Below are 57350 nucleotides of genomic sequence, written 5' to 3'. Positions count from 1 at the left end.
GGACCTGGCAATTCAGGTTCCGCCGCAGCAGATGCATCGTGTGATTGCCGCCGATCGACAGCCCGTCGCCGTCACCGGTAATGATCCACACGTCGAGGTCCGGATTGGCCAGCTTCACCCCGGTCGCCACCGCCGGAGCGCGGCCGTGGATGGTGTGAAAGCCATAGGTTTCCATGTAATAGGGAAAGCGCGACGAGCAGCCGATGCCGCTGACGAACACGGTATTCTCGGGCGTCGCCCCGATCTCCGGCATCGTGCGCTGCACCGCCTTCAGGATCGCATAGTCGCCGCATCCGGGGCACCAGCGGACCTCCTGATCGGTCTCCCAATCCTTGGGCGTCGAGGGCTTGATTGAGGTGATCTCGTTCATACAGCCGTCTCACGAAGTTCGGCCCGCAGCCGCCAGGTCGAAATGGATTGAGCGATGAAGAAGCCGGCGAAGGCGGCTCCAAACGCGAAATTGTCGGGGTCACCAAGTTTCAGCGCCAAGAGAACCAAGATCACCAGTCCGCCTGCTAATTCTAGAGCAGCAAGCTTGGCGACGCCGCGCTTGCCGTAGCCGCGTACGACAAGCTTTTCAGCATTGCGCCCGCGGATCGCCGCGCCCACCGGACTGAAGTCGAGAAGCATGCAAATCCCGAGCATGATTGCGAAAGCGTTCCAGACATTTTCTATCCAGATGGCCAAGACAAACGCCATCAATGCGCACGGAATCCAGACGAACATTGCCCAAGTCGGGTCGCCGACATTCAGCGAACCGGAGCCCGCCCGGTTCATGCCAAAGCCTCGATGGCGGCTTCGATCTCGTGGATACGGAACGGCTGGCCCGACACCTTGTTGAGCGGCTTGGCGTCGACCAGGAATTGGTCGCGCAACACCGTCTTGAGCTGCCCTGTGTTCATTTCCGGGACGAGGATGTGGGCGTAACCCTTTAGCAACTCGCCCAAATTCTTCGGCAGAGGCCAGATGTGGCGGATATGGATATGCGATACATCCAGCCCCTTGCGTCGCGCACGCCGCACCGCCTGGGTGATCGGGCCATAGGTGGATCCCCAGCCGACTACGACCAGCTTGCCGCCCGCCGCGCCCTGCTCGATCTCCTGATCGGGGACCTCGATGCCGGCGATCTTCGCCTGGCGCGTATCGGTCATCGTCTGGTGCGTAGCCGGCGAATAGTCGAGATTACCCGTCCCGGGCGCCTTCTCGATCCCGCCGATGCGGTGAAGAAGCCCCGGCGTCCCAGGCTTGACCCATGGGCGCGCGAGCTTCTCGTCGCGGGAATAGGGCAGGAACTTCGTGCCCTCGACCGGCGCCTCGGTATGGAACGCGACCGGGAAGGGCTTATAGCCCGCCATGTCCGGCACCTTCCACGGCTCGGCCGCATTCTGCAGATAGCCGTCGGTCAGCAGCATCACCGGCGTCATATATTGCGTCGCGATCCGCACCGCCTCGATCGCCACATCGAAGCAATCTGCGGCGGAGCGCGCGGCGATCACCGGCACCGGCGCGTCGCCATTGCGGCCATACACCGCCTGATACAGATCCGACTGCTCGGTCTTGGTCGGAAGACCCGTCGACGGGCCGCCGCGCTGCGCATTGACGATGATCAGCGGTAGCTCGGTCATGATCGCAAGACCGATCGCCTCCGTCTTGAGCGCGATCCCGGGCCCCGACGAGCAAGTGACGCCAAGACTGCCGGCATAGGACGCGCCCAGCGCCGATGCGACTGCGGCGATCTCGTCCTCAGCCTGAAAGGTGGTGACGCCGAATTCCTTCAAGCGCGCCAGATGATGCAGGATCGCCGAGGCAGGCGTGATCGGATAGCCGCCATAGAATAGTTTGAGGTTCGCCAGTTGCGCCCCCGCGACCAGCCCCATGCTGATCGAATCCGCACCCGTGACCGTCCGATACAGCCCCGGCTCGACCGGTGCCGCGGGAACGTGCAGCTGGCCGATGCCCTGCGCGCCCAGCTCGGCCGTTTCGCCATAGGCATGGCCGGCGTTGAGCGCGGCGATATTTGCCTCGGCCAGTTCGGGGGCCTTGGCGAACTTGGTCTTGAGCCAGTCGACCAACGGCGCACGATCGCGGTCGAACATCCAGAGTGCGAGCCCCAGCGTCCACATGTTCTTGCAGCGCAACGCTTCCTTGTTGCCCAGCCCGAACGGCTTCACCGCCTCCAGCGTCAGCTGAGAGATATTGAGCTTGAGCAGCTGCCATTTGGCCAGGCTGTCGTCCTCGAGCGGGTTCGCCTCGTACTTCGCCTTGTCCAGGTTGCGCTTGTTGAACTCGCCCGCGTCGGCGATGATCAGCCCACCGGGCTTCAGGTCGCCGACATTGGTCTTGAGCGCCGCGGGGTTCATCGCCACCAGCACGTCGGGCGCGTCGCCAGCGGTCTCGATCGCCGCCGATCCGAAATTGATCTGAAAGGCCGAAACGCCGAACAGCGTCCCCTGCGGTGCGCGGATCTCGGCAGGAAAATCGGGGAAGGTCGCGAGGTCATTGCCGGCAAGCGCGGTGGAAAGCGTGAACTGCCCTCCGGTCAGCTGCATTCCGTCGCCGCTATCCCCGGCAAATCGGACGACCACCGCTTCAGGTGGCGGATTGGCGGAAGCCTCTTCGGGCGTGACCTGATGGGCGGCTGTTGCCATTCAGTCTCTTCCTGCAATGTCTCTCCACCCTCTACGCATCGGGGCGGTTCTGCAGAAGGTAGAATGATGCCGGGCGGTTGCAACCGCTTCTTTCGGCGCGCCGGTTACAGCAGGCGTTCGATGTCGTCCGCGATATCGGCAGGCTTGGTCTGCGGTGCATAGCGTTCCACCACCTTGCCGTCGCGGTCGATCAGGAACTTGGTGAAGTTCCACTTGATCCCCTCGGTCCCGAACAGGCCGGGCGCCGCGCTCTTGAGATGGCGAAAGATCGGCGCGGCATCGGCGCCGTTCACGTCGACCTTGCCGAACACCGGAAAAGTCACGTCATAGGTCAGCGAACAGAAATTCGCGATCTCCTCCGCGTCGCCCGGCTCCTGCGCGCCGAACTGGTTGCAGGGGAACCCCAGCACCTCAAATCCGCGATCGCCATAGCGCCGGTGCAGCGCCTCCAGCCCTTCATATTGCGGCGTAAATCCGCATTTGGATGCGACATTGACGATCAGCAGCACCTTGCCCGCCTGATCGGCCAGCGTCGTCTGGGTGCCGTCCGCGGCGGTGACGGGAAGATCGGTGATTTCACTCATATCGTCTCCATATTCCGCGATCACGTCGAAGGTGGCGCTATTCGCTGATATCCTCCGGCCGAACGACGCCATATACTGCCTTGAAAGAAATCAGGCCGCCACCGGAATCCTCTGCGAACGCGGGGAATCGGCTGTCCATCGCATTGTCGCGGTTGTCACCTAGCAGAAACAACTTGCTGGCAGGCACGCGCACTGGCGGCGTGTCGTCGCCATTCGTCGGCCCCTGATCGAGCACCCGGTGCGCCGCGAGCCCAGGTAGTTGTTCCGATCGGACAACAAGCGTCGCGCCGTCGATTTCCATGGTGCCTACGCTAGCTTGCGGCACGGGCTTGCCGTTGAGGACGACCTGTCCGCGGCGCATTTCGACTGTGTCCCCGGGCAAACCAACCACCCGCTGGATCCACATCATGTCGCCTACGTAAAACGCAACGATGTCGCCACGTTTGAGCTCTTCTGCAGACGCGCGTCGTGCTGTCAGACGGACGCCCGAACGCACGGTCGGCGCCATGCTCTCCGACGCAGACCGCAGAAACTTCCACGGCATCGATCGTTCTAAATCGCCGCGCGCGATGGTGATGGCCCCAACCGCCGCCACGGCGAGCACGACCGCACCGCCGATGCCCGCCGGAACCGTCCACCATTTCACTCCAGCAGGCCTTCGTGCAGCCGCACGACACGGTCCATCCGTGCCGCCAGCCGCTCGTTATGCGTCGCGATCAGCGCTGCGGCACCCTCTCCTCGGACCAGCCGCAGGAATTCGGCCAGCACGACGTCGGCGGTCTTCTCGTCCAGATTGCCGGTCGGCTCGTCCGCCAGCACCAGGGCGGGGCGATTGGCGAGCGCGCGCGCAACCGCCACGCGCTGCTGCTCGCCGCCCGACAACTGGCTTGGCCGGTGCGTGAGCCGTGCGCCCAGCCCCAGCGCGGTCAGCAACGCCTCCGACCGCGCGCGCGCATCGGCGAAGGTCGCGTTCTGGATCAGCTGCGGCAGCTCGACATTCTCGATCGCATCGAAATCGGGCAGCAGGTGGTGGAACTGATAGACGAAGCCCAGCTTGTCCCGCCGCGTGACGGTCCGCGCGTGGCTCTCCAGCTTGCCGACCTCAATGCCCGAAATGCGGATCGACCCCTCGAACCCACCCTCGAGCAACCCGACCGCCTGCAGCAGCGTCGACTTGCCCGATCCGGACGGGCCGAGCAGCGCGACGATCTCGCCCGGGGCGATGGACAGATCGATGCCGCGCAGCACCTCGATCGTCGTATCGCCCTGCGTGAAGGCGCGGCGCAGGCCCTGGGTCTGGAGAACCGCCTCACTCATAGCGCAGCACCTGCACGGGATCGGTGCTCGCCGCCTTGAACGCGGGATAGAGCGTGGCGAGGAAGCTGAAGATCAGCGCCATCAGCGCGATGCCCGCCACCTCGACCGGATCGGTCTTCGCGGGCAATTCGGTAAGGTAGCGCATCGACGGGTCCCAGATCTCCTGCCCGGTCACGAAGCCGAGGAAGCTCAGCACCGCATGCCGGAAATAGAGCAGGATGAAGCCGAGGATCAGCCCGGCCAGGATGCCGAGCGACCCGATCGTCGTGCCCACCGTCACGAAAATCTTGATCAGGCCGGACCGCGTCGCCCCCATCGTGCGCAGGATCGCGATGTCGCGCGTCTTGGCGCGCACCAGCATGATCAGCGACGACAGGATGTTGAACACCGCGACCAGGATCAGGATCGACAGCACGGTGAAGGTCACCAGCCGATCGACCGCCAGCGCTTCGAACAGCGTCGCATTGAGCGTGCGCCAGTCGGTCAGTTCCCCGACGCCCGCCACCTTTTCGCGCAGCGGCGCCAGGATCTCGCCCACCCTGTCCGGGTCCTGCGTATCGATTTCGACGATCCCGACCGAATCGCCCATCAGCAACAGCGTCTGCGCGTCCTGCATCGGCATGACCACGAACGCCTTGTCATAGTCGTAGACGCCGACTTCGAAGATCGCGGCGATGCGATAGGATACGATGCGCGGCACCGTGCCGAATGGCGTCGAGGGTCCCTGCGGGCTGATCAGCGACACGCTGCTCCCCAGCGACGCGCCGAGCGTGCTCGCGAGGCGCGACCCCACCGCGACGCATTCGCATCCCGGCTTCAGTTCGGCGAGCGACCCCAGCACGACGTTGCGGTTGAGCGTCGGATTCTGCCGGATATCCTCGCCGTTCATGCCCCGCACCAGTACGCCTTCGACGCGGCCCTGGAAGCCGGCCATCAGCGGCTGTTCGATCAGCGGGGTGGCGCTGACCACGCCCGGCGTCTTGCGCGACTCGGCGACGATCTCCCGCCAGTCGCGCAACTGCCCGCCATAGCCCTGGATCACCGCATGCCCGTTCAGGCCGACGATCTTGTCGAACAGCTCGGCGCGAAAGCCGTTCATCACGCTCATCACGATGACCAACGCGGCAACGCCCAGCATCACCGCGACCAGGCTGATCGACGCGACGAGGAAGATGAACGCCTCCCCCCGCCCTGGCAGCAGGTAGCGGCGCGCGATCATCCGTTCATATCGGGAAAGCAACATAGGGCGCGGTGTTAGGGCGCGGCGCGGGTGGGCGCAATCGCGCTGTTGCCAAATAAACACAGGCTGAACGCAAAGAGTCCCGTGGGCCGCATCGACCGGTGACAAGCGCCCGGCATGCTCCTAGCAAAGCCTCACGAAGCAATGGCAATGGCCGTGGTTCGGGGAGGCGCTTTCAGCCCCGTCTGTAAAAGACGCGCGGGCGATAGTGGCCACTTAAGGGGGCTGACGAGGCATCGTCACGCAGGCGCCCGGGTCGGAAACGGCCCGGGCGTTTGGCATTTCTGGCGGTTGCCCACGCGTTCTTCACACAAGCCAATACAGCATATCGGGGCTGCCCCCGGTTGGCCGCCATGGCCAGTCGGGGAGGAAGCCGCAGGAGCCATCGCGACCCCCTCCCCGTTCGGCAACGTCCCGCCCCGGTGATACACACCGGGGCGCGTCGCCGAAGTCGCGTCAGAAGCTGAAGCTCAGCGTCCCGCCCCAGGTGCGCGGATCGCCGACATTGCCCGCGATCAGCCCGGTATTGCCCGGCGTGGTCGCGAGGACGTCGAAATACTCGACGTCGAAGGCGTTGCGGACCCAGGCGAACACGTTGATCCCGTCATCGGTGCGGAATCCGAGCCGGAAGTTGGTCAGCGCGTACCCATCGATATCGGTGTAGATCGAGCGCGAGGCGTTGGACGAGAATTTGGAGCGCGTGTTCGCGTCCACGCCCAGATACACCTCGCCCGACTTGCCCAGGATTGATGCCGGCTGGTTCGCCTCGCCGCCGAACGAGAACGCCCAGTTTGAGATGCCCGGCAGCCACTGGCCCGAAATGTCGCACGCGATCGGGCTGTTGGTACCCGGCGTTCCGGGCTGGCCGATCACGGCGCCGCTTCCCCCGCCGGACAGCTCGGGTGGGCATGGAGCGTTGGTGAACTCGACATATTCGTGATCGGTATAGGCGCCGTTGACATAGAGGCTAAGCCGCTCGCTCGGCCGGAGCGAGAAATCCGCCTCTACGCCGCGCACCCGCACCTCACCGGCATTGGCGAGATAGCCGCGCAGCGTGGAGTTGGCGCCGTCATTGACCAGTGCCTGGTAATCCTTGATCGCGGTCCAGAAGCCGGTGACGTTGAGCGTCGCCTTGCGATCCCAGAATTGCGACTTCACCCCCAACTCGAAATGATCGACCTGCTCGGGCTTCACCTGCGCGAACTGGGTCTGCGGCACGCCGCCGACGACCGGAACGCCATTCAGGTTGAGCCCGCCCGATTTGAAGCTGTGGGCATAGGTCGCATAGAGCAGCACGTCGCGCGACGGCTTGTACGACGCGGTGAGGTCGTAGGAGACGTTCCACGCGCGATACGCCTCGTCGACGAACGCCTGCGGCTGCAGCGCGGCGCGCTGTTCCACCTGGCGCGGCGTGCCGCCCGTTGCCGGGACCAGCACGCCCTGCCCGTCGCGCACGATGCTGACATAGCTCCCGACCTTGTCGTCATAGTTCAGCCGTATCCCGGGCGAGAGGGTCAGCCTGTCGGTCAGCCTCCAGTTGAGCTTGCCGAACAGCGCGCCACTGAAATTCTTCAGCCGGATGTCGTTCGACGCGGTCAGTCCGTCGAGCACCGTCGGGTCGTTCGACAACGGGTTGCTCGGGTTGATCAGCCACCGGCTCGCCGCCGGACCCTGACGCTGCGTCCCGGTGGTGTGGATGTCCTGATAGAAGGCGAACGCGCCGATCACATAGTCGAACCCGGCCCCATCGCCGGCATAGCGGAACTCCTGCGTGAACTGGTCCTGCCGCGTCGGATTCTGCGAAAGCGTGGTGATGGGGAGGCCGGTGAAATCGCGATCGTTCGCGGGCAGCCAGTCCCAGAAGCGCCACGCAGTCACCGACGTCAGCGTGCCCTGCCCCAGATCGAGCTCGCCACGTAGCGACACGCCGCCCAGCGTGTTGGTCGCATTGAGATCGGCATCGACATCGGTCAGCCGGTCGAACGGGTTGGTACTCGGCACCGCATAGCCGAACGCCGCGGTCAGCGCCGGATATTGCCGCGCCGCCGCGCGCTGGGTGGGGCCGTAGCGGACATAGATCTGCGCGCAGCATTCGGGATCTTGCCGGTTGTAGTCCGCACTCAGCGTCAGATCGAGCGAATCGCTGGCGCGCCACAGGATCGCGCCGCGCAGGCCGAGATTGTCCTGCTCGTTCACGTAATTGCCGGTCGCGACGTTATATACTGTGCCGCGACGGCTGGTGGTCGCGACGCCGAATCGCGCCGCTACCGTCTCGCCCAGCGGGCCCGAAATCGACGCCTTAGCCTGTTTGAACCCCAGATTGCCCAGGCTCACCTCGGCGCGGCCTTCGAAATCGAAGCTCGGCGGCTTCGATGTGATGCTGATCGCGCCTGCCACGGTGTTCTTGCCATACAGCGTACCCTGCGGCCCGCGCAGCGTCTCGACCTGCTGCACGTCGAGGAAATCGAGCGTCGCCACCGCGACGCGGCTGAAATAGACCTGGTCGATATAGACGCCGACGCCTTGGTCGATACCGTCATTGGTCAGGCCGAGCGGCGCGCCCAGACCGCGGATATTGACCGACGAGTTGCGCGGATTGGTCGAATAGAATTGCAGCGTCGGCTGCAGCTGCGCGAGGCGCGCGACGTTGAAGCTTCCGGTGTTGTCCAGCTCCTTCACCCCCACGACCGAAATCGGGATCGGCACGTCCTGTGCCTGTTCGCTGCGGCGCCGGGCGGTGACGACGATCTCGGAGGCCACCGAGCTGCGCTGAACATCTTCTTCGCTGCGCCCGGTTTCGCCCGGAACGGTGGCCGGGGCGGTTTCCTGCACGGTCAGATCTGCACCGTCCTGCGCGACGATCGGCGCGGCAGAGGAGAGCAGTAACAGCGATAGCGAGGTCAGGCTCATTCGAAGCTTCCTTTCCGGTAATGCGCCTTTAAACTCCACTTGTTCGATGGGTTTTAACCAGACAGGAAATCTATTCCTATCGCATTGGTGGGCTTTACGCCGCGATTTTGTCTCCACTCGCCGCTCTTGAAAGCCGCCTCGCAGTTCCCAAATCACAATCGTTCGGTGCCGACAGGGCCGGACGGACTTGGCATCGCGGATGATCCGGATGCCGCAAGACGTTGAAATTGCTCATTGGAGGATTACGCTATGCGTCAGATCGACTTGACCCCCTTCCGCCGCTCGACGATCGGCTTCGACCGGCTCTTCGACATGCTCGAAGCGACCGCGCGCCAGTCCAGCAGCGAGAACTACCCCCCCTTCAATCTCGAACGAATCTCGGACGACCGCTATCGCATCACGATCGCCGTCGCCGGCTTCAAGGCCGACGAGATCGAGATCACCGCGCAGCAGAACCTGCTGCTGGTCGCCGGCCGCAAGGCGGAATCGCAGGACAATGAAGCCGCGCAGATGCTGCATCTCGGCATCGCCAATCGCGGGTTCGAGCGGCGCTTCGAGCTCGCCGACTTCGTCCGTGTTCAGTCGGCCGATCTCAATGACGGGCTGCTCGTGATCGAGCTCGTCCGCGAGGTTCCCGAAGCGATGAAGCCGAAGAAGATCGCCATCGGCAGCGGCAGCGCCAGCGAAGCAACTGCGATCGAACATCGCGACGTCGCCTGAGGCACCCCCGGCGGCGCGCTGACCCCTTGCGCGTCGCCAAAGCGGGGCGCCCGGACCATCAGGTTCCGGGCGCCCTTTTTCGTATCCGAGCTAGGTTCGTGCTTAGACGAGCCGCGACTGACGCACCGCCGCTTCGATGAAGCTGGCGAACAGCGGGTGTGGATCGAACGGCTTGGACTTGAGCTCCGGGTGGAACTGCACGCCGACGAACCAGGGGTGGTCGGGCCGCTCGACGATCTCGGGCAGCATCCCGTCGGGCGACATGCCCGAAAACACCAGCCCGCCCGCCTCGAGCCGCTCGCGATAGCCGGTATTCACCTCATAGCGATGCCGGTGCCGTTCGCTGATCGCCTCGTCGCCATAGATCGACGCGACCACCGAATTACCGTCGAGTTTCGCGGGATACGCGCCCAGTCGCATCGTGCCGCCCAGATCGCCGCCCTCTTCGCGCTTCTCGATCCCGTCCGCGCTCATCCATTCGGTAATGATGCCGACCACCGGCTCCGGGGTGGGGCCGAATTCGGTCGAGGACGCATTGTCGATCCCGGCCAGATTTCGCGCGCCCTCGACGCACGCCATCTGCATCCCGAAACAAATGCCGAAATAGGGGACCTTGCGCTCGCGCGCGAAGCGGACGCTGGCGATCTTGCCTTCCGCCCCGCGCGATCCGAACGCGCCGGGCACCAGGATCGCGTGGCACGGCTCCAGATTGGCCGCCACTTCGGCATCGTCGCCCTTCTCGAACAGTTCGGCGTCGATCCAGCGGATGTTGACCTTCACCTTGTTGGCGATGCCGCCATGCACCAGCGCTTCGTTGAGCGACTTGTACGCGTCGGGAAGGCCGACATATTTGCCGACGACGCCAACCGTCACCTCGCCCTCGGGGTTGAACAGGCGATCGGTGATGTCGGTCCAGCGCGACAGATTAGGCGCCGCGCCCGGCTCGATGCCGAACGCGCGCAGCACTTCACCGTCCAGACCCTCGGCATGATATTGCAGCGGCACGGCATAGATGCTCGGCGCGTCGAGCGCCGGAATCACCGCGCTCGCTGGCACGTTGCAGAATTGCGCGATCTTCGCCCGCTCGCTCGCCGGCAGCGGCTGTTCGCAGCGGCAGACCAGCACATCGGGCTGCACGCCCAGCGACGCCAGCTCGCGGACGCTGTGCTGCGTCGGCTTGGTCTTCAGCTCGCCCGCCGCCTTGATATAGGGCACCAGCGTCACGTGCACGCTGATCGACCGGCCGCGCCCCAGCTCGTTCTTCAGCTGGCGGATCGCCTCGATGAACGGCAGCGATTCGATGTCGCCGACCGTGCCCCCGATCTCGCACAGCACGAAATCGAGATCCTCGGTCTCCGCCTGGGCGAAGTCCTTGATCGCGTCGGTCACGTGCGGAATCACCTGGACGGTCGCACCGAGATAGTCGCCGCGGCGCTCGCGCTCGATGATCGTCTTGTAGATCCGGCCCGACGTGATGTTGTCCGACTGGCGGCTGGCGACCCCGGTGAAGCGCTCATAATGGCCAAGGTCGAGATCGGTCTCGGCCCCATCGTCGGTCACATAGACCTCGCCATGCTGATAGGGCGACATCGTGCCCGGATCGACGTTGAGATAGGGGTCGAACTTGCGAATGCGCACCTTGTAGCCGCGCGCTTGCAGCAGCGCGGCGAGGCTGGCGGCCATCAGGCCCTTGCCAAGCGAGGAGACCACGCCGCCGGTGATGAAAATATACCGCGTCATGGGAGTCACCGCTTATCCTTCAAGCACAAGTTGGGGCAAGCGCCCGACTCCGGACGCCGCCAAATAAAATTTCGTCGGAAGCTTAGTTGGCGAGCGGGACGGCGCTGTTGTCCGCCGGAGCCGCCGGAGAAGCGGTCGGCTGCGTCGCCGGAACGGTCGCAGGTGCCGTCTGCGAAGGCGGGGCCGCTACACGGCTCGTGTCGATCTCGCTGCTCCCGCGCGTCGCCGCCAGAACGGCGAGCGTGATGCTCATGACGACAAACAGGCCAGCCAGCGTCGCAGTCGCGCGAGTCAGGAAATTGGCCGCACCGCGTGCCGACATCAGGCCCGACGGGCTACCACCCGACGTCAGGCCGCCGCCTTCGGACTTCTGCATCAGGATTACTGCGACCAGCAGAAACGCGATGATGGCATGAACGACGAGGAGGAAGGTGAACAGCATGTCGGCCTTTCGGGGGAAAGCGGCCACATAGTGAACCCGCGCCGATCGATCAACCGTCCATGAACTCTCAACTTGCCCGTTGGACGGCCAGATCGTCGCGCGAACGCAACATTTCCCGGCGCACCTGAAACCCTAATGCATTCGAAACGTTCATGTCGCAGGTGGCTCGGGGTTCTTCCGGGCGTGTAACGGATTAACGGGTAGCTGCGATGAACGCGATCATGGACCACTCGCTCGACCACTGGAAATCGACATTGATCGATTATGTCCGTTCGGGCGAACCCGATCTGACCAATCGTCAGATGGCGCTGATGCTGCTCGTCTATCTCGATTCCGGCCCGCACACCGTTCGTGGTCTGGCCCGCGCGTTGAACGTGTCGAAGCCGGTCGTCACACGCGCCTTGAACAGATTGGGCGCCCTCGGCTATCTGCGCCGCCAGCGTGACGAGACCGACAAGCGGAACATCTTCGTCGCGCGCACACCTGAAGGGGCGGACTTTCTTGCAGAATTCGGACAATTCGTCAGCGGCGAAAGCGGCGTCGGCTCAAGCCTCGGACGCTCCGTTCCGGCGTAACCGATTCGCGCTGACGGGCCGCTCGGTCGCGATCGACCCGTTGACCCAGGCCGCGCGCCGCGACCTTGCCGACATTCGCCTGGCGGACCGCGTGTTCGCGCCGCATTACGCCGCTCCCGCACTTCACACCGTCTCGGTCCCGACGTCGTTGCGCGCGGACCGCTCCGACGACGCCGAATTGCTTGCGACGCTCGCTACGGGCGACATCTTCGAAGTCCTCGAAGTCTCGGGCGGCCTCGCCTGGGGCCGCGCTCCCGGCGTCGGCAAGGTCGGCTATGTCGCCGCTTCGGATCTGGGAATCGCGGCATGACGGTATCGGTCTTCATCGACGGCGCCGCCGGCACCACCGGCCTCGAAATCCGCGAGCGCCTAGCGGGACGTGACGAGATCGCGCTGATCGCGCTCGACGACGCGCAGCGCAAGGACGCGAAGAAGCGCGCCGAAGCCCTCAACGCCGCCGATTTCGTCATCCTGTGCCTGCCCGACGATGCGGCGCGGGAGGCGGTTGCGCTGATCGACAATCCGCGCACGCGCGTGATCGATGCGTCGACCGCACATCGCGTCGCCGATGGCTGGACCTATGGCTTTCCCGAGCTCGAGCCCGCCCAGGCACAGCTGATCGCCGACGCACCACGCGTGTCCAATCCCGGTTGCTGGCCGACCGGATTTCTCGCGCTCGTCCGTCCGCTCGTCCGGGCCGGACTCGTCCCGCCCGAATGGTCGATCAGCGCAGGCGGCGCTTCGGGCTATTCGGGCGGCGGCAAGGCGATGATCGCCGAGTTCGAAGACGGAACCGAGACGACGGGCTTCCGCGCCTACGGCCTCGATCTCGACCACAAGCATCTGCCCGAAATGCAGAAGCACGCGCGCATGGAGCATCCGCCGATCTTCCTGCCCGCGGTCGCCCGCGCCTATCGCGGCATGCTGATCGAAGTGCCGCTGGCGCTCTACTATCTCCCGCGCAAGCCTTCGCCCGCGCAAATCGCCCAGGTCCTCGCGGACGCATATCGCGATTCGCCGGTCGTCCGCGTGGTCGAGGATGATGGCGAAACCCGTATAGTGCGGCTGGAGGAGGATGCGGGCTCCGACCGGCTATCGATCCGCGTATTCGGCAGCCTGGATCGCAACCATGCCCGGCTGATCGCCACGCTCGATAATCTCGGCAAGGGCGCGGCCGGCGCCGCGGTGCAGAATCTCAACATCATGGCCGGGTTCGACCAGACCGCGGGGCTGGTGCTTTAGCGCCACATAGGTATGCGCGCTTCGCAACGCGTACATCCGCTGCTAGGGCGGCGGCGACTGGATATTGGGAGGATCGATGCGACAGCCTTTCGGCAAGCTGCTGCTGTTCGGAGCCACGGGCGACCTGGCCCAGCGGATGCTGATCCCCTCGCTCTACGGCCTTCACGCGGATCAACTGCTGCCCGAAGGTCTGACGATCACCGGCACTGCGCGGTCAACGCTGTCAGATGCCGACTATCGCGACTTCTGCGCCAAGGCGCTGGAAACCTATTTGCCGGAGGACCGCAAGGACCCTGCGGCGATCGCCAGCTTCCTCGATCGCGTGCAGTATCAGCCGCTCGACGCCTCGACGATCGAGGGGTTCGACGAACTCGCGACCAAGCTCGGCGATATTTCCGGCGGCCTCGCCATCTTCCTGTCGACCGCACCCAAGCTGTTCGAACCGACGATCAAGGGTCTCGCCTCGGCCGGGCTTGCGGGTGAGAATGTTCGCATCGGGCTCGAAAAGCCGCTCGGCACCGACCTGCCCTCCAGCTGCGAGATCAACGACGCGGTAGCCTCCGTCTTCCCCGAAGAGCGCACCTTCCGGATCGACCATTATCTGGGCAAGGAAACCGTCCAGAACATCCTCGCGCTGCGCTTCGGCAATGCGCTGTTCGAGCCGATCTGGAACGCGACGGGGATCGACCATGTCGAGATCACCGTCAGCGAGACCGTCGGGCTCGAGGGGCGTGCCGGCTATTACGACGATGTCGGCGCGCTGCGCGACATGGTCCAGAACCACATCCTCCAGCTGCTCGCGCTGATCGCGATGGAGCCCCCTGCCCGCTTCGACGGTACCGCGATCCGCGACGAGAAGGTCAAGGTCCTGCGCTCGCTGCGCCCGGTCGCGGGCCAGGACGCCGCGAACCTCACGGTCACCGGCCAGTATACCGGCGGCGCGTCGACCGGAAAGATCGTCGCGGGCTATGCCGAGGAGTTGGAAAAGCCCTCGCGCACCGAAACCTTCGTCGCGATCAAGGCGCATATCGACAACTGGCGCTGGCAGGGCGTGCCCTTCTACCTGCGCACCGGCAAGCGCATGACCGAGCGCCGCAGCGAGATCGTCGTGCAGTTCAAGCCGGTCCCGCACTCGATCTTCGCCGAGCGCGGCGGCGTGCTTCAGTCGAACACGCTGATCATTCGCATCCAGCCCGAGGAATATGTGCGCCTGCTCGTCATGGCGAAGGAGCCCGGCCTCGACCGCGAAGGCATCCGCCTGCGCGAAGTGCCGCTCAACCTCAGCCTCGACACCGAATTTGCGGGGACACGTCGCCGCATCGCCTATGAGCGGCTGTTGCTTGACCTGATCGAGGGCGACCCCACCTTGTTCGTGCGTCGCGACGAGGTCGAGGCGCAATGGGCCTGGATCGATGCGATCCGCGAAGGCTGGGACATGGCCGACGTCAAGCCCAAGCCCTATGCCTCGGGCACCTGGGGTCCCTCCGCCGCGATCGCGCTCACCGAACGCGACGGCGTGACCTGGAACGAATAACGCCCCCTCCCGCTTACTGGGGGAGCCCGAAATCACGGAGTAACCGATGGCCGAAGAAATCGAATGGTGGGACTATGAGGACGCCGACGAATGGAGCGATGCGCTTGCGGGCGATATCGGCTTCATCATCGAAAGCGCGATCGACGCGCGCGGCGGTGCGGTCATCGCGCTGGCAGGCGGCAAGACCCCGGCGCCGGTCTATGAAAAGCTCGCGGCCGCCAAGCTCGACTGGAAGCGCGTGACCATCGTGCCGACCGACGACCGGATCGTGCCGCTCGGCGATCCGCTGTCGAACGTCACCGGCCTGGGCAAGGTGTTCATCCCCAAGGGGGCCCGCGTCGTCCCGCTCGTGAGCGAAAAGGCGGATGACTATAAGGCGGTGGGTCGCGCCGCCGACGCACGCCTCGCCGATCACCACTGGCCGCTCGACCTCGTCCTGCTCGGCATGGGCGCGGATGGTCACACCGCCTCGATCTTCCCCGGCCCCGATCTGGACGAAGCGCTCAACGGGCCCAAGGAGCGTCGTGCGCTCGGCGTGATGCCCGATCCGCTGCCGCCCGAGGCGCCGGTGGCGCGCGTCAGCCTGTCCGCCACCGCCATCGCCACCGCCAAGTCGCTGATGGTCGCCATCTCCGGCGCGGAGAAGCGGAAGGTGCTCGAAACCGCGATCAAGCAGGGCGCGTCGGGCAGCTACCCGATCGGTCGGGTCCTTGCCGAGACCGAACTCCCGGTCGACGTGCACTGGCTGGAGTGACCTGCATGCCGACCCTGCATCCCGAAATCGCCGCCGTCACCGACCGCGTGATCGAACGCTCGAAAGAGCGTCGCGAAGCCTATCGCGCGCTGATGACCCAGCAGCGCGAAGGCGGCACCAGCCGCCGCGGGCTCGGCTGCGCCAATCTCGCCCATGCCTATGCCGGCACCGACGAGCAGCGCGACGCGATGAAGCCGGCGAACCGGATGAATATCGGGATCGTCACGGCGTATAACGACATGCTCTCGGCGCACGCGCCCTATTATCGCTACCCCGAACAGATGAAGATCTGGGCGCTGGAAGCGGGTGCGACGGCGCAGGTCGCGGGTGGCGTGCCGGCGATGTGCGACGGCGTGACGCAGGGCTATGCCGGGATGGAACTGTCGCTGTTCAGTCGCGACACGATTGCGCTGTCGACCGCGGTCGCGCTCAGCCACAACACGTTCGAGGGCGCCGCCCTGCTCGGCATCTGTGACAAGATCGTGCCGGGCCTGCTCATGGGGGCGCTGCGCTTCGGCCATCTCCCGATGATCCTGATCCCCGGCGGCCCGATGCGCACCGGCATCGCCAACAAGGAAAAGGCCCGCGTCCGCGAGCTCTATGCCGAGGGCAAGGCGAGCCGCGAGGAACTGCTCGATTCCGAAATCGCCGCCTATCACGGCAAGGGCACCTGCACCTTCTACGGCACGGCCAATTCGAACCAGATGATGATGGAGGCGATGGGCCTCCACGTTCCCGGCGCGTCGTTCGTCAATCCCGGCACCAAGCTGCGCCAAGAGCTGACCAAAGCCGCGGTGCAGCGGCTGCCCGAGATTGGCTGGGATGGCGACGATTATCGCCCGATCGGTGAGGTCGTGGACGAGCGCGCGATCGTCAACGCCGCTGTGGTGCTGCTCGCCACCGGGGGCTCGACCAACCACCTCATCCACCTGCCCGCGATCGCGCGCGCGGCGGGCATCCTGATCGACTGGGACGATTTCGACCGCCTCTCGCGCTCCGTCCCGCTGCTCACCCGCGTCTATCCCAATGGCTCGGCCGATGTGAACGGCTTCCAGGATGCCGGCGGCCCGACCTTCGTGATCCGCGAACTGCTCAAGGGCGGCATCCTCCATGGCGACACGCTGACCACCTTCGGCGACGGTCTCGACGCTTACGGGCGCAAGCCCGATCTGGACGATGACAAGCTCGTCTGGACCGATCACGACGCGGTGAGCGGCGACGCCAGCATCGTCGCCACGCTCGACGCGCCCTTCTCGCCCGAGGGCGGCTTCCGCATCCTCTCGGGCAATCTCGGCCGTGCGTGCATCAAGGTTTCCGCCGTCGATCGCGATCGCTGGACGATCGAGGCGCCGTGCCGCGTGTTCAGCACGCAACAGGCGGTGCAGGACGCCTTCAAGGCCGGAGAACTCGACCGTGACGTCGTCGTCGTCGTCCGGTTTCAGGGTCCGCGCGCCAACGGCATGCCCGAACTCCACAAGCTCACCCCGCCGCTCGGCGTCCTCCAGAACCGCGGCTTCCGCGTCGCGCTCGTCACCGATGGGCGCATGTCGGGTGCAAGCGGCAAGGTGCCCGCCGCGATCCACCTGTCGCCCGAGGCGCTGGGCGGCGGCCCGATCGGCAAGCTGCGCGACGGCGATGTCGTGCGCGTGTGTGCGGAGGAAGGCGTGCTTCAGGCACTGGTCGATCCGGCCGAATGGGACGCGCGCGACCTCGCCCCCGCGCCGCCGCCGGACCTTGGCACCGGCCGCGAGCTGTTCGCGATGATGCGCCAGGGCGCGAGCGAGGCGGAAGCGGGCGGATCGGCGATGCTGGCGGCTGCCGGGCTTTGAGAAAAGAAAAGGGAGAGTGATGGAAGTCGTAGCGGTCGATATCGGCGGAACCCATGCCCGCTTCGCCATCGCGGAGGTCGAGAACGGCCGCGTCACGTCGCTCGGGGAACCGGTCACGCAGAAAACCGCGGACCATGCCAGCTTCCAGCTCGCCTGGCAGGCATCGGCGCGCGAATTCGGGCGCGACATGCCCCGCGCCGCCGCGATCGCCATCGCCTCCCCGATCAATGACGAGCTGATCAAGCTCACCAACAATCCGTGGATCATCCGTCCGCCGCTGATCAAGGAGCGGCTCGACGTCGACAGCTACAGCCTGATCAACGATTTCGGCGCGGTGGGCCATGCCGTGGCCCAGCTCCCCGACGCGGATTTCGTGCATCTGTGCGGTCCCGTGACAGCGTTGCCGGAACGCGGCTCGATCACCGTTTGCGGTCCGGGAACGGGGCTTGGCGTCGCACAGGTGTTCCGCCCTCCCAGTGGCGGCTATCACGTCATCGCGACCGAAGGCGGCCATATGGACTTCGCGCCGCTCGACGGGATCGAGGACGCTTATGTCCGCCGTCTGCGCTCGACCTACACCCGCGTCTCGGCCGAGCGCATCGTTTCGGGCCCCGGTATCGTCCCGATCTACGAGACGCTTGCCCAGATCGAGGGCAAGGCGGTGCACAGCCTGTCCGACAAGGAAATCTGGACGCTGGCGCTGGAGGGCAAGGACAGCCTCGCCGTCGCCGCGCTCGACCGCTTCTGCCTCAGCCTCGGTGCCGTCGCCGGCGACCTTGCGCTCGCGCACGGCCCGACCGGCGTCGTCATCGCCGGCGGGCTCGGCTTCCGGCTCAAGGATCATCTGCTCGGCTCTGGATTCGCCCAGCGTTTCGTCGCAAAGGGTCGCTTCCAGGGGTTGATGTCCTCGATCCCCGTCAAGCTGATCACCCACCCCCAGCCCGGCCTCTACGGTGCGGCGGCGGCCTATGCGCAGGAGCATACGCAATGACCATCGAAACGATCATGCGGACCAGCGCGGTCATCCCGGTCCTCGTCATCGACGACGCGGCCACCGCCCGCCCGCTCGCCGAGGCACTGGTCGCGGGCGGTCTTAAGGTGCTCGAAGTCACGATGCGCACCCCCGCGGCGCTCGACGCGATCCGCGAGATGAAGCAGGTCGAGGGCGCGATCGTCGGCGCAGGCACCGTTGTCAATCCCGACCAGTTCGCCAAGGTGATGGACGCCGGCGCCGAGTTCATCGTCTCGCCGGGCCTCACCGAACGCCTCGGGCGGGTGATCGTCGACAGCGGCGTCCCCTTCCTCCCCGGCATCGCCAATGCGGGCGACATCATGCGCGGCTACGATCTCGGCCTGCGCCAATTCAAATTCTTCCCCGCGGAGACGAGTGGCGGCCTCAAGGCGCTCAAGGCACTCGCCGCCCCCTTCTACGAAGCCAGCTTCTGCCCGACCGGCGGCATCACCCCCGCCACTGCTCCGAACTGGCTCGGCTTCGATCCGGTCCTGTGCGTCGGCGGCAGCTGGGTGACGCCCAAGGGCGCGAGCATGGCCGAGGTCGAGGCATTGGCACGCGAAGCGGCCTCGATGCGTTGACCTGACTGTATTGCACATGCAATACAGTCCGCCATGTTCGGACCCGCTCTCTCGCTCCTGGCGCTCGCCGCCGGAACCCCGCAAGCCTTCGACCCCGGCCGCGAGCAGCCGCCGCTCGACCCGCCGAGCCGCGTCCTCGTGCTGGGCACGCCGCATTTGTCGGGCATCCCCACCGATCACTATCCCGAAAGCCTTGAGCCGCTGCTCGCCAAACTGGTCGCGTACCGGCCCCAGATCATCACCATCGAGGCGCTATCCGGCGCGCAATGCGCCTATCTGCGCACCTATCCCGCACGGTGGAAGAGCACGGTTGCGGACTATTGCTGGAACCCGGCTCCCGCACGCGCCGCGACCGGTCTAGACGTTCCGGACGCCGTGATCGAATCGGAGCGGCTGCTCGCCAAGCTCGGACCCGATCCGGCGCCCGCCGCACGCCGCCGTCTTGCCGCCACCTTCCTCGCAGCGGGCGAACGCGCCTCCGCGCTCGTCCAGTGGCTCCGCCTGCCCGAATCCGAACGCCGCGCCGCCGACGGCCTCGACGCCGCGCTGGTCGAAGTACTCGAAAAAGTCCGCGTCCGGCACAATGAGGATTACGCGATCGCCGCCCCGCTCGCCGCGCGTCTCGGCCTCGACCGGCTGCACTATGTCGACGATCACACGTCCGACTTCGTCATCTCCGACGAAGCCGCCTTCGGCACCGCGATCCAGGCGCAGTGGGACAATGAAGCGAGCAAGCAGCGCAAGGCGGCCGACGCTAGGCTGATGGCGGGCATGAAAGCTCCCGGCGGACTGCTCGCCGCCTATCGCGGTTACAACGATCCCCGCACCTTCTCGTTGGTCTACCGCAGCGATTTCGGAGCAGCACTGCGCGACCCGTCCCCGCAACGCTTCGGGCGGCAATATGTCGGAAGCTGGGAAGTCCGCAACCTGCGCATGGTCGCCAACATTCGCGAAACGCTCGTCACCGCCCCGGGCTCGCGCGTGCTCACCATCGTCGGCGCCTCGCACAAGCCCTATTTCGACGCCTATCTGCGCCAGATGCACGACGTGCGACTGGTCGATGTCGGAAAAGTCCTCGAATAGGCGTCAGCGTCGGGCGAACAGCAGCGCATCGACCTCGCAATCGCTGCACGCTTCGGCCTTCAGGACAAGCCGGTTGCGCCCCTCGAGCAGGGGCAGATCGCCGACGGCGATGGTCTGCCAGCCCGGGCCCCTGGCCAACTCCACCCGTACGGGCGCACGGCCGTTGAGCGCCAATGCGAAGCTGCCGCCGCTCGCACTTCGCGCGCGCAGGCTGATCGCACGCCGGCCCGGGCGCTCGGCATCGATCGTATACTGCATCCACTCCCCGGTCTGGACGCCGGTAACATAGCGCGCACCCGTCGCGTCCACCACGATGTCGACCCCGTCGTTGCGGTAGGTCACTCCGCTGTTCCACTTCACCCAGTCGCCGCCGGTCGCGACATGGTAATCGGCATCCTCGCGGTCGTGATAGGCATAGCCCGCCCGCCCCAGGTCGAAATCGACCGCTGCGATCCGGGTCGCGGCTGCGCCGATGGCATGGCGCCGGAACGGCAGTGTCGCGTTGCTGTGCGGCTGACGGAACATCGCATCGATCACGTCGGGATGCTGGATGTTGTTCTCGAACCGCACGTCATGCGTCGCGAGCCGCATCAGCGCCCGCTCGGCGACCTGCACGCTCGGCTTCGGTCCCGTGCCCAGCCAATAGGCGCGCAGCACATCCCATCCGGGATTAGGCTTGACCTGCAACGGATTGTTATAGCGTATTTTCTTGACCGGCCACCACGCCCAGCCGATACCCTCGCCCTCGACCAGGGCGATGGCATCGCGGAACCAGACATTGCTGTTTTCGCCCGTCTCCCCGAGCCACAGAGGCAAGCCCAGCCGATCGCGCAACGCCAGCGAACCCGCGATCGATGCCTTGTCGTTGCGGTTCCAGTATTTGTGAAAGCTCAACGCCATATTGGGATCGAGCGGCGCGTCGAGCCCTTCATAATTATTGCCCCAGCAATTCCCCTCGATGATCACCATATGGTTGCGATCGACCGATCGGATCGCCGCGATCGCCTCCCGGTAGAACGTCCAGAGCGGCGCGTTGACCTTCGACGAGCAGCCATGGCCCTGCTTGGGCCCGTCGAAATCCCAATTGGGCTCGTTGACGATGTCATAGCCGGCAATGCCCGGCTCTTCGGCATAGCGCTCGGCCAGCTTCTTCCACAGCGCGATGGTCTTGCGCCGGTTCTCTGCGCTCTCCCACAGCGACGGCTTGCTCGGGTCTCGGTCGCTGATCGGCAGGTCGTTGCCCTGCCCGCCGGGCGCTGCGTGCAGGTCCAGGATCAGGTGCATATTGTTCGCGCGCGTCCATTCCAGCAGCCGGTCGATCCGCGCGAACCCGTCCTCGATCCACGTATCCTGCCCGGCGACCGGCTCCTGCTCGATCGGCAGCGTGAACAAATTGTAGTGCATCGGCAGCCGGATCGAATTGAACCCCCAACGCGCCATCGCGTCGACATCCGCCTTCGTCACGAAATTGTCGAGCCACGCCTTGTAGAACGCCGCCGCCTTCTCCTCGCCGACCAGTTCGGTGATTTTTCGACGAATGACGTGCTGCTGGCCCTTTTCGAGGTCGCCAAGCTCCAGCATATAGCCTTCCTGGAGCATCCAGCCCCCCAGACCCATGCCGCGCAGCAGCAGCGGACGCCCCTCCCCGTCCACGATCTGCTTGCCGTCGCGATGGACATATTGCGCACTCGCCGGCGCCGCGATCGCGCTCATCGCCACAATCACAGCCGTCGTCATCCACCCCAGGCGCATCAACCCTCTCCCACCGATTCTTGTCGTTGGGAACGTTATCAATAGCGGAAAACCGGGTCTATGCAGTTGTGCCGGTCGACGGCCCCGCGGCGCGCGGTCGCGGCTGAGCCCTACATTTCCCCGCGCGAACGGCGCAGCGCATACCATTTCTGGACGTTGGCGTTGTGCTGCTCCAGCGTGTCGGCGAAGATATGCCCGCCCGTGCCATCCGCGACGAAATACAGCGCGCTGGTCTGCTCGGGGTCCAGCACGGCGTCGATGCTCGCACGCCCCGGATTGGCGATCGGCCCGATCGGCAGCCCGGCGCTGGCATAGGTATTGTACCCGTTCTTGTCCTGCAGCTCGGAGCGCAGGATGCGGCGGCCCAGCGGCTTGCCCTTTGTCACCGGGTAGATCACCGTCGGATCGGCCTGCAGCGGCATCCCGCGCTTGAGGCGGTTGGAATAGACCCCCGCGACCATCCGGCGTTCCTCGGCCTTCCCGGTTTCCTTCTCGACGATCGACGCGAGGATCAGCGCCTCGCGCGGGGTGCTCACCGCGATGCCCGGCTTGCGCTTCGCCCATGCGTCGCTGAGATACTTCACCATCGCCGCCTGCATCCGGTCGAGCACCGCCTGGCGCGTGTCGCCGCGGTGATAGGCATAGCTGTCGGGCAGGATCGTGCCCTCGACGGGAACGGCGACCTCGCCTTCCAGCTGCTCGGCCGCCATCAGCCGTTCGTGCACCAGGATCGACGGCATCCCCTCCGGGATCATCACGAAGCGCTGGAGCGTGCGACCGCCCTGCAGCATCTTGAGGATGTCGGACTGGCTGATCTTCGCCGGAACGCGATATTCGCCCGCCTGGATCGGGGTGTCGTCGCCGAAGATCCGCGCCATCCACAGGAACAGGTCCGCGTCGCGGATCGCGCCCTCTTTCTCCAGGTCGCGCGCGGCGGCGGTCAGGGTCGATCCCTGCGCGACCATCAGCGTCACATTGCGCTGGCCCGGTCCCGGCCCGCCCCACACATTCGCGGCCCAGAAGGCCGCGCCGATGAGCGCAAGAACGATCAGAAAGCCGAAACAACCGACCTTGCGCATCACCGTCTCCCGGGTCGGTCGATCAGACCGCCTTCATCACCAGCGAGGCATTGGTGCCGCCAAAGCCGAACGAGTTGTTCAGCACGGCCTTGACCTTGCGCTCCTTGGCCTTGTGCGGGACCAGGTCGACGCTGGCGCAATTCTCGCTCGGATCGTCGAGGTTCAGCGTCGGCGGCACGATCTGGTCGCGCATCGCGAGGATGCAGAAGATGCTCTCGACCGCGCCCGCACCGCCCAGCAGATGCCCGATCGCCGACTTGGTCGAAGACATGCTGAGATCGCCGATCGCGTCGCCGAACAGACGCCGCACCGCGCCCAGCTCCAGCTCGTCGCCCAGCGGGGTCGAGGTGCCGTGCGCATTGATATAATCGATGTCCGACAGGTCGAGGCCCGACTTCTTCATCGCCATCTGCATCGACCGGAACGCGCCCGACCCCTCCGGATGCGGCGCAGTCACGTGATAGGCGTCGCCCGACAGGCCATAGCCGACCACCTCGGCATAGATTTTCGCGCCGCGCGCCTTGGCCCGCTCATATTCCTCAAGCACCACGATGCCTGCGCCTTCGCCCATGACGAAGCCGTCGCGGCCCTGGTCCCACGGGCGGCTGGCGCGCCACGGCTCGTCGCGGAACCCGGTGGACAGTGCGCGTGCCTGACCGAAGCCGGCGATGCCGATCGGACAGATCGTGCTCTCCGCGCCGCCTGCGAGCATCACGTCGGCATCGTCCATCGCGATCATCCGCGCGGCGTCGCCGATCGAATGCGCGCCGGTCGAACATGCCGTGACGACCGCATGGTTCGGCCCCATCAGGCCGTATTTGATCGAGACCTGGCCAGAGATCAGGTTGATCAGCCGACCATGCACGAAGTGCGGGGAAACGCGCTTCGGCCCCTTCTCCGCCAGCACCAGCGATTCGCTCTCGATTCCCGGCAGGCCACCGATCCCCGATCCGATCGAACAGCCGGCGCGCAGCCGCTCTTCCTCGGTCATGTCGAGCAGGCCGGCATCCTCGATCGCCTGTCCCGCGGCATCGATGCCATAGACGATGAACGGATCGACCTGGCGCTGGATCTTGTGATCCACCCGCTTGCCCGGGTCGAAGCCATATTCATGATCGGCGGGCTTCACTTCGCAGGCATAGTTGCTCTGGAAGTCGGTGGCATCGAAGCGCGTGATGGTTCCAGCGCCGGACTTTGCGGCGATGATGTTCTTCCATGCGGTTTCGACGTCCGCACCCAGCGGGGTCACGAGGCCAAGGCCAGTCACGACAACGCGGCGCATAGCAATTCTCCGGTACTATCTGCTCGAATACGAAACGGCTCCCCACCCCTTTCCGGGACCGGGAGCCGTTCGTCAAATCCTGCCCATGCGGGCGGCCATCCGGGAAACCCGAATTAGCCCTGATTCTCGTCGATATAGGTGATCGCATCCTTGACGGTCGCGATCTTCTCGGCCGCGTCGTCGGGGATTTCGACACCGAATTCTTCTTCGAACGCCATCACCAGCTCGACGATGTCGAGGCTGTCCGCGCCCAGGTCGTCGATGAAGCTCGCATCTTCGGTCACCTTCTCGGCTTCGACGCCAAGGTGCTCGACGACGATCTTCTTCACGCGATCGGCGGTCTCGCTCATGCCCTGTTCCTTCTTGTGGGTTGAATCTCTTAATCCTGAACGCACCTAGAACGCCGCCCGCCCCTGCGCAAGAGGGGGACGCAGGGTCACTGGTGGATCACAGCATCGCTCATTGAGATAGCGCACCAAGACGGCGCAGATCCTCAAATGTGATTTTACCAGCGCTCAGACCATCCAGGAAGACCCTCCCTCCGACCGCTCGCCCTAGCAGCCGTGCAGAACTCGGCTCTTTTGAGTCGTCGGACAAGGCCTTGCGGACGGCGGGATAGTCAAACGCGATCTTCGCAATCGCCGTGCCCAATTGTTCGCTGAACTCGCCTCGCAAAATTTGAGCGCGCTGCTCAGCACTGAGACGTCCTGCCACCGCGCCAACGGTGGCATGCGTAACTCCTCGGGTCGCGAGCTGGGCCTGCGTGGTTTCCGCAGCGGATCGGATCGTCATATAGGCAAGCGCTGCCTTGAAATCTTCCTGGGTCCAACTCCACTTTTTGCCGCACGCACCGACAATCTCGCCGAGTTTCGCTCGCGCTGCCCCATGCGCTGCTTGGCTGATTGCCGCGTCCCTGATCTCGGGACCCTGGATCGCGTCACGCTCCGCTCGCGTGAGCGAATCATAGAGGCATGCCGCCGAAGCCAGATCGCTCTCCGGCGCTGGAGCGATCACGGTCGCCAGAACTGCAAATACACCTATCCACATAAAATGCCCCGCAGCCCCTTACAGCATTGCCATGCCGCCGTTCACATGCAGCGTCTGCCCAGTGATGTACCCCGCTTCCTTGCTGGCGAGATATACTACCGCCGCGCCGATATCCGCGCCATCGCCAAGATCGCCCGCCGGAATCTTCGTCAACAATGCGGTCTTCTGCGCCTCGGGCAGCACGTCGGTCATCGCCGATCGGATGAAACCCGGCGCGACGCAGTTGACCGTGATATTGCGGCTCGCCAGTTCCTGCGCCATCGCCTTCGACATGCCGACCAGCCCCGCCTTGGACGCGGCATAATTGGCCTGCCCGGGATTGCCGGTGGCGCCGACGACCGAGGTGATCGAGATCATGCGCCCGAACCGCGCTTTCATCATCGGCTTGGATGCCGCCCGCATCAGCCGAAAAGCGGCCTCCAGGTTGACGCGAATCACCTGATCCCACTCCTCATCCTTCATCCGCATCGCCAGATTATCCCGCGTAACCCCGGCATTGTTGACGAGGATGTCGAGTTTGCCGAGCGCTTCGAGCGCAGACGGGACGAGCGCGTCCACGGCCGCGGCGTCCGAGAGGTTGCAGGCCAAGGCAACGTGGTCCCCGCCCAGTTCGGCGCGAAATGCCTCCAGCTTCTCGGCATTCGACCCCGAGACCGCCAGCCGCGCGCCCTGCGCCGCCAGCGCCTTGGCGATCGCAGAACCGATCCCACCCGAAGCGCCGGTCACCAGCGCGGTCATGCCTGTCAGGTCGAACATAGTCATCCTCCTCAGAGCGCTTTCTCGAGCGCCTCGATATCGTCCATCGTCACCACGCTGGTCACCGTCGCGTCAGGCGCAATGCGCTTGACCATCGCGCCGAGCACCTTGCCGCCCAGTTCGGTGAAGTCGGTCACGCCTGCATCGAACATCGCGGCAACCGATTCGCGCCAGCGCACCATCCCCGTCACCTGATCGACGAGCAGCCCGCGGATCGCGTCGGGATCGGCCACCGGCGCCGCCGTGACATTGGCATAGACCGGCACCAGCGGCGCCCGGATCGCGACGTCCGCCAACGCCTTGGCCATGGCGTCGGCGGCAGGCCGCATCATCGGGCAGTGGAACGGCGCCGACACCGGCAGCAGCACTGCGCGCTTCGCGCCATGATCCTTAGCGATCGCCACCGCGCGATCGATCGCATCCTTCGCGCCGGAGATCACGACCTGCGACGGATCGTTGTCGTTGGCGACGGTACAGACCTCCCCCTCGGCCGCGGCATCAGCGATTGTCTTTGCCTTGCTCACGTCCGCACCCAGCAGCGCTGCCATCGCGCCCTCGCCTACCGGCACGGCCGCCTGCATCGCACGCCCGCGCAGCTTCAGCAGCCGCGCAGTGGTCGCTAGGTCCAGCGCTCCTGCGGCGCACAACGCCGTATATTCCCCCAGACTATGCCCGGCGAGGAAATCAGCCTTGTCGGCCAGCCGCACGCCGCCTTCCTTCTCCAGCACGCGCAGCACCGCAATGGCGTGCGCCATGATCGCCGGCTGGGCGTTCTCGGTTAGCGTCAGGTCGCTTTCGGGCCCTTCGGTCATCAGCTTGAACAGCTTCTGGCCCAGTGCGTCGTCGACTTCCTGAAACACTTCGCGCGCCGCCGGGCTCGCTTGCGCCAGCGCGAGGCCCATGCCGACCGACTGGCTCCCCTGACCGGGAAAGATGAATGCACGCATGTCCGTCCTCCGAAATGTGGCGCCGCCCCTATGGCCGGGGCGATGCCCATGCAAGGCTCAACGCTCGGTCTCAGGCTTCCAGGGGTGGAACTCGCCCTGACGAATCCAGCGCGTCGCAAGCCACTTCTCGCCCGATGTCACGGGCAATCCCGCATGTTCGGTGCGCGGGTCCGCCCGGCCTGCGTCGGTCGTGTTGCGGAACACCAGCGCATCGCCCGCCTGCGCGCGCACGACGATCCCCAGTTCGGGAAATTCGGTTTCCCCGCCGCCATAGCCGTCATTGAGATAGATCAGCACGGTGTGCGAGCGTTGGTTTTCCACCCCGGGCAGCGCGTCGAGATGCGGACGATATTCCTGCCCCGGCGTGTAGCGCAGGACGTGCAGCGGCTCACCCCGCCCGACATCGGTCTCCGACGCGGTCGCCGCGCGGCAATTGACCGTGTGGAGGACCAGATCTTCGTCGCTCGGCGCGAACGCGGCCCCCGCCGAGTTCCGGATCGGATGCGGCACGCGCTGCCCGCTCTCAGGATCGACGACGAACGATGGCTGTAGCATCGGCGCTGCACGCGCCATGACGAATGCGCAGGCGTCACGCGAGATCAAGCCCGGAATGCGGGCGATATAGGGGTCGTTGCTCAATATCTCCGGCTGCGGCGCATCGCTTGGGATGGCATCGGCGATCGCTAGATGCTGAGCGGCCAACGGCGATCGCGGCGCGGCCGCTTCGACGATCGCGCGCGCCGCGTCCGCATCGCGGGGGGCGCCGGTGGCGGTCAGCAACATCGACGCCTGGGTGAGCATCGCCGGCAGATGCCCGGTCGCCGCGGCTGCCGCAGTCAGGCGATAGGCCTCTTCCAGGTCCTGCGCCCCGAAATGCCCCCAGCACCGCCACTGGGCCAGCATCATCATCGCATCGGCGTCGCCCTGCGCGGCGCGCTGCTCCACGAATGCGACCGCGGCGTCATGTCCCTGGCGCGCTACCGCCTGCACTTCCTGTTCGAACGTCATGCCGTCCCTTCGCCCGTAAAGCTGAACAAAGGCAAGCACGCCGCGACAAATGGCGACCATTTTGCCGCTCGCCCGCGATACTTCGGCGACACCCGGCCCCCAGATTGATCTCGTCGCCCGATGACGGGCTCGAACGAAGGAGACTGGAAATGAAGAAGTTTGTTCTCGCCGCCGTCGCCGCATCGGTCGCGGTCAGCCCGATCCTCGCCGCTGCGCCCGCCGCCGCCGCGCCGGCTAAGCAGACCCGCACGGTCGTGAAGCACAAGCCCAATGGCAAGGTCGTCGTCAAGAAGACCACGGTCAGGAAGGCGACCCCGGCGCGCTATCGGACAGCGTGGAAGCGTGGCGACCGGTTCGACTATCGCCAGGCGCGCAATTATCGCCAGATCGACTATCGCCAGTATCGCGGCCTGAAGGCGCCGCCGCGCGGCTATCGCTATGTCCAGTCGGGCAACGACGTGGTCCTTGTCGGCATCACCAGCGGCATCGTCGCCGCGGTGCTCGCCAACCTGATCCGCTAAGCGGGTCACAACGACCGGCCTTTCCTCCCTCCGGGGCCGGGCGATCGGGCGGCGGGGCAGTATCTGCCTCGCCGCTTGCTTTTCCTCCAGACCGCGCGTAAGGGCGCATCGTTGAGCGGCAGCCTCGGCTGGCCGCTTTTCGTATTTTGGAACGACAGCCGGAGGGGCGTCCGCATGGGGCGGCGTCAGCGATCGGCCAACAGTGAGAACAGACGCATGGCTCTGTACGAGCATGTGTTCCTTGCGCGCCAGGATCTGGCACAGGCGCAGGTGGACGCACTGGCGGAAACCGCCACCAAGATCGTCGAGGACAATTCGGGCAAGGTCGTCAAGACCGAGACCTGGGGTCTTCGCAGCCTCGCCTACAAGATCGCGAAGAACCGCAAGGCGCATTACGTGATGCTCGAGATCGACGCCCCCGGCGGCGTGATCGCCGAGCTGGAGCGCCAGACGCAGATCAACGAAGACGTGATCCGCTACATGACCGTCCGCGTGGACGCACATGAGCAGGGTCCGACGGTGATGATGCGCAAGGGTGACCGCGAGCGCCGCGGTCGTCGCGACCGTGACGGTGGTGAGGAGTAAGTAATATGGCACGTCCCTTTTTCCGCCGCCGCAAGAGCTGCCCCTTCTCCGCGAAGGATGCCCCCCGGATCGACTATAAGGACGTCCGACTGCTGCAAGGCTCCGTGTCCGAGCGTGGCAAGATCGTCCCCTCGCGCATCACCTCGGTGAGCGCGAAGAAGCAGCGCGAACTGGCCATCGCCATCAAGCGTGCGCGCCACCTGGGCCTTCTGCCCTTCATCGTGAAGTAAGGAGCGCAGCTCATGGAAATCATTCTGCTCGAGCGCGTCGAGAAGCTCGGCCATATCGGCGACGTGGTGAAGGTGAAGGACGGGTTCGCCCGTAACTACCTCCTCCCGAACAAGAAGGCGCTGCGCGCCAACGAAGCCAACCGCAAGGTGTTCGAGGCGAACCGCGAGCGCATCGTCGCCGAAAACGCCGCCAAGCGCACCGAAGCCGAGAAGGAATCGAAGGGCCTTGAGGGCGTTTCGGTCACCCTGATCCGTCAGGCGTCGAACACCGGCCAGCTGTACGGCTCGGTCGCGGTGCGCGACATCGTCGACGCGCTCAACGCCGACGGTCACAAGGTCACCAAGTCGCAGGTCGTCCTCGACAAGCCGATCAAGTCGATCGGCATGTTCGAGGTCAAGGTCGCGCTGCACGCCGAAGTCGCGGTGACCGTCAAGGTCAATGTCGCGCGCTCGCCTGAAGAGGCCGAGATGCAGGCACAGGGCGTCAACGTGATGGAGGCGATGTTCGAAAAGGACGAAGCCGGCTTCACCGAAGACCGCGATCCGAACCTCGAGCCCGGCGAAATCGCCGCCGAGCCGACCGAGGAGCAGGCCGAGGGCTAACCCCCTCGCCCCTGTGGCTCGCACAAAGATAAGGCCGCCCGGTGACACGACCGGGCGGCCTCTTTTTTTCGCTTGGGAGCGAAACCTTGGGGTTACGGAGCGACCACCATCGCGCCCAGCACCGCAACCAGCGGAATGGCGGCCAAAGCCACCGACATCAACTTACCCATCTGTCTTCTACCTGAAGCGTCGTTCAGGGTTAACAATGCGTAGTGGCGGCGAAGGTTGCATCAGTCAGGATTTGACGCGCCGACGCTTACGCCGTCGACGACGGCTGGCGGTCGCGCTTTCGGTTCGCGCATATTCACCGGGAAGCAAATATTTGAGCCGCCGATCATAGTCCCGATCGCCGCGAATGACCGAAGCGCGAAACGCCCGGATGGCGCGCCACCAGGCAAAGGCGGTCCAAGCTACCGCGAGAAGGACCGCCGGCAGCCAGATCAACATCCCCGAATATCCCCAGCTACCGGTCAGCACAGGGATCAAAAGGAAGGCGACTCCCAAAATGGGCGAAATCGGCCGCGGACTGGTCTTTATGTCGTTATCCACGAGACGCCGTATCTTCAGATAGGTCGGTCGCATCATTTCCGCCCGAACAGCTTCTCGATATCGCCATGCGCCAGCTTCACCCAGGTCGGGCGGCCATGGTTGCACTGGCCCGAATGCGGCGTGACCTCCATCTCGCGGAGCAGCGCGTTCATCTCGGTGACTGACAGCACCCGCCCGGCGCGGACCGATCCGTGGCAAGCCATCGTCGCGGCGACATGGTCGAGCTTTTCCTTGAGGCTCAGCGCCTGGTCGAACGCCGCCAGTTCGTCGGCGATATCGGTGACGAGCGCGACGATGTCGCCCTTGCCCAGCATCGCCGGGGTCGCGCGCACCAGCATCGCGCGCGGACCGAAGCGTTCGAGCTCCAGACCGAACTCAGCAAGCTCGCCTGCCCGCGCCTCCAGCCGGTCGCACGCCGGTTCGTCCAGTTCGACCACCTCGGGCAGCAGCAATGCCTGGCTCGCCACACCGCCATTGCTCATCGCGCGGCGCATGCGTTCGAGCACCAGCCGTTCGTGCGCGGCATGCTGGTCGACCAGCACCAACCCGTCCTCGGCCTCCGCGACGATATAGGTTTTCGCCACCTGTCCCCGCGCGACTCCGAGGGGGTAGCTGATCGATGCCGGAACCGGTTCGGCAGCGGGTTCTGCGCGGGCTTGGGGTGGTGCGACGAAGGATGGACGACGGTCGTGGAGGCCAGTCGAGGGCATACCGCCCGACACCCCGGCGAAAGCGGGCGTCCATCTCCCGTCATCGCCCCAGAGCGTGGCAGCGCCGGACGCTGGATCCCCGCCTTCGCCGGGATGACGTCCGGACGACGCAGCACCTGCCTCGCTCGTCCACAAGCCCATTACCGCTGCATCGGGCCGCTGCACGCTGCGATGCCCTGCCGCATCCAACGCCCGGCGCAGCCCGCTGACGATCAACCCGCGCGCGAGCTGCGGGTCGCGAAAGCGGACCTCGGTCTTCGCCGGGTGCACGTTCACATCGACCTGGTCGGGCGGCACGTCGAGGAACAGCGCCACCACCGGGTGCCGGTCGCGCGCCAGCATCTCGGCATAGGCCCCCCGCACCGCGCCGGTCAGCAGCCGGTCCTTTACCGGGCGCCCATTCACGAACAGATATTGATGATCCGCAACACCGCGATTGAAGGTCGGCAGTCCCGCCACCCCGCCGAGCAATATCCCCTCGCGCTCGAAGTCGATCCCGACGCTGTTCGCCGCCAGATCGCGGTCGGTCAGCGCCGCGACCCGCGCGATGCGGTCCATCCCTTCCTGAACACTGAGCACCCGGCGCCCGTCATGCTCGACCGAAAAGCCGATCTCGGACCGCGCCATCGCCAGCCGCTTCACGATATCGAGGCAGGCGGCGTATTCCGATCGGGTCGAGCGCAGGAACTTGCGTCGCGCAGGCACCTTCTCGAACAGCCCCTCGACCCGCACCCGCGTGCCGGGCGGCAGCGCCGCGGGCCCCTCCCCGGCGAGCGCACCATTATCGATGGTGCGAAACCAGCCATCCGCGCCGCGCGGGCGGCTTTCGACCGTAAAGCGCGACACACTCGCGATCGACGGCAACGCCTCGCCTCGAAATCCCAACGTCGTGACGGCATCGATTGCGTCATCGGGCAGCTTCGACGTCGCGTGCCGCTCAAGCGCCAGTGCCATTTCGGCGGGCGTCATGCCGCAGCCGTCATCGGTCACCTCGATCAGATCGACCCCACCGCCGCCCAGCCGGACGGCGATCCGCGTTGCGCCGGAATCGATCGCATTTTCCACCAGTTCCTTGAGCGCGCTGGCAGGGCGTTCCACCACTTCGCCCGCTGCAATCCGGTTGACAAGATGTTCGGGCAAGCGTCGTATTGACATGCAGGTTGGTGTAGCCCAAGCGACGCCATCCCGCGACCCGTATCCGCCAGATTTCCGAGAGTTGGAGCAATCCGCCCCCGGGCAGGTCGAGGCTAAACCACAGTGCGAGCGCGCCGCCCCTGTCGAGCGCGAAGGACGGAACAATAGATGGCGTTTTTCTCCCGCTTTTTCAAATTCATGTCTCACGATCTTGCGATCGACCTGGGAACCGCGAACACGGTTGTTTACCTGCGCGGGCGCGGGGTTGTGCTGAACGAACCGTCGGTCGTCGCGGTCGAGACGCTCAACGGGATCAAGCGGGTCAAGGCGGTCGGCGACGACGCCAAGCTAATGATGGGCAAGACCCCCGGTACGATCGAGGCGATTCGCCCGCTGCGCGACGGCGTCATCGCCGATATCGACGTGGCCGAGCAGATGATTTCGCACTTCATCCGCAAGGTGACCGGACAGCGCAAGTTCATGCGCTGGCCCCAGATCGTGATCTGCGTCCCGTCGGGCTCGACCAGCGTCGAGCGCCGCGCGATCCGCGATGCCGCGTCGAACGCGGGCGCGTCGCAGGTCTGGCTGATCGAGGAGCCGATGGCGGCAGCGATCGGCGCCGATATGCCGGTGACCGAACCGATCGGCTCGATGGTCGTCGACATCGGCGGCGGCACCACCGAGGTCGCGGTCCTGTCGCTGCGCGGTCTGGCCTATTCCACGTCTGTCCGCGTCGGCGGTGACAAGATGGACGAGGCGATCGTCTCCTACGTCCGTCGCAACCACAATCTGTTGATCGGTGAAGCCACGGCCGAGCGGATCAAGCAGGAAGTCGGCGTCGCCAAGCCGCCTGCGGACGGGATTGGCCTGACGCTCCACATCAAGGGCCGCGATCTCGTCAACGGCGTGCCCAAGGAGATCCAGATCAACCAGGGCCAGATCGCCGAGGCGCTGAGCGAGCCCGTCGGCACGATCGTCGAGGGCGTACGCATCGCGCTCGAGAATACCGCGCCCGAACTGGCCGCCGACATCGTCGACCAGGGCATCGTCCTGACCGGTGGCGGCGCGCTGCTCGAAGGGATTGACGAGGTGCTCCGCGATGAAACGGGTCTGCCCGTGACCGTCGCCGAAGACCCGCTCACCTGTGTGGCGCTTGGCACCGGTCGCGCGCTAGAAGATCCAGTGTTTCGTGGTGTCCTGATTCAGGTCTGATAGAAAGCAGGGGTATGGCGCCGTCGCTCAACCGGCGCCCCGGATTTTCGCGGCGGGCGCAATATGGGCTCTTCATCGGTTATGTCCTCGCGGTCGGCGGCGCGCTGATCGCGGTGGCCTTGCTGTTGCTTTCGACGCTCAACCCGCCGGCCTTCGCAGTCGTCCGTGGCGCCTTTTCCGAAGTCACCACTCCGATCGCTTCGGGGCTGGACTGGATGCGCCGCGGCATTTCCAGCGTGCCCGGCGGCGTGTCGAGCTTCTTCGGCGTGCGCTCGGAAAACGCCCGGCTGAAGGCCGAGCTTGAAGCGAACCGCACGCTGGTGGATCGCGCGCGCGTCGTCAGTCAGGACAACCGGCGCCTGCGCGCGATGCTCAAGCTGCGCGACCGTGTCGCCAACCCGGTCGTCGCCGCGCGGCTCGTCTATGCGACGGGATCGAGCACGCGTCGCTTCGCCACGCTCAACGCCGGCAGCTGGCAGGGCGTTCGCGTCGGCCAGCCCGTCCGCGGTCCCGACGGGCTGATCGGCCGCGTCATCGAGGTCAGCCCCAATACCGCGCGGGTCCTGCTGATCCTCGACCCCGAAAGCATCGTACCGGTACGCCGGATCAAGGACGGGCTGCCGGCAATCGCCGCCGGGCGCGGCGACGGGATGATCGAAATCCGCTCGGCGGGTGCAGCGCAAGTTCTCTTCGAACCGGGCGACGGCTTCGTCACGTCGGGAACGGGTGGCATTTTTCCGCCCAATATCGCGGTCGCGATCGTGACTGCACGCGCGCGCGACATCGCTCGGGCACAAGCGACCGTCAGCCCCGACACCCTGGACTATGCGCTGGTCCAACAATCCTTCTTCCCCGAAGCGAGCGGCATCCGGGCGCGGGAAGCGGCGCCGCAGTGAGTGGGAGCCCCTATCTGGGTCTCGGTCGCCCCGACACCTCAAGACGCGCCACTTGGCTTGCCCCGCTAACCATTGTCCTGGGATCGCTGGTTACACTGATCCCCTTCAAGGCATCCTTCCCGATCCTGCCGCCGTTCGGCTTGCTGATGCTGCTCGCCTGGCGGCTCCATCGGCCCGATCTGCTCAAGCCCTGGGCTCCGGTCCTGCTCGGCTTTGCCGATGACCTGGTCAGCGGACAGCCGCTCGGCAATTCGATGTTTCTGTGGACGGTGTCGTTCATCGCCATCGATGTGCTAGATACGCGCATCGTGTGGCGTGATTTCCTTCAGGACTGGCTGCTGGCAGCCGGAGCGATCGGTTTCTGCCTGATCGGCGGACGGCTGATCGCCTCGCCGCTCGGATCGCATGTCGATACGATGCTGCTGATCCAGATTCTCATCTCGATCGCCTTGTTCCCGCTGGCCTCGCGGCTCGTCTCCCGGCTCGATCGACGGAAGCGTTCGCTATGAACGGCCCGGTCCGGATGATTACGGAGGCCCAGCAAAGCTACAGCTTTTCGCGCCGCGCCATGGTGCTCGGCGGAGGTCAGGCGGTCCTGGGCGTCATTCTCGCTGCGCGCATGACCTGGCTCTCGGTGTACGAGAATGACAAGTACAAGCTGCTTGCGGAGAGCAATCGCGTCAACATGACGCTGGTCCCGCCGCGACGCGGCTGGATCGTCGACCGCCACGGCGTTCCAATCGCCAACAATCGTACCGACTTCCGCGTCGACATCATCCCGGACCGGCTGGAAGACAAGGATCGCGTGCTGGGCGCGCTGCGCGGGCTGCTTTCGCTCACCGCGGAAGATATGGAGCGCATCACGAAAGATTTGAAAGGGGCGGCCGGCTTTCGCCCGGTGCAGGTTGCCGAAAATCTCGACTGGGAACGCTATGCGGCGGTCAGCGTCCGGCTGCCCGAACTTCCCGGAGTGGCGCCGACCCGCGGCTTCGCGCGCAACTATCCCGCGGGCGCGGCGGTCGGCCATCTGATCGGCTATGTCGGCACAGCCACCGCCGAACAGTTCAAGGAAAGCAAGGACCCCCTGCTGCTCACACCCGGCTTCAAACTGGGCAAGGATGGCGTCGAAAAGACGATGGAAGACCGGCTGCGCGGCAAGCCGGGGGCGAAGCGGGTCGAGGTCACCGCGCGCGGCAAGCTGGTGCGCGAACTGGCCACCCGCCCCGACGAGCCGGGCCAGACGTTACGCCTGACGATCGACGCCGGGCTTCAAGAGTTTACGGCGCGCCGCTTGGGCATCGAGTCGGGATCGGTGACGGTCTTCGACGTCACCAATGGCGACATCCTCGCCATGGTTTCGATGCCCGCCTATGATCCGAACGCCTTTTCGGACGGGATCAGCACCGCCGAATGGAAGATGCTGTCGGAGGACGACCATCTTCCGCTGATGAACAAGACGTTCCAGGGCCTCTACCCGCCCGGATCGACGTTCAAGCCCGCAACCGCGCTCGCCATTCTGGGCGAGGGTGTGAACCCGGAACGCGTGGTCTATTGCAATGGCGGCTATCAGCTCGGCAATCGCCGGTTCGGTTGCCTCGGACGGCATGGCCCGATGACCATGCACACGGCTATCGCGCGCAGCTGCAACACCTATTTCTACACCATCGGGCGCGAAATCGGGATCGATCCGATCGCGGCAGCGGCGCGCAAGCTCGGGTTCGGCGAAGAGTTCGAACTGCCCGTGCCGTCGCAGCGCTACGGAACCGTTCCGGACACGGCCTGGAAACGTCGGCGCTACAAACAGGATTGGACCCAGGCCGATACGCTGAACGCCGCAATCGGTCAGGGATATGTGCTGGTCAGCCCGTTTCAGCTCGCGCTCGCCGCCGCGCGGATCGCGTCCAGCCGCACACTGATGCCATCGCTGGTTCTCGGCAACCCCAAGCCCCCGCTGCGCCTCGACTTCCCGGAAGAGCATCTCGCGATCGTCCGCGGCGGTATGGACGAAGTCGTGAACGGTCGCGGCACCGCCGGGGCCTCGCGCCTCCCCTTCGACGATATCCGAATGGGCGGCAAGACCGGCACTGCGCAGGTGCGGCGCATCATGGATGCCAATCGCGGCCAGGGCGGCGAGTGGAAGTATCGCGACCACGGCCTGTTCATCTGCTTCGCACCGGTCGACAATCCGCGCTACGCCGCTTCGGTGGTGATCGAGCACGGCATGGGCGGCTCGCGTGCGGCAGCGCCGGTGGCGAAGGACGTGCTGACCTGGCTGTTCGACCGCCAGAAGGCGTTGGACTCGCTCGCCCGGTTCGAAGCGGGCTGGGGCGGCGACATCCGCACCCGCATGGCCGCGAAGGAAGCCGCGTTTCGCGCGGCCCAGGGGCTGCCTCCGCTCCCCCCGTCCGCATCCCCCACTCCCGAGCCTGCTCCCACGAGCATGCCGGACGCCGGCGCCGCGCGATGAGCCATATCGGCCCCGGCTTCGTCCCCGCCCCCGTCATGCGCCTCCCCTGGGGCGCACTGCTGCTGGTCATGGCGATCGGCGGGTTCGGCACCGCGATGCTCTACTCCGCCGCGGGCGGCAGCTTCGGGCCCTGGGCACTCAGCCACGGCGCGCGCTTTTCGGTTTTCCTTGCGATCGCCCTCGCCATGTCGCGGGTGCCCGTGGACTGGTATCGCCAGATGGCATTGCCGGCCTATGGCATCTGCCTCGTGCTGATCATCCTCACTGAATTGATCGGTCACGTCGCGGGTGGTGCGCAAAGCTGGCTCGACCTCGGCTTCATGCGTCTGCAGCCATCGGAGCTGATGAAGCTCAATCTCGTGCTCGCGCTCGCCCGCTTCTACGAGATGCTTCCCGCCGGCGAGACGCGCAAGTTCGGCGCGATCTGGCCCGCCGCGATCATCATTCTGCTTCCCGCCGCGCTCGTGCTCGTCCAGCCCGACCTCGGCACCGCGATGATGATCATCGTGGGCGGGGCGACCATGATGTTCCTGGCGGGCGTCCCCGTCCGCCTGTTCATCGCCGGCGCATTCGCGGCGGCGGTCGCGATCCCGCTGATGATCAACTACGGCATGCAGGAATATCAGCAGAAACGGGTGCTGATCTTCCTAAACCCGGAACAGGACCCGCTCGGTGCGGGCTACCACATCACTCAGTCCAAGATCGCGATCGGCTCCGGCGGCCTGTTCGGAAAGGGGTTCGGCAACGGCACCCAGGTGCACCTCAACTATCTTCCCGAGGGGCATACGGATTTCGTCTTCGCGCTGGTTGCGGAGGAGTTCGGCCTTGTCGGCGGGGTGGCGCTGATCACTGCCTTCATCGCATTGTGCCTGTGGGCGATCGGCGTGGCGACCCGCGCCAACAGCAAGTTCGAGCGCCTGACCGCCGCCGGGATCGCCGCGACGATCTTCTTCTATGTCGCGATCAACCTGCTGATGGTGATGGGTCTCGCTCCCGTCACCGGCATTCCCCTCCCGCTGGTCAGCCATGGCGGCTCTTCGATGATGACCGTGATGCTGGCGATCGGCATTCTGTTCGCGATCGACCGCCAGAACCGTCAGAACGCCCGCACCGCCCGGTGGTAGCGGTTTTTTGCAGAAAGGGTGTTGCAATCCCCTTTTCCGCCCGCTATCGGCGCCACTCCCGAACGCGGCACGCGACTTTCAAGACGCCCCCGCCCCCGGAATGGACGCATAGCTCAGTTGGTAGAGCAGCTGACTCTTAATCAGCGGGTCCTAGGTTCGAGCCCTAGTGCGTCCACCATTTCCTTTCAGTCACTTAGTTTGGTCGTTACCAACAGTTGGCCTCGAAGAGCCGTCGCTGGGGTTTTTTGTACCGTAGGCCGGGCCGATTCCCGAGGGGACTGATACGATCTGCCCTCAAAAACCAGCTGGTCGCATAGCGTGCCAGACGCTCGGCCGACATGTGCGCGTAACGACGCACCATCGACTCCGGCTTCCAGCCTCCAAGTGTTTAGGCTTCCTCGTCCATCATATCGCAAAGCGCGCGCCTGAAATCGGTTCCGCCCTCTGGCCGTCTCACAACCGAAGAAAGACCTGCCGCGAAACCACATTTCTCCCTGGCCGTTGACCAGACCGGATACGCAACAAACGGGGGAATGGCGCATGGATATTTCGGAGGCCGATCAGCCGAGGCCAAGCCGGTTGCGCGCACGGCTGGTCGTCAATCCGCCGGTATTCTTCGTGTCCGCAGGGCTCATCATCGCCTTCGCACTGCTGGGCGCCCTCTTTCCGGAGCGGGCCCGCAGCTTGTTCTCGGCAGTGCAGGCGACGATCGTCGCGGACTTCGGCTGGCTCTACATCGCCGCGGTAGCCGGCTTCCTGATCTTCGTCATATTCCTCATGTTCAGCCGCTATGGCGACATCAAACTCGGGCCGGACGACAGCGAGCCGGAGTATAGCTATCTTTCCTGGTTCGCGATGCTGTTCAGCGCTGGAATGGGGATCGGCCTGATCTTCTTCGGGGTTGCCGAACCCGTACAGCATTATGCGCTGCCTCCGGTCGGTGAGGGCCGGACGATCGAAGCTGCACGACAGGCAATGGTGCTCACCTTCTTCCATTGGGGCTTGCACGCCTGGGCGATCTACATCGTGGTTGGGCTTGCGCTCGCCTATTTCGCGTTTCGTCGGGGGCTGCCGCTGACGATCCGTTCGGCGCTCTACCCGCTCATCGGTAAGCGAATCTATGGCCCGATCGGCCATGCAATCGATATCTTCGCGGTGCTGGGAACGATGTTCGGGGTCGCGACTTCGCTCGGCCTTGGCGTCTTGCAGGTGAATGCCGGGTTCGCACATTTGTTCGGAGTGCCCACCGGCACCCTGGTGCAACTCGTCCTGATCAGCGTGATCACGGGTCTGGCCACGCTTTCGGTGGTCCTGGGGCTCGACCGAGGCGTCAAGCGCCTGTCGGAACTCAACATCATACTGGCCGGCCTGCTCCTGCTCTTCGTGCTCTTCGCAGGCTCGACCGTGTTCCTGCTTCAGGCGTTCGTCCAGAATATCGGCGCCTATCTGGGCGCGGTCGTCCAGCGGACCTTCCGCATGTACGCGTATGAGCCGAATCCGTGGCTGGGCAACTGGACCCTGTTTTATTGGGGCTGGTGGATCGCGTGGTCGCCGTTTGTCGGCATGTTCATCGCTCGCATTTCCCGCGGACGCACCATCCGCCAATTCGTCGCGGGGGTCTTGCTGGTGCCCGTGCTCTTCACGTTTCTGTGGATGACCGTCTTTGGAAATACGGCGATAGCACTGGATTTCTCGGGTGCCGCTCCGATTGCCCAGACGGTTGCCGACAATCTGCCGGTTGCCCTTTTCGAGAGTCTGGAACAGCTCCCGCTCGCCACCATCACCGCGGGCATCGCGACACTGCTTGTCATCACGTTCTTCGTGACCTCGGCAGATTCGGGCGCGCTCGTCATCGACATGATAACGTCCGGCGCATCGGCCAACTCGCCGGTGTGGCAGCGCGTCTTCTGGGCGGTCAGCGCGGGTGGCGTGGCGGCGGTATTGCTGATTGCGGGCGGTCTGGAGGCGCTGCAGACCGCAGCGATCGCTAGCGCCCTGCCCTTCGTCGTCGTGATGATCTTCATCAGCTATGGTCTGCTGCGCGCTTTGCAGACGGAAGGCAAAGGCGCGCCCCTGGATCTTTCCGAAGATGGAGTTGAGGCGTCCAGCGAGCCGAAGCTGAGTTGGGAACAGCGGCTCGCTACGATCTTGCGACACCATGACCGCCGGGAGGTCCTGGATTTCCTCGCGGATGTCGCCGGACCAGCGCTGGACGCGGTCGCCGCGCAACTGCAGCAGAGCGGGATGGTCCCGCAAGTCGAACGCGGTGAGGACTTCTCGGAGCTGCGGATCCCGCACGGCGAACTCGAGGCCTTTCGATACGTGATCCGTATTCGCGGATTTCGCGTGGCGAGTTTCGCCTGGGCCGCCAGTGCCAAGGAAACGCTGCAGGAAAAACGCCACTTCCGCGCCATGGCGCATTCGTCGGGAGAGAGCTCGGCACATGACGTGACAGGCCATTCACCCGATCAACTCATCAACGATCTTCTCAACCGATACGCACGGTTCAGGCAACAACGGCGGCTCACCTAGCGCATGGAGTCAAGGGCGAGCGTATCAATTTTGCGCGAGCCAGCTAAAGGAGCAACGATGGCGGCGAGGAGGCCGTGAATCACCTCACGCCTCCGTCCGCAAGTCAGAGTACAAGATCTAGTCGGGTCGAAGAGCCGAGAGCCGACCATCGGCCTCCGCCGCGCAGATCCAGACCATCGTCTTGTACGCGAACTCCAGCCGGTATCGCCGCCGGCCATCGGCAAGAACCTCAACCAACTCGATCCCGCGCAACGGCCCGACCCCACGCAGCATCGCGCGTGTAAAGGGTGAGAACAGGCTCGCGGCGGCTTCTTTACCCGAAGGCGCGAAGGCCAAGACGGGGTCCTCTCCTGCGGCCGCCTTGGTCATTGCGAGACGCAGGTTCGCGGCGACTGCCGGCCGCCCGTCGGAAATCGCCGGCACGCGGGGTGGTGCGGGGAGATAGGTGTCGAGGATCGCCTCAGCGAGCAGAGGGTGGAGCAGCTGCTGATTGGTGAGCGCGATCACCGTTAGCTGCCTCCCCTCGATCCGCACAATATCGGCAAGTGCGGGGCCGCCGCTATGTCCCGCGGTCTGGACACCGCGATAGGTACCGACGACCCAGCCGAGGCCGAACGAAGACTTCTTTCCCTTGGCCAATTCACCCGGCGCCTCCAGTTCCCGAATGCTTTCCGGACGGAGCACCCTCCCCGCATCCATCGCTACGAAGAAGTTCGCCAGGTCCTCGATGGAGGTATAGAGTCCGCCCGCGCCATAGCCTTGCGGCGCAAAGAAGAAGTCGCTGGTCGTCAGGCGGCTGTCTCGCAGGCCATAGACAGATGCGCGGCGCGGCAACACCTCGCCGATACGAACAGAACCATCGTCGGTCGCCATGGCGAAGCCCGTCGATCCCATCCCCAGCGGTGCGAACAGCTCCTCCGTCAGGAGCTGTGGCAGCTGGTTGCCGCCAGCCTTTTCCAGAATGGCGCGCAGAACGGTAAAGTCGGTAAAGCCGTAACGCGCCTCCGTGCCCGGCACATAGGCAAGCGGCGTCTGCATTGCCTTGGCGATGATCTCCTCCACCGTCGCCTGGCGAGACGCCCCCCATTGCTCGGCAAGTCCGGAGCTATGATTGGCGAGCTGGCGCACGGATATCGTTGCCCAGCTGTGCGGCGCGTCGGGAAACCAGCGCGTCAACGGATCGTCGAGGCCGACCTTGCCCCGCTCGACCAGCCGCATCAGCAACACGCCAGTGAACATCTTGGTCACCGAAGCGAGCTGGAACCGCGTATCCCGTCCGACAGGCGCGGACCATTCCAGATTTGCGATGCCGTAGGTGCCGATCTTCACGATCCGGCCGTGATCGACGATGGCGACGGCAGCGCCAGGGATCGTGTTCAGCGCCATCTGTCGGCGCACGATCGCATCGACCGCGTCGCGCACGGCAACGCTGGACTCCGAAGGTGCGCGATCGAAGGACGCCTCCTCGGCCAGGAGCTGGGAGGGCATCGTGGCAAGGAAGATCGCGCAAGCCGCACGGACCATTCGCGTCATAAAGATCCTTCAGGATGAGAAACCGATTCCGCGGTCGAAAAGGAGGCGTGGCAGAGCCACGCCTCCCAGTGACATCAGAAGTCGACCTTCGCGCCGATGCGGAAATATCGACCCATGATATTCGGCCCGGCCCATGCGGGATTATAGCCATAGGAACCATAAGCCGCATTGGGATCGAACGGCGCCTTCGTATCGAACAGGTTGAGGACGTTGAGCGTCAGCGCGAACTTGTCGTTGATCCTGTGCTGAACCGTCAGGTCGACGTTCCAGATATCCTTCGAGCGGCACTGCGCCGGCGTGCCATCGTCATAGGTGGCGGACGTGGCGTTGATCGCGCTTTCGCAATCGAACGGCGTCGCGCCATAGTCCACCGACGCCACGTGATAGCCCGCAGTGTAATAGGCGGTGGCCGTGACGCTGGTCCCCCCGAACTGAACGGTGTTCTGCCAGCTTCCCCGCCAACGTGGCGATCCCGAGCAGGACGTGACGTTGCATGGGCTCAGCGTATCCTCATAGCGCTGCGGCTCCGATGCCTCGCCCGTGAACGGGTCGACCAGCGTCAGATGGTTCTTGTCCAGATACGAAACTTCGAACCCGCTGAACCAGCGAATGCCGTCGGTCACATCCAGCTTGGCGTTCAGACCGACATCGATGCCCTGCACCACCTGCCGGTTGGCGTTGGCGTAGGACGACTGGATGAACCCGATATGCGGCAGCGCATTCGGATTGGCGGGATCGACCACACCGGGCGTCACGACGAACCCCGGGATGTTCACCACGCCGTTGTTCTTGTAATATTGTTCGATCACCGGGCCGATATTGGTCACGCCGACGATCAGGTCCTGGACCTTGATCCGCCAGAAATCGACCGTGAGGCTCACCCCCCGGACCGGCTCGAACACCACGCCCGCCGTCAGGCTTTCCGAACGCTCTGGCTTGAGCGCGGGGTTGCCGACGCTCGTCTGACCCACCGAAAAGGCCGAGGTCGCATAGGCGTTGTTCCCGTGCGCCGCGCAGAAGGCCGCGTAATTCTCACAGAAGGTCGTGTTGCCCCCCTGGGTCACGAAACCGGTCGTCGGCAGGCCATAGGCTTCATTGAACGACGGGATGCGGAAGCCCTTCGACCAGGTGCCGCGCAGCGCGAGCTGACGGATTGGCGTGAACTTCGCGCCGACCTTGGGAGAGAAGTTCTTCTGCCCGCTCGAATAGGAGTCGTAACGTCCCGACAGGTTCAGCTCGACCATGTCGAGCGCGTCTGCCTGCAGTTCGCCATAGGCCGAGAAGACCCGGCGGCTGCCCGAGGTACCGACCGAATTGATCGTGTAGTACCGGTCATAGGGATGCGCGTCATTCTGTGGATTGGCGCTGGGCGCATCGATCGCTTCATAGCGATAGGAGACGCCGGCTGCGGCATTCGCGCCGCCGTCCGGCAGGGTGAACAGCTGCCGCGTCACCGTCGCATTCGCCTGCCACAGATCCGAATTCGAGACGGTCAGGCTGTCCGGGCTGATATAGTCCAGCACCGCCTGCGAGTTCGCGCTCGGGTTGCGGAAGTTGAAGGTGCCGCGTGCGATGACGTCCATTATCCGCTGCGGGATCAGATAGCCGCTCTGGGTGCGCGTCAGCTTCGAATTCGCCGCGACGAAGTTCGCCGAATAGTCGAACCCGGCCGCACTGCCCGACATGCCGAGCACGCCGCGCAGCGTTCGCGAAACCGCTATGTTCGTCGTCGGAACCTCCGAACGATAGGCCACCTGGGCGGTCTGGCCATTCGCCGCATAGGGGTTGTTCGGATTGAGCACGCCATTGGTGGCGTCGCATCCGGTATTGAGGCCGTTGAGCGTGCCCTTGCCGCTTGCGCAGACATAGACCGGCAGGATCGCATAGTAGACGGCCGCACCGCTGGTCGGATTGGTCGGCCGGCCGGCGAAGCTGAGCGGCGCCGAAGAGATGAACGTCGACGTCTTGTAGTAATTCGCCTGCGCGTAGAATTGGTGCGAGTCCCCGACATTGACGGTGAACCGCGATGCCACCCCGAACCGCTCGACGTCTGGCAGCAGCATGCCGTACTCGCCATTCTGGTTCACTTCGCACACGCCGCTGGTCGGCGCCTCGGTGCTGGCCTCAAGCTGGGCCGCGGTGAGCGTGCGCAACGTCCCGCGCGAACCGCAGCCCAGATCCGGATTCAGATAGGTGTAGCGGCCCGACGCGACCGAGGCGCCAGGCGTGAGTACCGGCCGGATCATCGCGACACCCGGAACCGAAAAGAGCGGCGTGACGCTGCCGTCGGGGCTGACCCCGTTCCAGTTGCCATTGTGCAGGCACCCACCATTGGCGTTGCAGATGCGGCCCCAGTCCAGCGTGTTGTAGGGAAAGCCGCGATCGCGCACGTACAGCGGATCCTGCTTCATATATTCGCCGCTGACGTAGAAGTTGAAGCCCTGATCGTCCAGGTCGCCATAGCCCCAGGTCAGGTCGCCGCGCCGCTCCCCCGCGTCCCCGCGCTGCGAGACGCCGGCCGAGAGGTTGGCGTGCAGGCCCTGGATTTCCTTCTTGGTGATCACGTTGATCACGCCCGCGACCGCGTCAGCGCCATAGGTTGAGGATGCACCGTCCTTCAGCACGTCGATACGCTCGATGGTCGCGCTCGGGATCGTATTGAGGTCGACGAAGTTGCGCTGCCCGTCATCCGCCAGCGGATAGGCGGCCATGCGCAGGCCATCGAACACGGTGAGCGTCGACTGCACGGTAAGGCCACGAAGCGAGATCGCACTCGCGCCGACCGCGAAATTGCCGCCGGCATTCCAGCCTTGGGTAATCGTGCCGGCATTGCCGGCCGAGAGCCGCTGCACAGCCTCCGTCACGGTGTTCAGGCCGCGCTGCTCCAGCGTTTCGGCGGACAGCACGGTGACCGGAGACGGCGTCTCGGCATCGGTGCGACGGAACAACGAGCCGGTGACGACGATCTCCTCGCCCGCTTCGTCCGCCTGCGCCCCCTGCGCTTGCGTGTCCTGAGGGATCGCCGCCGGATCGCTGGCGTCCTGTGCATGTGCCGGAGCCGCAATGAGGATCAGCCCCACCGGCATTGCGCAGCACAGCGCCGTGGAGCCGATCAACAGACGGTGAAACAGCGTGCTTCTCTTCTTCATCTTGTGTCCTTTTCTGGCGGATCGCCAATCGTGCAGGCTCCCTGAAGCCCTGCCTGCGAGGTTCTTTCGCATTGCATGCGTCGCGCGCGCGGGGTTCGCCCTTCGATGGGTGTCAGCCGCCCGGAAGAGCGACGATCGTTGGGATCACCTGGCGACACTCGCCGCGGAACGCCCGCCATCGGGAGCGGACGCGACTGGAGTTTGAGAGTGGGTCTGCGCCCGTGCTTTCGTTTCGCGACCAAAACGGCGCATGACGCGACGAGCGCAGCCCCTGCAGTGACATACTAGTCGGGGCGGGCCCCGGTCGGCGGGCCATCCATGGCTTTCTCGCCGGGATCGAAGACGAACGTCATCAGCAAGCCCTAACGACCAGACCCACCCGTCACGCGTGGCTCAGCAGGCGTCGGCCGGCGCCGTGGTCTTGCTGCTCTCGGCGACGCTCACGCCGGTGTTGATCGCCGTGCCCGCAACGGCGCCGCCATAGCCCCCGATCAGTCCGCCTCCCACCATGTTGGTGAGCCCGGTCTTGCTGGCGGCTTTGAGGATGCTGCCCAGGCCGAAGCCCTTTTTCTTCTTCGGTTTGCAGGGGGTCGCTTCGGCGACCTCCGTCGCACCCTGGCGCGTGACGGTCGCCGCGCCCGAGGCGCTGGTCTGGGCCTGGCTTCCCGGGGCAGTGGCCATGGGATCGGCGGGGGCCTCCTGGGCGATAAGGGGCACCGGCGTGACGACAAGCAGCATCGCGCCGCAGCGGCTAAACATGGTCATGTCTTTCTCCTGAAGGAAACGGCGCGCTGCGCCGGACGCGTTTGCCTGCGCGACAGGCAGGCGTGACTCGAGCGGAGGGCGACCAAGTCGGCCCCCGCTGCGTCAAAAGCCGCCAGGGTCAGCTCAGCAGCGAAGCGATCGCCGCCATCGTCGGCAGTTCGCGACAGCGCAGCGACGGCTCACGCGCTGCGTCTGCCGCAACGCCATTCTTGACGAGCGTCTGCCCGGCGCTCTGGGCGCTGTAGAAATTCATCAGATAGGCCTGACGCTCGACCGGCGTGTTCGCGACCAGCGTCTTGTGACCGGCAAGAAAGGTGTCGCGCACTGCCTTGCGAAAAAGGGCGCGGGTGGGAGGCGCCGCCGCCCCTCCATAATCCTCCCCATCCGGCGCGGGCATCTGGCCGAAACGCGCCTTCGCCACGGCTTGGGCGAGCCCCGCGCAGGCGAGGAAGCGGTAGGAATCGGCCTTGTAGAAATAGCCGACCGTGCGTGGCGGCATCCATTCGGGGCGAATGCGCGGCGAGGCCGGCTGCAGCATCGATGGCACCGGGATTTGCAGCCGCGTCGTGAGCATCGGTCGAAGCGCGGCAATCTGCGGATACTCGAAGCAGCGGACTCTGCGCGAGTCGAGCGCGGCGTATCCGATCCCGGCTCGGACCTTCGCCAGGGCTTCGAGTTGATCGCTGTCGTGGTACCAGCCCTGGAAATCGATATGCGTGTACTTTGCTCGTGTCGCGCCGAGCGTCTCTGCCGCATCGTACAGGGCGAACGTCGCCTGGGCATAGGCATGGCGCTCTCGAGTGTCGGCGGCCGGCATACGCGGCGTATCGACGGTCGTTTGGCCCCATTCGGCGCGCAGGCGCGGGTCGGCATGATCGATGCCGCCGAAATAGAGCTTGCCGACCGCTTCCATCAGCGCCGCGCAGCGCAGCCGCCGAGCGACGACGGGGTCCGCTTGATACGGGTTGCGCGAGGCGATGGGCCAATAGTCGGCTGTCACCGGCCCCGCCGTGGCGGGGGCGGCGGCAAGGAATGCCGCGGCGAGAAGGAATGAGCGCATGGCGTATCTGTCCGATTATCGTAGGAGAATTGGAGGGACGGTCCAAGGCCGTCAGGCTTGCGCCGGCTCTGCGGAACTCGCGGCGACGCCGTCTAATCCTTTGCGGGCAAGTGCCGCAGGATGCGCGGGCAACCAGTGTTTGAAGCCGGTTGCCCGCAGCTTCCGATCTGAGGGACTGATCGGAAGCGAACCTGCTTGCGCCGCTTTGCATCCCGCATCTCCGGTCGACACGCGCCTTGCGACGAAGTTCGATCCTGGCACGGTGGCATCGACGAAAGCCGCCTGGGGAGGGATGGAGAGGCTGGGTCAGGTCAGCTCGTCGATCAGCAATTCCCAGCCGCCGCGGTCGCGGCGCCAGATCCGAACATAATTGGCGGGCGCACCGGATTCGGGCAGCAACCGGCCATAGCTGACTGCCAGGGCGCCATCTGCCGAAATGCGGGTCCCCAGGCGGTCGACCCCGGTGAAACGCTGGGCGTCGGACGCAAGGACGCTCGCCTCGGACTTGCCGAGCGGACCGCGCCCTGGGCGAAGAAGATAGCCGTCCGCGGCAAGTGTCGGCAGCAGCCCGGAGAGCCCCCTGTCGAGATAGGCTCTATTCAGCGCTCGCTCAACGTCCTCCAGTTCGTCCACTCCGGCGCCTTCCTGTGGCGGCAAATCGCCGAAAGCGAAGCGTTGAACCGAAGTTACGCTCGGCAACGAACGATCTGCTGAGGCTTGGGGTGGCAGCCCGTGATCGAGAAACCAGCGCCAGCGACCGTCGGCTCCGCGCGACCAGATTGTCAGGAACTCGCCGGTGGTCACCCGGCTGCCCAGAGCCATGCGGTAGGGGCCGCTGGTGAAACCGAGATCGCCGGATCGCGCCACCCCCGCCAGGCGCGGCCGCCACTCGAGGGTGAGGCCCGGGGTATCCTGCTGTTTGGCCAAATACTCCGTTGCGGGCACCGGCTCAGGCGTGAGCAGAACGCTATCCTGAGCGGCATGGGCACGGAAGGCGGGCGTGATCCCCTCGCGCATCGCGTCGGCTGCAAAAGCCGCCTCGGCAGCGAGCAGACTGGCGAACGCGTCCTGCTGCGCAAAGGCCATGTGCGGCTGTAACATGACGGTCGCGACAGCAACCGAAGCGATAGCGGCGCGGCGCGCCCATCGGGCAATCCTGATCATGGCCAATGCTCCCCATGGGCGGCAGGATCACCAACCGCGCCGCGACCAAAACCGTTTCAAATGCGACGAAACTAGAGGCCCAGGCTCTTCACGACTTGACCTTGGTAGTTCGGGCCGACCTGAAGTCGCGTGCCGTCGGCGAGCAACAGCCGCAGCAGCCCCTTCCCCGGCCGTTCGACCTCCGTCACGGCGCCGATGCGAACCATATGGGATCGATGCACCCTGACGATCACGCTCGGATCGATACGCTGCTCGATCTCGTTCATCTTGGCGCGCATGATGTAGGATTTGTACGGCGTGTTGAGCAGCACATAGTCGCGCGCCGCCTCGATCCGGTCGATCGTGTCGATCGGCACACGGACCGATCCCTGACGGCCCGGGACCCAGATGCCCGAATCATAGGTGCCGCGCGGGAGCGGCGGTTCCACATCGTCGCGCAGGTCCCGCGTGACCAGCTTGAGGTCCGTGACCCTGCCCCCAGCGGCCAGCATGCTCAGCCGTCGCCGAACGCGTTCGATGGCGATACGCAGCCGATCGAAGCTGACGGGCTTGAGCAGATAGTCGACCGCCTCGACGTTGAAGGCATCGAGCGCGAATTGATTGAATGCGGTGACGAACATGATCTCGGGCGGACGCGGGGTTCCCGCCAGAGCCTTCGCCAGATCGATGCCAGAGAGGCCCGGCATCTGGATATCGAGGATCGCGAGGTCCGGCTTGAGCGAGGTGATCTTTTCGCGTGCCTGAACCCCATCGCTTGCCGTCCCGACGATCTCGACATCGGGGATCGCACGCAAGGCGAAGCTCAAGCGTTCGAGCGCGAGCGGCTCGTCGTCCACCAGCAGGATGCGCATCACTCCGCCGCCCGCAGCAGACTGTGTATTCTTAGCGGGAGAACCAGATGCACCGTGAACCCATGTTCGTTCGCTCGCACATCCATTCTGCCACGCTCGCCATAGAAGGCGGAGATGCGCTTGCGCACGTTTGCCAGACCGACGCCAAGCCCCCCCGGCTTTGCGTCCAGCGCGTGCTTGCCACCATCCTGCACCACAAGCTCCAGCGAGCCGTCGATTTCGCGCGCTCGCAGCGCGAGGGTGATGCAATCTCGCGACGGCGCCACGGCATATTTAACGGCGTTTTCGACTAGCGGCTGTAGCAAGAAACTGGGCACCATCGCGTCCAGCAGCGCAGCCGGGCAATCGAACTCGACATGGAGCCGATCCCCGAAACGCGCGGATTCGATGTCGAGATAGGATTGGGCGTTGGCGAATTCCTCGTCGAGCGTGATTTCTTCTTGTGGATCGGTCTCAAGCGACAGGCGCAGGAAATCGGCGAGCTTCATCGTGACGCGCTCGGCCTGTGCGTTGCGCCCGGTCACGATGAGCGAGGAGATCGCGTTCAGCGTGTTGAACAGGAAGTGGGGGTTAAGCTGGAACCGTAGCGCAGCCAGCTGCGCATGGTGCGCGGCTTCATTTGCTTCAGCCAGGCGGCGCTGCGTGTCGCGCACCGCCATGTCGCTCAGCGTCAGGCCCCAGGCGGTCGCGTAGAAGCCATAGATGAAGACGAAGGGCATGAGCCCGCGATTGAAGAGTTCCGAGACTGCCGGAGACCTGTGCGCAACCTCGAGCGCGTAGGTCCGAACCTGCCAGGCATCGACGAATCCATGTGCCAAGGCGATCGCGAGCGCAGATGCGACGATCAGCGGAACGCGCAGACGGCGCGGAGCTCGCCGGCACATCCAGATGATGCCGGCCAGCACAGCCGAGAATGCGAGGCCGCAGAAAAAGGTCTCGGCGAGCAGCACCTTGTACGGCGCCGGAAACGGTCCGCCCTCGACGATGTCTTCCGCCGACCACAGCACGAGTGCGACCAGCCACAGGAATATCGTCAGTCCCGCCGCGATCCACAGCTCGCGAGACCTCATGCCGGGCGGGAGAATATCGCGCATAGGTGCGAACATAACAGAGTTTGCCTGCGTGACGATCATTTCAGAACGGCGCTGCAACCGCGGTCACGGATCAGACGCCAGCGTTCGCAGCGAAGGCTGACGCCGCTCCCGCATGCACGCGGCATGCGACGAACGCCGATTTCGTCGCGATGAAAACGGACGAGCCGGCCCGGGCGATAGACCCGAACCGGCTGCATTCCACGGACGTTTCGCTCAGAAGCCGATCGTCACACCCGCATTTACGTTGTGCCGCGCGGTGTCGCCGAACTGGTTGCCGACCCCGGAGCCAAATTCGCCGGTGTAGCTCACGTTGAGACGGATGTTCTGCGAGACCGACGCCGTCAGGCCGAGGCCCAGTCGTGCCGCGGTTTGCCCGCGATCGGCAGCGACGGCGATCGCCGCGCCACCGGCCGTCGCATCGGTATAGGATGCCCAGGCAACGCCGTTATCGCCGCTGAACTGATGGCGTACACCCGCCTCCGCCCAGGGCTTGATCCCACCGAGATCGAAGCTCACGCCGATCGCCGCGTCGCCGAACAGCGCGTCGCTACGCTTCTTGCCCAGGGCGAGCGCGAAGTCAGACCCCGTCTCGTTGACCGCATCGCGCCGCCCCTCGATATAGCTCAGGCCAACGCGCGGCTCGATCCGGGCGGAACCCAGCGCGATCGGATAGCTCGCCGACAGATCGGCAGCGAGGCCGCCCAGATCGTAGCGCGAGTATGCCACGCTATCCAAGACGGTCCGCTCCGCCTTGGCATTGGTCAGATCGTAGGCGAGAAGCGCGCGCAGGTCGAAACCGGCCACTTCCCCGCTCGCCGACACGCCCAGTTGGACCCCATCGAGCTCGGAGGAAGCGCCAAGGCCCTCCAGCTTCTGGGTTGTGGAAATGGTCCCGATGAACGCACTCACCCGCGCGCTCTCCGAGAAGCCGTAACCGAACCCGCCGAGCAGACCACGGCTGTCGCTGCGCAGATCGTGCGAGCCGTAATAGGCGTCCCCGCCCAGCGCGCTCTCCTGGTACAGCCCCTGGGCGAAGCCGTGGAAGCCCACCAGACCCTTGTTCGCCTTGTCGATGTTGCGCATCGTATCGACGAGCAGCAGCCCATTCTCCACGCTGGCCTGGTCGGCGGCGGCATAAGCCTCGGGACTGAGCTGGGCGAAGCCGGACTGGCGCGACGCACCGTTGGTCTCGACCAGCCCCGGCAGTGCCGCGGTGAAGGCTTGCACCATCTCGCCGCCACCCAGCACGTCATTGGCATAGCGGATCGAATCCCGGGCATTGAGGCCGAACGCCGCATCGTCCTGGAACTCGCCGACGAGCTGAATGCGGTTGCCGCGCGTGGCAACGAAGCCGAACACCGTCTCCGACTTGTTGATCGTCGTGAAGCCCCCCGTGATGCCGCCCTGCGCCACCACCAGATCGAGCGCGCCGCCCGGAGTCGACTGCAGGATTCCCGTGATATCGAGCGTGGCACCGGTCTGGATGGTCATCGTCCCCGAGATGTTCAGGAGGTCGCTGCCGGTCGGCGCCACTTCGAGGAGCAGGTTCGAGCCGTTGGTGAACAGCACGTTCCCGTTGACCGTCATCGTGCCCGGCGAGGCGCCCGGCGAAAGCGTGCCGCGCACTTCGATATTGGCGTTGACCGTGCCCGCCGAGCCGAACGTCGCGCCGTGGCTGACGACCAGCGTCTTGGCCGACGAGATCGTGGTGCCCGCTTGGCCGATCAGCCGGCCGCCGGTCACCGAGACCGTATCGTAGCTCACATTGTTGGTCAGCGAGACGACGCCGCCCGCGACGTTGAGCGCCTCGAAGTCCGCATAGCCCTGCCCGTTCCAGCTTGTCGGCGCCGCATAGGTACCCGCGGTATCGAACTCGAGCGTGTCGTATCCGGACCCGCCGGTCGCGGTGCCGGTGATCGCCGCGAGATGGCCGAGGGTGAGGCGATCGTTGCCCGCCCCGAGCGCGACATCGCCGACGACAGTGCCCTGGACGTTCAGCTGGTTGGCACCCTCATTGCCCGCCAGCGTCGGCACGACCAGGGTCGAGCCTGCCGCGACGGTCATCTTGGCGCCGAACAGGTCGACCACGTCGAACTGCGCATCGCGGTCGATGACCAGCTCGCCGGCACCGCCCGACTCGAGCTCCTCGAAGCCCGTGACGTTGACGCTCTGCAACTTGCGGACGGTGTTGGCCGCCTGGTTGAGCACCAGGCGATCGGTGCCTTCGCCGCCGTCGATCGCGCCGCCGAGCGTGGAGCCGCTCGACAGTGTGAGGACATTGTCGCCCGCTCCGAAATTGGTGTGCCCCGCCGTGATCGCGCTCCCTGCAGCCAGGGTCAGATCGCCCTGATCCACCGAGATCGTCTGGAAGCTGCCGTTGCCGGTGATCGCCAGCGTCCCACCGCCGTTCGCCACGATGTCCTCGAAATTGAGGATGTTGGCCGTGGCGAGCGTCGCGGTCTGGTCGGCCTGCGTGTTGAACACCAGCGTGTCGTTCCCGGCGCCGCCGTTGACGGTTCCCAGGATCGAGCCGCCATCGACAATCAACTGGTTGTCGTTCTCGTCGAAGTTCAGCGTCTGATCGGCGCCGATCGTACCGCCGAGGGTCAGCGCGGAGCCGCCCGCGATGTTGATCGTCTCGAAGCTGGCGATCCCCCCGGCGATCTTCGCCTCGCCCGTCAGGTTGAGGTTGAGCACGTCGTTGCCCGCCCCGCCGTCCAGCGCGCCGGAGAGCGTTCCGATCAGGCTCATGGTCAGCGAATCGTCCCCGCCGCCCAGCGACACGCCGCCGGTGAGCGCGGTATTGAGGATCACCGATTGCGCGCTGTCGTCGCCGATGATGTTGCCGATATGATAGTCACCGCTGCCTTCGTTGAGCGTCAGGTCGGCCCCGTTGCGCAACGTCACCGTGTCGAAGTTCTGGTTCATCCCGATGGTCAGCCGCGCGTTGCCCGAAACATCGAGCGACTCGAAATTGGTAACGTTGGGCAGGTCGCTCGTGTCCTGCGTGATCTGGAACGCGACGGTGTCGATGCCGTCGCCGCCGTCGATCAGGCCCGTCGCCGTGCCGCCGGCGAGCACTAGCCGGTCATCGCCCGCGCCAAGATCGATATCGCCCTCGACCACGCCACCGGCATTCAGCGTGACGGTATCGTTCCCGCCGCCCATGTCGAGCCCGCCGCCGATCGTGCCGGAAACGGTCACCGATTCCGCCGCATCCGACCCGGCGAGCGCGATCGCGCCCTGGGTCTGGAAACGCGTGCCGGCAACGACCGTGACGTTGGAGCCCGCCATGCTCAACGTTTCCAGATCCGTGGTGCCGCGGATCGTGATCGAGCCACTGCCGCGCTGGCCCAGAATCTCGAACTCGCGGAACTGGTCGAAGTTGATCGTGCCGCCACCGGTGGCGTCGACGATCAGCGTATCGTTGCCCGCCCCGCCATAGGCGGTGCCCGTGAAGGTACCCGAGGCGGCATAGACAAAGCGGTCATCGCCTTCCCCAAGACGCAGATCGCCCTGGAGCGTGCCGTAATTCTCGAACACGTCGTCGCCATCGGCCAGATCGACATTGCCGATGATCGTGCCGCCTGTGAGGTTGCGGACCATGTCGGTGGTGTTGATCGTCTGGATGCCGCCGGCAATGCTGTAGCTGCCGCCCTCTCCTTCAGCGCCATTTGGCGCCTTGAGAAGCACGCCGGCCGCGTCGAAATAGCGGTCGTCGATGACGGTGTCCGCGCCTCCACGGATTGTGCCGAGATTGTTCAGCTCGAACAGGCGGAGCGCTGCATCGACGCTGGTGCTTCCATAGCCTTCGTCGTCCAGCCCGGCGATCAGCAGCGCAGTCGACATTGCGCCTGTCGCCTCGATCGAGCCGCCTGCGGCGTTCGTGATGCTGGTGACGCCATGATCCCCCATCAATGTGGCGAATACGCCCGTTGCAAGGCTCGGCGACGATCCGACGTTGCTTCCGCCGCCATTGGCCAACACCTTGCCGCTATTCACGAACGTGCCTGTGCGCGTGGTCTCGGGGTCGATGCAGTCCTTGTCGTCGATGCCGCCCAATGCAGAGAGCAACAGACCCGTCCCGCTCAGGCCGGTCGCCGCGATCGTGCCGCTATTGGTGACGTCATAGCTGTAGCCGGTGATGCTTGCGCCCGTCGCATAATTGCCTGCCGCAGAGATCGAGCCACTGTTGTTCGCCTTCACGCCGCCGAATTCGCTGTAGAGCACCAGCGCCTCGCTGCCGGCGGCCTGGGCGCTGATCGAACCCGTATTCGAAAAGTCGATGCTGGCGCCGTCCGCCGCAAGCGACGAATCATCGCCATAGGTTTCCGCCGCAACGAACACGCCGCGGCCTTCGGTCGAGCTGATTGCACCACCGTTGGTCATGGTGAACGCGCCGACACCGGTCCGGTCGATATAGACACCGTCCTTGCGCGCGCTGATCGATCCGCTGTTGTCGAACCGCGACAGCCCGTTGGACGCGAGCACGCCGTAATTCACGCTCTTCAGCGTAGCGTTGTTGATCAGGTGCAGGCTGGCGTCACCGCGCGGGTCGCTCGCCTCGATCGCGGCATAGGCGGCTTCCTCGTCCGTAACGTCGAAGTTTGCAGTGTTGGTCACGGTCCCGTCGCCGAGCACACGCAGACCCTTGCTCTGCGTCGTCGCGGCGGTGACGGTCACCTGGGTCGCCGCGCCAGACGCTTCGACGCCATGCAGTTCGAAGTCCGCGGGCATGACGTTGGTGCCAAGGTCGAAGCTGCCGCTGCTGGTAAAGGATCGGCCATAGGCGTCGATGCCCTCGCCGGCCGTCACCGTGCCACTGACATCGAGCGCGGCGCCGTTGCGGGTCAGGACGGTGTCGTCGCCCGCCCCCATGTCGAGGTTACCCACGATCTTGCCGCCATTGGCGACATACAGGTCTTCGCCCTCGCCCAGCAGGACGTCGCCGGTGATCGTCCCGGCATTTTCGACGATGTCGTTCGAATAGTCCGTTGCGACGATCGCCGCCCCCGCGGTTCCCGAAGCATTGTCGGTCTTGTGACCCTGGATCGTACCGGCCGCGTTGTTGACGAGGATGTTGGTACCGTATCCGGTCAGCTCGAGCGCATTATCGTGCGCGCTGATGATGTCGCCGCTGTTATAGACCTGCGAGTTGTCGAGTCGCAGGCCGACGCCCTGCATGTTCACGCGACCCACACCCAGATTGCTGCGATCGTTGGTGAAGCTGCTGTAGCGCAGATCGACGCCGAGCCCGAAATTCCCGACCTCGGCCGCCTTCGAATCCTCCCAGATCGTCGAGCGGTTCATGATCGTGCTGCCGTCCGCCTCGATCAGCACGCCATAGGCCTTGCCGCTCTTGCGCAGGTCGGTGCTGTTCGAAATCAGCACCTCGGTGCCGACACCCGTCTTGAGCGCGGTGCCCCCGGTGATGCCGATGAAGCCGCGCTGCGCGAACAGCTCGACGCGGCGGGCGTAGGTCGCATCGACGGCGATGCCTTCGGTCCCGCCGACTACGCTCGCGCCGATCACCAGGTCGAGGCCCTGGCTGCTGTCACCGAAGACACTGCCGGTCGAATTGCGCTCGACGATGATCGACGGGCGCGCATATCCGCCATTGTTGAATGCCATGTCGAGCACCACGCGACCGTCGCCAGCGACGCGCAGCAGGCCGTCATAGCTTTGATGGCCGCCAGTGCCGTCGAGCGGACCTTGCAGCGTCAGCACCGTGTCGGCGCCGGCCGCCTCATAGATCGTACCGCCGCTGAAGCCCGTTACGTTGCCCTGAAGCACCGCGAAGGTCTGCGTGCTTCCAGCGCGCGCCTGGAGGACGTTGTTGCCGTCGCCCATGTCGACCGTGCCGGAGACCAGGCCGCTGGTGTCGACGCTGCCGTCCTGCTTGAGGCGGCCAAGATCGACGACCAGCGTGTCGTTACCGGCGCCGGTCGACAAATTGCCCTGGATCGAGCTGCCTTCGGCCAGCCAAACCATGTCCTCGCCGCTGCCGCTCAACGTGACGTCGCCGACGATATTGCCCCTGTTGGCCAGCCGGGTGCCGGAAGGCCCCTCCGCCCCGATCGCGATCGCCGCGCCTGCGTCCGCGCGGATCTCCCCGTCGTTGATCACCGTGATCGGGCCGGTATAGCGGTTGGTATAGCCTGTGATCGCCGCATCCGCACCGCTGCTCGCGATCGTGCCGCGGTTGGTCAGGCTCGCGCCATAGGACAGGTCGACGGCATGCGCGCCGCGGATCGTGCCGCCGGTGTCGTTGACAAAATTGCCGTAGAGGGAAACCTCGAGCGCGACGCCATCGTCATTGTCGGTCGAGATCGTGCCGCTGTTGTAGCCGCTTCCGCGCACGCCCACCGCCGCGACGACCGCGCCTTGCGCATGGATGATGCCCTGGTTGACGAAGCCATATTCATTGTCGCCGAACCCAAAGCCGCCTGAATAGACGCCATAGGTGGCCTCACCCGCGAGATTGACCGTCCCATCGGCGGCGTTGACGAAGCGAGTATTGTACGCGCCGGCCTCGATCAACGCATCGGGAGCATCGACATCCGGGGTTTGCACGCCGGTGAAGTCGAGCGTGCCCCGATTGACGAAGGTCAGCGTCGAATAGTCGTCGCTGAAATCATTATATGCGCTGAGCGTGAGCCCCGCATCGGAACCCGAATATGTGAAGCTGGCGAGATTGGTGACCATGCCGGGGCCGGAGACGTCGAGCCCGCCGGTCAGCGTCTCGGCCGCGATCGTGACGTCGAGGTCGCAGCCGCACAGGTCGATGCCGTAGCGCTCGAAACCGGTCGGAAGCGCGCCCAGCGCGAAGCTGCCCGAGTTTGTGATCCGCAGGCCATAGGTGTCGGTGCCGCTGCCGCCGTCGAGACCTTCGGTCGGCCGGTCGGCCGTGCCGGCCGCCCCTGCTTCGCGCCAGAACGCGTCGTCGCCGTCACCCATCGCGATCGCGCCGGTCACGCTGCCGCCCAGGCGCTGGTAGAACTGGTCGCCGAACCGGCCCAGCGTCACGCCGCCGGCGATCTGCCCGGCATTTTCGATGCTCGCGGCATCGCGTACGTCGATCGCCGTGCC

Annotated in this window: 48 protein-coding genes and 1 tRNA gene (2 of these 49 cut by a window edge); 21 read left to right on the top strand and 28 right to left on the bottom strand. The window is 65.3% G+C overall.

Translation table 11 applies throughout. The annotated features are described in order from the left end of the window. The 8 genes from ABS767_RS13510 to ABS767_RS13475 form a co-directional block, all read right to left on the bottom strand. Nucleotides 1–370 carry the beginning of a 2-oxoacid:ferredoxin oxidoreductase subunit beta gene (locus tag ABS767_RS13510; protein ID WP_408079210.1) on the bottom strand. 656 nt of this gene lie to the left of the window's left edge, so only the first 370 of its 1026 coding nucleotides appear in the window; its start codon is at nucleotides 368–370; its stop codon lies off the left edge, out of view. Further along, the gene (locus tag ABS767_RS13505; RefSeq protein WP_408079208.1) at nucleotides 367–777 is read right to left on the bottom strand and encodes a hypothetical protein; all 411 of its coding nucleotides are present in this window, start codon (nucleotides 775–777) and stop codon (nucleotides 367–369) included. Before ABS767_RS13505 ends, ABS767_RS13510 begins: the two co-directional genes overlap by 4 nt. Continuing rightward, complete coding sequence (locus ABS767_RS13500; RefSeq protein WP_408079206.1) at nucleotides 774–2648, bottom strand: 2-oxoacid:acceptor oxidoreductase subunit alpha; 1875 nt, start codon at nucleotides 2646–2648, stop codon at nucleotides 774–776. Before ABS767_RS13500 ends, ABS767_RS13505 begins: the two co-directional genes overlap by 4 nt. Before the next feature lie 104 nt (nucleotides 2649–2752). After that, a complete protein-coding gene (locus ABS767_RS13495) occupies nucleotides 2753–3232 on the bottom strand; it encodes a glutathione peroxidase (RefSeq protein ID WP_408079204.1) in 480 nt (159 codons plus the stop codon). A gap of 37 nt (nucleotides 3233–3269) precedes the next feature. After that, nucleotides 3270–3878, bottom strand: coding sequence for a signal peptidase I (lepB, locus tag ABS767_RS13490; RefSeq protein WP_408079202.1), 609 nt, complete (start codon nucleotides 3876–3878; stop codon nucleotides 3270–3272). Further along, nucleotides 3875–4549 carry an ABC transporter ATP-binding protein gene (locus ABS767_RS13485; protein WP_408079200.1) on the bottom strand — a complete coding sequence of 225 codons (675 nt, stop codon included), beginning with the start codon at nucleotides 4547–4549 and terminating at the stop codon, nucleotides 3875–3877. Before ABS767_RS13485 ends, lepB begins: the two co-directional genes overlap by 4 nt. Further along, complete coding sequence (locus ABS767_RS13480) at nucleotides 4542–5792, bottom strand: lipoprotein-releasing ABC transporter permease subunit (RefSeq protein WP_408079198.1); 1251 nt, start codon at nucleotides 5790–5792, stop codon at nucleotides 4542–4544. The genes ABS767_RS13485 and ABS767_RS13480 overlap by 8 nt, the downstream gene beginning before the upstream one ends. A gap of 453 nt (nucleotides 5793–6245) precedes the next feature. Continuing rightward, nucleotides 6246–8699 carry a TonB-dependent receptor gene (locus ABS767_RS13475; protein WP_408079196.1) on the bottom strand — a complete coding sequence of 818 codons (2454 nt, stop codon included), beginning with the start codon at nucleotides 8697–8699 and terminating at the stop codon, nucleotides 6246–6248. Nucleotides 8700–8948: 249 nt separating this feature from the next. Between ABS767_RS13475 and ABS767_RS13470 the strand changes: the two genes are divergently transcribed. Beyond that, nucleotides 8949–9419 (top strand): Hsp20 family protein, encoded by a 471-nt coding sequence (locus tag ABS767_RS13470; RefSeq protein ID WP_408079194.1) that lies wholly within the window; start codon nucleotides 8949–8951, stop codon nucleotides 9417–9419. 102 nt (nucleotides 9420–9521) lie between these two features. Here the strand turns inward: ABS767_RS13470 and ABS767_RS13465 are convergent, their stop codons facing one another. Then, nucleotides 9522–11159, bottom strand: coding sequence for a CTP synthase (locus tag ABS767_RS13465; protein WP_408079192.1), 1638 nt, complete (start codon nucleotides 11157–11159; stop codon nucleotides 9522–9524). A gap of 82 nt (nucleotides 11160–11241) precedes the next feature. Continuing rightward, complete coding sequence (secG, locus tag ABS767_RS13460; RefSeq protein ID WP_408079731.1) at nucleotides 11242–11598, bottom strand: preprotein translocase subunit SecG; 357 nt, start codon at nucleotides 11596–11598, stop codon at nucleotides 11242–11244. 212 nt (nucleotides 11599–11810) lie between these two features. On the opposite strand from secG, the gene ABS767_RS13455 reads away from it, so the two are divergent. From ABS767_RS13455 to ABS767_RS13415, 9 genes are all read left to right on the top strand, one after another. After that, complete coding sequence (locus ABS767_RS13455) at nucleotides 11811–12176, top strand: MarR family transcriptional regulator (RefSeq protein ID WP_408079190.1); 366 nt, start codon at nucleotides 11811–11813, stop codon at nucleotides 12174–12176. 40 nt (nucleotides 12177–12216) lie between these two features. After that, complete coding sequence (locus ABS767_RS13450; protein WP_408079188.1) at nucleotides 12217–12486, top strand: SH3 domain-containing protein; 270 nt, start codon at nucleotides 12217–12219, stop codon at nucleotides 12484–12486. After that, nucleotides 12483–13418, top strand: coding sequence for an N-acetyl-gamma-glutamyl-phosphate reductase (gene argC, locus ABS767_RS13445; RefSeq protein ID WP_408079186.1), 936 nt, complete (start codon nucleotides 12483–12485; stop codon nucleotides 13416–13418). The genes ABS767_RS13450 and argC overlap by 4 nt, the downstream gene beginning before the upstream one ends. A gap of 76 nt (nucleotides 13419–13494) precedes the next feature. Next, nucleotides 13495–14952 (top strand): glucose-6-phosphate dehydrogenase, encoded by a 1458-nt coding sequence (zwf, locus tag ABS767_RS13440; protein ID WP_408079184.1) that lies wholly within the window; start codon nucleotides 13495–13497, stop codon nucleotides 14950–14952. Nucleotides 14953–14998: 46 nt separating this feature from the next. Next, on the top strand, nucleotides 14999–15706 hold the full coding sequence (gene pgl, locus ABS767_RS13435) for a 6-phosphogluconolactonase (RefSeq protein ID WP_408079182.1): 708 nt from the start codon (nucleotides 14999–15001) through the stop codon (nucleotides 15704–15706). Between the two features lie 5 nt (nucleotides 15707–15711). Next, nucleotides 15712–17535 (top strand): phosphogluconate dehydratase, encoded by a 1824-nt coding sequence (edd, locus tag ABS767_RS13430; protein ID WP_408079180.1) that lies wholly within the window; start codon nucleotides 15712–15714, stop codon nucleotides 17533–17535. Nucleotides 17536–17554: 19 nt separating this feature from the next. Next, nucleotides 17555–18526 (top strand): glucokinase, encoded by a 972-nt coding sequence (gene glk / locus ABS767_RS13425; RefSeq protein ID WP_408079178.1) that lies wholly within the window; start codon nucleotides 17555–17557, stop codon nucleotides 18524–18526. Further along, nucleotides 18523–19128, top strand: a complete 606-nt coding sequence (gene eda, locus ABS767_RS13420) for a bifunctional 4-hydroxy-2-oxoglutarate aldolase/2-dehydro-3-deoxy-phosphogluconate aldolase (protein WP_408079176.1) — start codon at nucleotides 18523–18525, stop codon at nucleotides 19126–19128. The genes glk and eda overlap by 4 nt, the downstream gene beginning before the upstream one ends. A gap of 33 nt (nucleotides 19129–19161) precedes the next feature. Next, nucleotides 19162–20211, top strand: coding sequence for a DUF5694 domain-containing protein (locus ABS767_RS13415; protein WP_408079174.1), 1050 nt, complete (start codon nucleotides 19162–19164; stop codon nucleotides 20209–20211). 3 nt (nucleotides 20212–20214) lie between these two features. Here ABS767_RS13415 and ABS767_RS13410 read toward each other — a convergent pair whose 3' ends face one another. The 8 genes from ABS767_RS13410 to ABS767_RS13375 form a co-directional block, all read right to left on the bottom strand. Further along, nucleotides 20215–21948 (bottom strand): cellulase family glycosylhydrolase, encoded by a 1734-nt coding sequence (locus tag ABS767_RS13410; RefSeq protein WP_408079172.1) that lies wholly within the window; start codon nucleotides 21946–21948, stop codon nucleotides 20215–20217. A 125-nt stretch (nucleotides 21949–22073) separates the two neighbouring features. Continuing rightward, on the bottom strand, nucleotides 22074–23042 hold the full coding sequence (mltG, locus tag ABS767_RS13405; protein ID WP_408079170.1) for an endolytic transglycosylase MltG: 969 nt from the start codon (nucleotides 23040–23042) through the stop codon (nucleotides 22074–22076). 22 nt (nucleotides 23043–23064) lie between these two features. Next, complete coding sequence (gene fabF, locus ABS767_RS13400) at nucleotides 23065–24324, bottom strand: beta-ketoacyl-ACP synthase II (RefSeq protein WP_408079168.1); 1260 nt, start codon at nucleotides 24322–24324, stop codon at nucleotides 23065–23067. A gap of 113 nt (nucleotides 24325–24437) precedes the next feature. Beyond that, nucleotides 24438–24674, bottom strand: a complete 237-nt coding sequence (locus ABS767_RS13395; protein WP_145845190.1) for an acyl carrier protein — start codon at nucleotides 24672–24674, stop codon at nucleotides 24438–24440. Between the two features lie 109 nt (nucleotides 24675–24783). Then, nucleotides 24784–25371 (bottom strand): hypothetical protein, encoded by a 588-nt coding sequence (locus tag ABS767_RS13390; RefSeq protein WP_408079166.1) that lies wholly within the window; start codon nucleotides 25369–25371, stop codon nucleotides 24784–24786. Nucleotides 25372–25389: 18 nt separating this feature from the next. Continuing rightward, on the bottom strand, nucleotides 25390–26127 hold the full coding sequence (gene fabG, locus ABS767_RS13385; protein WP_408079164.1) for a 3-oxoacyl-[acyl-carrier-protein] reductase: 738 nt from the start codon (nucleotides 26125–26127) through the stop codon (nucleotides 25390–25392). 11 nt (nucleotides 26128–26138) lie between these two features. Then, complete coding sequence (fabD, locus tag ABS767_RS13380; RefSeq protein WP_408079162.1) at nucleotides 26139–27074, bottom strand: ACP S-malonyltransferase; 936 nt, start codon at nucleotides 27072–27074, stop codon at nucleotides 26139–26141. Nucleotides 27075–27131: 57 nt separating this feature from the next. Then, nucleotides 27132–28082: a 2OG-Fe(II) oxygenase gene (locus ABS767_RS13375; RefSeq protein WP_408079160.1), complete on the bottom strand. Its 951-nt coding sequence runs from the start codon at nucleotides 28080–28082 to the stop codon at nucleotides 27132–27134. Between the two features lie 149 nt (nucleotides 28083–28231). Here ABS767_RS13375 and ABS767_RS13370 point away from each other — a divergent pair, with 149 nt between their 5' ends. The 4 genes from ABS767_RS13370 (at nucleotide 28232) to rplI (ending at nucleotide 30021) form a co-directional block, all read left to right on the top strand. Next, entirely contained in the window at nucleotides 28232–28603 is a 372-nt protein-coding gene (locus ABS767_RS13370; RefSeq protein ID WP_408079158.1) for an RcnB family protein, read from the top strand. A gap of 216 nt (nucleotides 28604–28819) precedes the next feature. Continuing rightward, nucleotides 28820–29188, top strand: a complete 369-nt coding sequence (gene rpsF / locus ABS767_RS13365) for a 30S ribosomal protein S6 (RefSeq protein WP_408079156.1) — start codon at nucleotides 28820–28822, stop codon at nucleotides 29186–29188. Nucleotides 29189–29193: 5 nt separating this feature from the next. Next, entirely contained in the window at nucleotides 29194–29418 is a 225-nt protein-coding gene (gene rpsR / locus ABS767_RS13360; RefSeq protein WP_408079154.1) for a 30S ribosomal protein S18, read from the top strand. A 12-nt stretch (nucleotides 29419–29430) separates the two neighbouring features. Then, on the top strand, nucleotides 29431–30021 hold the full coding sequence (gene rplI, locus ABS767_RS13355) for a 50S ribosomal protein L9 (protein WP_408079152.1): 591 nt from the start codon (nucleotides 29431–29433) through the stop codon (nucleotides 30019–30021). A gap of 234 nt (nucleotides 30022–30255) precedes the next feature. Here the strand turns inward: rplI and ABS767_RS13350 are convergent, their stop codons facing one another. Together ABS767_RS13350 and mutL are read right to left on the bottom strand one after the other, a co-directional pair. After that, the gene (locus ABS767_RS13350; protein WP_408079150.1) at nucleotides 30256–30606 is read right to left on the bottom strand and encodes a hypothetical protein; all 351 of its coding nucleotides are present in this window, start codon (nucleotides 30604–30606) and stop codon (nucleotides 30256–30258) included. Then, on the bottom strand, nucleotides 30603–32435 hold the full coding sequence (mutL, locus tag ABS767_RS13345) for a DNA mismatch repair endonuclease MutL (RefSeq protein WP_408079148.1): 1833 nt from the start codon (nucleotides 32433–32435) through the stop codon (nucleotides 30603–30605). The genes ABS767_RS13350 and mutL overlap by 4 nt, the downstream gene beginning before the upstream one ends. A 147-nt stretch (nucleotides 32436–32582) precedes the next feature. On the opposite strand from mutL, the gene ABS767_RS13340 reads away from it, so the two are divergent. The 7 genes from ABS767_RS13340 (at nucleotide 32583) to ABS767_RS13310 (ending at nucleotide 40645) form a co-directional block, all read left to right on the top strand. Then, nucleotides 32583–33626: a rod shape-determining protein gene (locus ABS767_RS13340; protein WP_408079146.1), complete on the top strand. Its 1044-nt coding sequence runs from the start codon at nucleotides 32583–32585 to the stop codon at nucleotides 33624–33626. A 14-nt stretch (nucleotides 33627–33640) separates the two neighbouring features. Further along, a complete protein-coding gene (gene mreC, locus ABS767_RS13335; RefSeq protein ID WP_408079144.1) occupies nucleotides 33641–34522 on the top strand; it encodes a rod shape-determining protein MreC in 882 nt (293 codons plus the stop codon). Beyond that, the gene (gene mreD / locus ABS767_RS13330) at nucleotides 34519–35031 is read left to right on the top strand and encodes a rod shape-determining protein MreD (RefSeq protein ID WP_408079142.1); all 513 of its coding nucleotides are present in this window, start codon (nucleotides 34519–34521) and stop codon (nucleotides 35029–35031) included. Before mreC ends, mreD begins: the two co-directional genes overlap by 4 nt. Then, a complete protein-coding gene (gene mrdA, locus ABS767_RS13325; protein WP_408079140.1) occupies nucleotides 35028–36989 on the top strand; it encodes a penicillin-binding protein 2 in 1962 nt (653 codons plus the stop codon). The genes mreD and mrdA overlap by 4 nt, the downstream gene beginning before the upstream one ends. Continuing rightward, a complete protein-coding gene (rodA, locus tag ABS767_RS13320; RefSeq protein WP_408079138.1) occupies nucleotides 36986–38113 on the top strand; it encodes a rod shape-determining protein RodA in 1128 nt (375 codons plus the stop codon). The genes mrdA and rodA overlap by 4 nt, the downstream gene beginning before the upstream one ends. Nucleotides 38114–38215: 102 nt before the next feature. Further along, nucleotides 38216–38291, top strand: a tRNA-Lys gene (locus ABS767_RS13315). A 362-nt stretch (nucleotides 38292–38653) separates the two neighbouring features. Then, nucleotides 38654–40645, top strand: coding sequence for a BCCT family transporter (locus ABS767_RS13310; RefSeq protein WP_408079136.1), 1992 nt, complete (start codon nucleotides 38654–38656; stop codon nucleotides 40643–40645). Between the two features lie 117 nt (nucleotides 40646–40762). On the opposite strand, the gene ABS767_RS13305 is transcribed toward ABS767_RS13310, so the two are convergent. The 8 genes from ABS767_RS13305 to ABS767_RS13270 all read right to left on the bottom strand — a co-directional run. Continuing rightward, a complete protein-coding gene (locus ABS767_RS13305) occupies nucleotides 40763–42133 on the bottom strand; it encodes a serine hydrolase domain-containing protein (protein ID WP_408079134.1) in 1371 nt (456 codons plus the stop codon). A 119-nt stretch (nucleotides 42134–42252) separates the two neighbouring features. Further along, on the bottom strand, nucleotides 42253–45327 hold the full coding sequence (locus tag ABS767_RS13300; RefSeq protein WP_408079132.1) for a TonB-dependent receptor domain-containing protein: 3075 nt from the start codon (nucleotides 45325–45327) through the stop codon (nucleotides 42253–42255). Between the two features lie 393 nt (nucleotides 45328–45720). After that, entirely contained in the window at nucleotides 45721–46092 is a 372-nt protein-coding gene (locus ABS767_RS13295; RefSeq protein WP_408079130.1) for a hypothetical protein, read from the bottom strand. Nucleotides 46093–46210: 118 nt separating this feature from the next. Further along, the gene (locus tag ABS767_RS13290) at nucleotides 46211–47152 is read right to left on the bottom strand and encodes a hypothetical protein (RefSeq protein ID WP_408079128.1); all 942 of its coding nucleotides are present in this window, start codon (nucleotides 47150–47152) and stop codon (nucleotides 46211–46213) included. A gap of 306 nt (nucleotides 47153–47458) precedes the next feature. Next, nucleotides 47459–48316: a hypothetical protein gene (locus ABS767_RS13285; RefSeq protein ID WP_408079126.1), complete on the bottom strand. Its 858-nt coding sequence runs from the start codon at nucleotides 48314–48316 to the stop codon at nucleotides 47459–47461. Between the two features lie 71 nt (nucleotides 48317–48387). Next, nucleotides 48388–49167, bottom strand: coding sequence for a LytR/AlgR family response regulator transcription factor (locus ABS767_RS13280; protein ID WP_408079124.1), 780 nt, complete (start codon nucleotides 49165–49167; stop codon nucleotides 48388–48390). Continuing rightward, entirely contained in the window at nucleotides 49167–50300 is a 1134-nt protein-coding gene (locus tag ABS767_RS13275; RefSeq protein ID WP_408079122.1) for a sensor histidine kinase, read from the bottom strand. Before ABS767_RS13275 ends, ABS767_RS13280 begins: the two co-directional genes overlap by 1 nt. A gap of 174 nt (nucleotides 50301–50474) precedes the next feature. Next, nucleotides 50475–57350, bottom strand: the 3' portion of a protein-coding gene (locus tag ABS767_RS13270; RefSeq protein WP_408079120.1) for a hypothetical protein. It continues 798 nt past the right edge of the window; 6876 of the gene's 7674 nt are visible here — the last part of the coding sequence; the start codon falls outside the window, past its right edge — the gene reads right to left on this strand; it ends in the stop codon at nucleotides 50475–50477.

This window comes from Sphingomonas plantiphila (assembly GCF_046000505.1).
Taxonomy (GTDB): Bacteria; Pseudomonadota; Alphaproteobacteria; order Sphingomonadales; family Sphingomonadaceae; genus Sphingomonas; species Sphingomonas plantiphila.
This window is presented reverse-complemented; position numbering and strand designations above follow the sequence as displayed.

What these genes read in the sequence shown, in the direction of transcription:
- mutL (WP_408079148.1), bottom strand. Translation starts at nt 32,435, where the DNA reads ATGTCAATACGACGCTTGCCCGAACATCTTGTCAACCGGATTGCAGCG.
- mrdA (WP_408079140.1), top strand. Translation starts at nt 35,028, where the DNA reads ATGAACGGCCCGGTCCGGATGATTACGGAGGCCCAGCAAAGCTACAGC.
- ABS767_RS13390 (WP_408079166.1), bottom strand. Translation starts at nt 25,371, where the DNA reads ATGTGGATAGGTGTATTTGCAGTTCTGGCGACCGTGATCGCTCCAGCG.
- ABS767_RS13470 (WP_408079194.1), top strand. Translation starts at nt 8,949, where the DNA reads ATGCGTCAGATCGACTTGACCCCCTTCCGCCGCTCGACGATCGGCTTC.
- ABS767_RS13455 (WP_408079190.1), top strand. Translation starts at nt 11,811, where the DNA reads ATGAACGCGATCATGGACCACTCGCTCGACCACTGGAAATCGACATTG.
- ABS767_RS13500 (WP_408079206.1), bottom strand. Translation starts at nt 2,648, where the DNA reads ATGGCAACAGCCGCCCATCAGGTCACGCCCGAAGAGGCTTCCGCCAAT.
- ABS767_RS13290 (WP_408079128.1), bottom strand. Translation starts at nt 47,152, where the DNA reads ATGCGCTCATTCCTTCTCGCCGCGGCATTCCTTGCCGCCGCCCCCGCC.
- ABS767_RS13350 (WP_408079150.1), bottom strand. Translation starts at nt 30,606, where the DNA reads ATGATGCGACCGACCTATCTGAAGATACGGCGTCTCGTGGATAACGAC.
- ABS767_RS13285 (WP_408079126.1), bottom strand. Translation starts at nt 48,316, where the DNA reads ATGATCAGGATTGCCCGATGGGCGCGCCGCGCCGCTATCGCTTCGGTT.
- ABS767_RS13305 (WP_408079134.1), bottom strand. Translation starts at nt 42,133, where the DNA reads ATGCCCTCCCAGCTCCTGGCCGAGGAGGCGTCCTTCGATCGCGCACCT.
- edd (WP_408079180.1), top strand. Translation starts at nt 15,712, where the DNA reads ATGCCGACCCTGCATCCCGAAATCGCCGCCGTCACCGACCGCGTGATC.
- ABS767_RS13300 (WP_408079132.1), bottom strand. Translation starts at nt 45,327, where the DNA reads ATGAAGAAGAGAAGCACGCTGTTTCACCGTCTGTTGATCGGCTCCACG.
- eda (WP_408079176.1), top strand. Translation starts at nt 18,523, where the DNA reads ATGACCATCGAAACGATCATGCGGACCAGCGCGGTCATCCCGGTCCTC.
- ABS767_RS13475 (WP_408079196.1), bottom strand. Translation starts at nt 8,699, where the DNA reads ATGAGCCTGACCTCGCTATCGCTGTTACTGCTCTCCTCTGCCGCGCCG.
- glk (WP_408079178.1), top strand. Translation starts at nt 17,555, where the DNA reads ATGGAAGTCGTAGCGGTCGATATCGGCGGAACCCATGCCCGCTTCGCC.
- mreC (WP_408079144.1), top strand. Translation starts at nt 33,641, where the DNA reads ATGGCGCCGTCGCTCAACCGGCGCCCCGGATTTTCGCGGCGGGCGCAA.
- ABS767_RS13280 (WP_408079124.1), bottom strand. Translation starts at nt 49,167, where the DNA reads ATGCGCATCCTGCTGGTGGACGACGAGCCGCTCGCGCTCGAACGCTTG.
- ABS767_RS13370 (WP_408079158.1), top strand. Translation starts at nt 28,232, where the DNA reads ATGAAGAAGTTTGTTCTCGCCGCCGTCGCCGCATCGGTCGCGGTCAGC.
- rpsF (WP_408079156.1), top strand. Translation starts at nt 28,820, where the DNA reads ATGGCTCTGTACGAGCATGTGTTCCTTGCGCGCCAGGATCTGGCACAG.
- rplI (WP_408079152.1), top strand. Translation starts at nt 29,431, where the DNA reads ATGGAAATCATTCTGCTCGAGCGCGTCGAGAAGCTCGGCCATATCGGC.
- ABS767_RS13295 (WP_408079130.1), bottom strand. Translation starts at nt 46,092, where the DNA reads ATGACCATGTTTAGCCGCTGCGGCGCGATGCTGCTTGTCGTCACGCCG.
- fabG (WP_408079164.1), bottom strand. Translation starts at nt 26,127, where the DNA reads ATGTTCGACCTGACAGGCATGACCGCGCTGGTGACCGGCGCTTCGGGT.
- rodA (WP_408079138.1), top strand. Translation starts at nt 36,986, where the DNA reads ATGAGCCATATCGGCCCCGGCTTCGTCCCCGCCCCCGTCATGCGCCTC.
- ABS767_RS13415 (WP_408079174.1), top strand. Translation starts at nt 19,162, where the DNA reads ATGTTCGGACCCGCTCTCTCGCTCCTGGCGCTCGCCGCCGGAACCCCG.
- ABS767_RS13480 (WP_408079198.1), bottom strand. Translation starts at nt 5,792, where the DNA reads ATGTTGCTTTCCCGATATGAACGGATGATCGCGCGCCGCTACCTGCTG.
- ABS767_RS13495 (WP_408079204.1), bottom strand. Translation starts at nt 3,232, where the DNA reads ATGAGTGAAATCACCGATCTTCCCGTCACCGCCGCGGACGGCACCCAG.
- ABS767_RS13340 (WP_408079146.1), top strand. Translation starts at nt 32,583, where the DNA reads ATGGCGTTTTTCTCCCGCTTTTTCAAATTCATGTCTCACGATCTTGCG.
- fabF (WP_408079168.1), bottom strand. Translation starts at nt 24,324, where the DNA reads ATGCGCCGCGTTGTCGTGACTGGCCTTGGCCTCGTGACCCCGCTGGGT.
- argC (WP_408079186.1), top strand. Translation starts at nt 12,483, where the DNA reads ATGACGGTATCGGTCTTCATCGACGGCGCCGCCGGCACCACCGGCCTC.
- ABS767_RS13410 (WP_408079172.1), bottom strand. Translation starts at nt 21,948, where the DNA reads ATGACGACGGCTGTGATTGTGGCGATGAGCGCGATCGCGGCGCCGGCG.
- ABS767_RS13310 (WP_408079136.1), top strand. Translation starts at nt 38,654, where the DNA reads ATGGATATTTCGGAGGCCGATCAGCCGAGGCCAAGCCGGTTGCGCGCA.
- rpsR (WP_408079154.1), top strand. Translation starts at nt 29,194, where the DNA reads ATGGCACGTCCCTTTTTCCGCCGCCGCAAGAGCTGCCCCTTCTCCGCG.
- ABS767_RS13275 (WP_408079122.1), bottom strand. Translation starts at nt 50,300, where the DNA reads ATGATCGTCACGCAGGCAAACTCTGTTATGTTCGCACCTATGCGCGAT.
- mltG (WP_408079170.1), bottom strand. Translation starts at nt 23,042, where the DNA reads ATGCGCAAGGTCGGTTGTTTCGGCTTTCTGATCGTTCTTGCGCTCATC.
- pgl (WP_408079182.1), top strand. Translation starts at nt 14,999, where the DNA reads ATGGCCGAAGAAATCGAATGGTGGGACTATGAGGACGCCGACGAATGG.
- ABS767_RS13375 (WP_408079160.1), bottom strand. Translation starts at nt 28,082, where the DNA reads ATGACGTTCGAACAGGAAGTGCAGGCGGTAGCGCGCCAGGGACATGAC.
- ABS767_RS13485 (WP_408079200.1), bottom strand. Translation starts at nt 4,549, where the DNA reads ATGAGTGAGGCGGTTCTCCAGACCCAGGGCCTGCGCCGCGCCTTCACG.
- fabD (WP_408079162.1), bottom strand. Translation starts at nt 27,074, where the DNA reads ATGCGTGCATTCATCTTTCCCGGTCAGGGGAGCCAGTCGGTCGGCATG.
- ABS767_RS13395 (WP_145845190.1), bottom strand. Translation starts at nt 24,674, where the DNA reads ATGAGCGAGACCGCCGATCGCGTGAAGAAGATCGTCGTCGAGCACCTT.
- zwf (WP_408079184.1), top strand. Translation starts at nt 13,495, where the DNA reads ATGCGACAGCCTTTCGGCAAGCTGCTGCTGTTCGGAGCCACGGGCGAC.
- ABS767_RS13465 (WP_408079192.1), bottom strand. Translation starts at nt 11,159, where the DNA reads ATGACGCGGTATATTTTCATCACCGGCGGCGTGGTCTCCTCGCTTGGC.
- ABS767_RS13505 (WP_408079208.1), bottom strand. Translation starts at nt 777, where the DNA reads ATGAACCGGGCGGGCTCCGGTTCGCTGAATGTCGGCGACCCGACTTGG.